Annotated in this window: 46 protein-coding genes and 5 pseudogenes (1 of these 51 running past the window's edge); 31 read left to right on the top strand and 20 right to left on the bottom strand. The window is 69.1% G+C overall.

Annotated elements, in window-relative coordinates; translation table 11 throughout:
• The first annotated feature begins 427 nt into the window (after nt 1–427).
• The 3 genes from ACZ6C6_RS13215 (at nt 428) to ACZ6C6_RS13205 (ending at nt 1900) form a co-directional block, all read left to right on the top strand.
• Nucleotides 428–781, top strand: a complete 354-nt coding sequence (locus ACZ6C6_RS13215; protein WP_469202108.1) for a PRC-barrel domain-containing protein — start codon at nt 428–430, stop codon at nt 779–781.
• 287 nt (nt 782–1068) lie between these two features.
• The gene (locus ACZ6C6_RS13210) at nt 1069–1272 is read left to right on the top strand and encodes a cold-shock protein (RefSeq protein WP_104782251.1); all 204 of its coding nucleotides are present in this window, start codon (nt 1069–1071) and stop codon (nt 1270–1272) included.
• Nucleotides 1273–1492: 220 nt separating this feature from the next.
• Complete coding sequence (locus tag ACZ6C6_RS13205; RefSeq protein ID WP_469202688.1) at nt 1493–1900, top strand: hypothetical protein; 408 nt, start codon at nt 1493–1495, stop codon at nt 1898–1900.
• 556 nt (nt 1901–2456) lie between these two features.
• On the opposite strand, the gene ACZ6C6_RS13200 is transcribed toward ACZ6C6_RS13205, so the two are convergent.
• Nucleotides 2457–3851, bottom strand: coding sequence for a M64 family metallopeptidase (locus tag ACZ6C6_RS13200; protein WP_469202106.1), 1395 nt, complete (start codon nt 3849–3851; stop codon nt 2457–2459).
• Between the two features lie 523 nt (nt 3852–4374).
• Here ACZ6C6_RS13200 and ACZ6C6_RS13195 point away from each other — a divergent pair.
• Complete coding sequence (locus tag ACZ6C6_RS13195; protein ID WP_469202104.1) at nt 4375–5778, top strand: helix-turn-helix domain-containing protein; 1404 nt, start codon at nt 4375–4377, stop codon at nt 5776–5778.
• 83 nt (nt 5779–5861) lie between these two features.
• Here the strand turns inward: ACZ6C6_RS13195 and ACZ6C6_RS13190 are convergent, their stop codons facing one another.
• On the bottom strand, nt 5862–6761 hold the full coding sequence (locus ACZ6C6_RS13190; protein ID WP_469202102.1) for a helix-turn-helix transcriptional regulator: 900 nt from the start codon (nt 6759–6761) through the stop codon (nt 5862–5864).
• Nucleotides 6762–6918: 157 nt separating this feature from the next.
• On the opposite strand from ACZ6C6_RS13190, the gene ACZ6C6_RS13185 reads away from it, so the two are divergent.
• The 4 genes from ACZ6C6_RS13185 (at nt 6919) to ACZ6C6_RS13170 (ending at nt 8701) form a co-directional block, all read left to right on the top strand.
• Nucleotides 6919–7701, top strand: coding sequence for an SDR family oxidoreductase (locus ACZ6C6_RS13185; protein ID WP_469202100.1), 783 nt, complete (start codon nt 6919–6921; stop codon nt 7699–7701).
• Between the two features lie 201 nt (nt 7702–7902).
• Nucleotides 7903–8133: a tautomerase family protein gene (locus ACZ6C6_RS13180; RefSeq protein WP_469202098.1), complete on the top strand. Its 231-nt coding sequence runs from the start codon at nt 7903–7905 to the stop codon at nt 8131–8133.
• A gap of 215 nt (nt 8134–8348) precedes the next feature.
• A complete protein-coding gene (locus ACZ6C6_RS13175; RefSeq protein WP_469202096.1) occupies nt 8349–8519 on the top strand; it encodes a hypothetical protein in 171 nt (56 codons plus the stop codon).
• A gap of 8 nt (nt 8520–8527) precedes the next feature.
• On the top strand, nt 8528–8701 hold the full coding sequence (locus tag ACZ6C6_RS13170) for a hypothetical protein (RefSeq protein WP_469202094.1): 174 nt from the start codon (nt 8528–8530) through the stop codon (nt 8699–8701).
• Between the two features lie 25 nt (nt 8702–8726).
• On the opposite strand, the gene ACZ6C6_RS13165 is transcribed toward ACZ6C6_RS13170, so the two are convergent.
• Nucleotides 8727–8921, bottom strand: a complete 195-nt coding sequence (locus ACZ6C6_RS13165) for a hypothetical protein (RefSeq protein WP_469202092.1) — start codon at nt 8919–8921, stop codon at nt 8727–8729.
• A gap of 53 nt (nt 8922–8974) precedes the next feature.
• Nucleotides 8975–9571 carry a dienelactone hydrolase family protein gene (locus tag ACZ6C6_RS13160; protein ID WP_469202090.1) on the bottom strand — a complete coding sequence of 199 codons (597 nt, stop codon included), beginning with the start codon at nt 9569–9571 and terminating at the stop codon, nt 8975–8977.
• A gap of 363 nt (nt 9572–9934) precedes the next feature.
• Here ACZ6C6_RS13160 and ACZ6C6_RS13155 point away from each other — a divergent pair, with 363 nt between their 5' ends.
• Nucleotides 9935–10276 carry a hypothetical protein gene (locus ACZ6C6_RS13155; RefSeq protein ID WP_469202088.1) on the top strand — a complete coding sequence of 114 codons (342 nt, stop codon included), beginning with the start codon at nt 9935–9937 and terminating at the stop codon, nt 10274–10276.
• 311 nt (nt 10277–10587) lie between these two features.
• Here the strand turns inward: ACZ6C6_RS13155 and ACZ6C6_RS13150 are convergent, their stop codons facing one another.
• Nucleotides 10588–11553, bottom strand: coding sequence for a helix-turn-helix transcriptional regulator (locus ACZ6C6_RS13150; protein ID WP_469202087.1), 966 nt, complete (start codon nt 11551–11553; stop codon nt 10588–10590).
• Between the two features lie 93 nt (nt 11554–11646).
• On the opposite strand from ACZ6C6_RS13150, the gene ACZ6C6_RS13145 reads away from it, so the two are divergent.
• The gene (locus ACZ6C6_RS13145) at nt 11647–12012 is read left to right on the top strand and encodes a VOC family protein (RefSeq protein ID WP_469202085.1); all 366 of its coding nucleotides are present in this window, start codon (nt 11647–11649) and stop codon (nt 12010–12012) included.
• A gap of 233 nt (nt 12013–12245) precedes the next feature.
• Here the strand turns inward: ACZ6C6_RS13145 and ACZ6C6_RS13140 are convergent, their stop codons facing one another.
• Nucleotides 12246–13265: a LacI family DNA-binding transcriptional regulator gene (locus tag ACZ6C6_RS13140; RefSeq protein WP_469202083.1), complete on the bottom strand. Its 1020-nt coding sequence runs from the start codon at nt 13263–13265 to the stop codon at nt 12246–12248.
• Nucleotides 13266–13553: 288 nt separating this feature from the next.
• Here ACZ6C6_RS13140 and ACZ6C6_RS13135 point away from each other — a divergent pair, with 288 nt between their 5' ends.
• The 6 genes from ACZ6C6_RS13135 to ACZ6C6_RS13110 all read left to right on the top strand — a co-directional run bounded on the left by ACZ6C6_RS13135 (nt 13554) and on the right by ACZ6C6_RS13110 (nt 22014).
• Nucleotides 13554–15530: a glycoside hydrolase family 127 protein gene (locus ACZ6C6_RS13135; protein ID WP_469202686.1), complete on the top strand. Its 1977-nt coding sequence runs from the start codon at nt 13554–13556 to the stop codon at nt 15528–15530.
• Nucleotides 15531–15636: 106 nt separating this feature from the next.
• Nucleotides 15637–16890 (top strand): sugar ABC transporter substrate-binding protein, encoded by a 1254-nt coding sequence (locus ACZ6C6_RS13130; protein WP_469202684.1) that lies wholly within the window; start codon nt 15637–15639, stop codon nt 16888–16890.
• 90 nt (nt 16891–16980) lie between these two features.
• Complete coding sequence (locus tag ACZ6C6_RS13125) at nt 16981–17955, top strand: carbohydrate ABC transporter permease (RefSeq protein ID WP_469202081.1); 975 nt, start codon at nt 16981–16983, stop codon at nt 17953–17955.
• Nucleotides 17952–18770, top strand: a complete 819-nt coding sequence (locus ACZ6C6_RS13120; RefSeq protein WP_469202079.1) for a carbohydrate ABC transporter permease — start codon at nt 17952–17954, stop codon at nt 18768–18770. Before ACZ6C6_RS13125 ends, ACZ6C6_RS13120 begins: the two co-directional genes overlap by 4 nt.
• Nucleotides 18771–18928: 158 nt before the next feature.
• Nucleotides 18929–19933 (top strand): LacI family DNA-binding transcriptional regulator, encoded by a 1005-nt coding sequence (locus ACZ6C6_RS13115; protein WP_469202078.1) that lies wholly within the window; start codon nt 18929–18931, stop codon nt 19931–19933.
• Between the two features lie 284 nt (nt 19934–20217).
• Nucleotides 20218–22014, top strand: coding sequence for an RICIN domain-containing protein (locus ACZ6C6_RS13110; protein ID WP_469202076.1), 1797 nt, complete (start codon nt 20218–20220; stop codon nt 22012–22014).
• 138 nt (nt 22015–22152) lie between these two features.
• Here the strand turns inward: ACZ6C6_RS13110 and ACZ6C6_RS13105 are convergent, their stop codons facing one another.
• Nucleotides 22153–23142 (bottom strand): helix-turn-helix transcriptional regulator, encoded by a 990-nt coding sequence (locus ACZ6C6_RS13105; protein WP_469202074.1) that lies wholly within the window; start codon nt 23140–23142, stop codon nt 22153–22155.
• Nucleotides 23143–23242: 100 nt separating this feature from the next.
• Between ACZ6C6_RS13105 and ACZ6C6_RS13100 the strand changes: the two genes are divergently transcribed.
• A complete protein-coding gene (locus ACZ6C6_RS13100; RefSeq protein WP_469202072.1) occupies nt 23243–23641 on the top strand; it encodes a VOC family protein in 399 nt (132 codons plus the stop codon).
• Between the two features lie 333 nt (nt 23642–23974).
• A complete protein-coding gene (locus ACZ6C6_RS13095; RefSeq protein ID WP_469202070.1) occupies nt 23975–24331 on the top strand; it encodes a zinc ribbon domain-containing protein YjdM in 357 nt (118 codons plus the stop codon).
• Nucleotides 24332–24579: 248 nt separating this feature from the next.
• On the opposite strand, the gene ACZ6C6_RS13090 is transcribed toward ACZ6C6_RS13095, so the two are convergent.
• Entirely contained in the window at nt 24580–25224 is a 645-nt protein-coding gene (locus tag ACZ6C6_RS13090; RefSeq protein WP_469202068.1) for a hypothetical protein, read from the bottom strand.
• 383 nt (nt 25225–25607) lie between these two features.
• Between ACZ6C6_RS13090 and ACZ6C6_RS13085 the strand changes: the two genes are divergently transcribed.
• Nucleotides 25608–26873: an APC family permease gene (locus tag ACZ6C6_RS13085; protein WP_469202066.1), complete on the top strand. Its 1266-nt coding sequence runs from the start codon at nt 25608–25610 to the stop codon at nt 26871–26873.
• A gap of 653 nt (nt 26874–27526) precedes the next feature.
• A complete protein-coding gene (locus tag ACZ6C6_RS13080) occupies nt 27527–28726 on the top strand; it encodes an MFS transporter (protein WP_469202064.1) in 1200 nt (399 codons plus the stop codon).
• Between the two features lie 498 nt (nt 28727–29224).
• On the opposite strand, the gene ACZ6C6_RS13075 is transcribed toward ACZ6C6_RS13080, so the two are convergent.
• Nucleotides 29225–29692, bottom strand: coding sequence for a hypothetical protein (locus tag ACZ6C6_RS13075; RefSeq protein WP_469202062.1), 468 nt, complete (start codon nt 29690–29692; stop codon nt 29225–29227).
• Nucleotides 29693–30050: 358 nt separating this feature from the next.
• On the opposite strand from ACZ6C6_RS13075, the gene ACZ6C6_RS13070 reads away from it, so the two are divergent.
• The 3 genes and pseudogenes from ACZ6C6_RS13070 (at nt 30051) to ACZ6C6_RS13060 (ending at nt 32390) form a co-directional block, all read left to right on the top strand.
• The gene (locus ACZ6C6_RS13070; protein ID WP_469202060.1) at nt 30051–30782 is read left to right on the top strand and encodes a dienelactone hydrolase family protein; all 732 of its coding nucleotides are present in this window, start codon (nt 30051–30053) and stop codon (nt 30780–30782) included.
• 75 nt (nt 30783–30857) lie between these two features.
• Nucleotides 30858–31220: pseudogene (locus ACZ6C6_RS13065) on the top strand (helix-turn-helix domain-containing protein); the annotation flags it as partial.
• A 169-nt stretch (nt 31221–31389) separates the two neighbouring features.
• Nucleotides 31390–32390: pseudogene (locus ACZ6C6_RS13060) on the top strand (IS5 family transposase).
• A gap of 25 nt (nt 32391–32415) precedes the next feature.
• Here the strand turns inward: ACZ6C6_RS13060 and ACZ6C6_RS13055 are convergent.
• From ACZ6C6_RS13055 to fxlM, 3 genes are all read right to left on the bottom strand, one after another.
• The gene (locus ACZ6C6_RS13055) at nt 32416–32754 is read right to left on the bottom strand and encodes a hypothetical protein (protein WP_469202058.1); all 339 of its coding nucleotides are present in this window, start codon (nt 32752–32754) and stop codon (nt 32416–32418) included.
• Between the two features lie 491 nt (nt 32755–33245).
• On the bottom strand, nt 33246–33821 hold the full coding sequence (locus tag ACZ6C6_RS13050) for an AAA family ATPase (RefSeq protein ID WP_469202056.1): 576 nt from the start codon (nt 33819–33821) through the stop codon (nt 33246–33248).
• A gap of 591 nt (nt 33822–34412) precedes the next feature.
• Nucleotides 34413–36773, bottom strand: a complete 2361-nt coding sequence (fxlM, locus tag ACZ6C6_RS13045) for a methyltransferase, FxLD system (RefSeq protein WP_469202054.1) — start codon at nt 36771–36773, stop codon at nt 34413–34415.
• A 50-nt stretch (nt 36774–36823) separates the two neighbouring features.
• Here fxlM and ACZ6C6_RS13040 point away from each other — a divergent pair, with 50 nt between their 5' ends.
• Nucleotides 36824–37225 (top strand): NUDIX domain-containing protein, encoded by a 402-nt coding sequence (locus tag ACZ6C6_RS13040; protein ID WP_469202052.1) that lies wholly within the window; start codon nt 36824–36826, stop codon nt 37223–37225.
• Between the two features lie 121 nt (nt 37226–37346).
• On the opposite strand, the gene ACZ6C6_RS13035 is transcribed toward ACZ6C6_RS13040, so the two are convergent.
• From ACZ6C6_RS13035 to ACZ6C6_RS13005, 7 genes and pseudogenes are all read right to left on the bottom strand, one after another.
• Nucleotides 37347–38549, bottom strand: coding sequence for a protein-L-isoaspartate O-methyltransferase family protein (locus ACZ6C6_RS13035; RefSeq protein ID WP_469202050.1), 1203 nt, complete (start codon nt 38547–38549; stop codon nt 37347–37349).
• 141 nt (nt 38550–38690) lie between these two features.
• Entirely contained in the window at nt 38691–40169 is a 1479-nt protein-coding gene (locus tag ACZ6C6_RS13030; RefSeq protein ID WP_469202048.1) for an NUDIX domain-containing protein, read from the bottom strand.
• Nucleotides 40170–40282: 113 nt separating this feature from the next.
• Nucleotides 40283–41671, bottom strand: a complete 1389-nt coding sequence (locus ACZ6C6_RS13025) for an MFS transporter (protein WP_469202046.1) — start codon at nt 41669–41671, stop codon at nt 40283–40285.
• Nucleotides 41655–42692: a phosphotransferase enzyme family protein gene (locus ACZ6C6_RS13020; RefSeq protein ID WP_469202044.1), complete on the bottom strand. Its 1038-nt coding sequence runs from the start codon at nt 42690–42692 to the stop codon at nt 41655–41657. The genes ACZ6C6_RS13025 and ACZ6C6_RS13020 overlap by 17 nt, the downstream gene beginning before the upstream one ends.
• Nucleotides 42689–43204, bottom strand: a complete 516-nt coding sequence (locus ACZ6C6_RS13015) for an HIT family protein (protein WP_469202042.1) — start codon at nt 43202–43204, stop codon at nt 42689–42691. Before ACZ6C6_RS13015 ends, ACZ6C6_RS13020 begins: the two co-directional genes overlap by 4 nt.
• Nucleotides 43205–43418: 214 nt before the next feature.
• Nucleotides 43419–43961, bottom strand: coding sequence for an NUDIX domain-containing protein (locus ACZ6C6_RS13010; RefSeq protein ID WP_469202040.1), 543 nt, complete (start codon nt 43959–43961; stop codon nt 43419–43421).
• Between the two features lie 718 nt (nt 43962–44679).
• A pseudogene (locus ACZ6C6_RS13005) lies at nt 44680–45124 on the bottom strand (IS5/IS1182 family transposase); the annotation flags it as partial.
• A 55-nt stretch (nt 45125–45179) separates the two neighbouring features.
• Here ACZ6C6_RS13005 and ACZ6C6_RS13000 point away from each other — a divergent pair.
• From ACZ6C6_RS13000 to ACZ6C6_RS12970, 7 genes and pseudogenes are all read left to right on the top strand, one after another.
• Entirely contained in the window at nt 45180–45644 is a 465-nt protein-coding gene (locus ACZ6C6_RS13000) for an NUDIX domain-containing protein (protein ID WP_469202038.1), read from the top strand.
• A gap of 480 nt (nt 45645–46124) precedes the next feature.
• A complete protein-coding gene (locus ACZ6C6_RS12995; protein ID WP_469202036.1) occupies nt 46125–46499 on the top strand; it encodes a DUF6193 family natural product biosynthesis protein in 375 nt (124 codons plus the stop codon).
• A 204-nt stretch (nt 46500–46703) separates the two neighbouring features.
• Nucleotides 46704–47174 (top strand): HIT family protein, encoded by a 471-nt coding sequence (locus tag ACZ6C6_RS12990; protein WP_469202034.1) that lies wholly within the window; start codon nt 46704–46706, stop codon nt 47172–47174.
• Between the two features lie 40 nt (nt 47175–47214).
• Nucleotides 47215–47319, top strand: a pseudogene (locus ACZ6C6_RS12985) (IS5/IS1182 family transposase); the annotation flags it as partial.
• Nucleotides 47320–47809: 490 nt separating this feature from the next.
• Nucleotides 47810–48910 (top strand): outer membrane protein assembly factor BamB family protein, encoded by a 1101-nt coding sequence (locus tag ACZ6C6_RS12980; protein ID WP_469202032.1) that lies wholly within the window; start codon nt 47810–47812, stop codon nt 48908–48910.
• Nucleotides 48911–49340: 430 nt separating this feature from the next.
• Entirely contained in the window at nt 49341–50525 is a 1185-nt protein-coding gene (locus ACZ6C6_RS12975; protein WP_469202030.1) for a serine/threonine-protein kinase, read from the top strand.
• An 11-nt stretch (nt 50526–50536) separates the two neighbouring features.
• On the top strand, nt 50537–51049 hold the full coding sequence (locus tag ACZ6C6_RS12970) for a hypothetical protein (protein WP_469202028.1): 513 nt from the start codon (nt 50537–50539) through the stop codon (nt 51047–51049).
• A gap of 238 nt (nt 51050–51287) precedes the next feature.
• Here the strand turns inward: ACZ6C6_RS12970 and ACZ6C6_RS12965 are convergent.
• Nucleotides 51288–51646, bottom strand: a pseudogene (locus ACZ6C6_RS12965) (transposase family protein); its annotated part runs 393 nt beyond the window's last position; the annotation flags it as partial.

The following is a 51646-nucleotide window of genomic DNA, read 5'->3' as shown; positions in this document are numbered from 1 at the left end:
GGGTTGGTTCCGGGGGGGCCTCATATGGCCAGGGGGGCCGGGTGGCCCGGGTGTACACACCCTGTGTTTTTCTCCCCCCCCCCGCGGGGGGGGGGGGGGGCGGCGGGGGGGGCGCCGCCCCCCCCCCCCACGTCAGCCGCGTGCCCGCCACCTCAGGACGAGTGAGGAGGGCGGGCATGAGCAACGGGTCGCAGGGCACCCGGGGAAAGGGTCGGGGGTTCCATCAGGAACCGTGACCTCCAGCGGTGGTACCCCCGGCCTCCCCAATTTATAGCGACCAGCTGGGGCCGGTGTGAATGACGGATGAATGGCGGCCATGATCTCGGGCACACGACATCCTGAGAAAGGGTTGCCGGTATTCCGGAGGCGTCGCTCCCATTCCGGATTGAATCGAGGGAGTGGCAACTATCGATAAAGGAGCCGTCTTATGAGTGACAGCATGTGGGGCTACCGGCCGACCGCCGGGTATGCCGCTGGAAGCGACCTCATCGGATACAAGGTCGAGGCCACTGACGGCAGCATCGGCAAGGTCGACAAGCACTCGGACGAGGTCGACTCCTCGTACTTGGTCGTCGACACGGGCGTCTGGATCTTCGGCAAGCACGTTCTGCTCCCGGCCGGCACCGTACGCAGCGTCGACGCCGCCGAGCGGAAGATCTTCGTCGACCTCACCAAGGATCAGATCAAGGATTCTCCGGAGTTCGACAAGGACAAGCACGCCGGTGATGCCGGCTATCACGAGCAGATCGGCAGCTACTACCACAGCCACCGACGCCCGTAGCATCACCGCATCTACCAGCGGTGGGGGCGCCCAGGATGCCTGGGCGCCCCCACCGCGCTGTGCATGCCCCTCGCCGGCAGGCTGCTCACCATGAGAGGCACGGCATCAGCGGTGCCTCTCTGCACCTGCTGCCGCGTCGCATATGCCCGGACGGCGCCGCTATGGGCGTGTCGTCCGTGGGACAGTCGGGGTGATACGGGGTACAACGAGTGCGGCCCCTGCTCCAGGGGCCGGGGCACGCCCGGGACGACCGGGCCGCTCCCGAACATCGGCAAAGGATCGACAGCATGGCCAGCGGCACTGTGAAGTGGTTCAACTCCGAAAAGGGCTTCGGCTTCATCGAGCAGGACGGCGGAGGCCCGGACGTTTTCGCGCACTACTCCGAGATCCAGGGCAACGGGTACCGCGAACTGACGGAGGGCGAGCACGTCACCTTCGACATCGGCCAGGGCCAGAAGGGTCCGCAGGCGCAGAACATCGTCCGCGGCTGACCGGACGAAGAGATGAACGCCAAGGCGGCTGCCGAACCGGGAGCCGCCTTGGCGCCGCCCTGGAGGCAACCAGCGGTGCCCCTGCTCCGGGAGTCGCCCTTCCCCATCTCTCGGCATGGCGGCGGCCGGGGTGTGGCCGTCGATGGCACTGCCGTCTGGTGCGGACGCGGCCTGGTCGGGGGCGGACATGGACCCGCTCTTCGAAGAAAGGCAGGCGACGATGGCCGACAACGCACAGGGAGAGGCCCGAGGCCCGCGGCCGCCGGGCATGAACGACGCGACGGTGGAGGCACTGGGGCTGCTGTCCCAGGCTTTGGAGACCACGCAGCGGGCGCGCGGGCGCCTGTACGACTTCCACCAACTGACCGGCGGCGCGGACAAGACGGTTGGCGAGGCGGTGCGCCGCCTGCGGGAGGCCGGACACGACGACCAGGCTGACCTGGTCGAGCGCGAGGTTCAGGGCACCGATGTCCTGCCGGGCATGTGGACGTACCAAATCGTCGAAGCGTACGACGACGGGTACCACCGGCGCTTCACCGACGTGGAACGCCAGGTGCGCGACGCCCTGAGCGGTGGCCGCGACCACATTGCCGAAGCCGAGATGAAGCAGCGCCGCGAGACGACCTGACGCCTGGCATTCCGGGGATTCCCGAACCGCCCGCCCAACGTCGACTCAAACCGGGTGGGTCCCGGTCGAGCACAGATACGCCGGAGGCGCACTGCAACTCGTTCACAGAGCTGACGTGGTGGACGCCGTAGCACGCGCGGAGGTCCGCCGCACCAGGACGTGACCCAGGGCCGCTCGGCGACGAGGACATCTTTCCCGGCGACCACCTCCACGCAAGCCCGAGCGCGGGACTCGGCGAGAGCGAGGAGCGGGAGCGGCGAGCGGCGTCCGCTCCCTGCGCGACGACGGCCCGCCGTTGCACCGCGTACTGGCCCCGGCTTCCGCAGCCGACTCGCCGTCGACAGAGCCGTGAACCTGCTGTTCACCACAGCGCTCGGCCTACGCGTGTGCTGACGGGGCGGCGAGTTGGGGCGAGTCCGGACCCGTCATCCCGTCATCCCGCCACACCCCGCATCCGGACAGCCCGCTTCCCCGCGCGGGGTGCTACCCCCGCCGACGAGCGGCTTGCCATGGTGGTGGTGCTGGGAGGCGGGTGACGCGGCCCGGCTCCGGGCCGTCAGTGCCGCGGGCGGCCGGGCCGGGGGGCCGGCTCCGGGCGGGCGGCGGGGGACGGGGAGACGCTCCAGGTCAGCCTTTCGGTGGCCTCGGCGCGGATCTCGGGGTCACGGATCGACGCGGTGGTGTCCACCGACTCGACGGTGACGGTGTGCTTCCTGCCGTCGGCGGGCACGCCGAGCGCTGCGGGCGCGGTGGAGGTGAGGCCCTGAGCCCGCTTCACCCGGACCCCGTCGACGTACCAGCGCAGCTGCGGGGCGGCGAGCCCGGTGAGCGAGGCCTGCGTGACCGTGAGCCGGTCCTTTCTGCCGATGGTGGCCCCGGTGGCGGTGTCGCTGCTCAGAGCGTTGGCCTCACGGTAGAACCCGGCGATCATGGCCTCGCGTCCGGGCAGGTTGAATTCGGTGATGTTCAGGGCTCGCATGATCGAGTTCTGCGTCGGGCGGTAGGTCCCGAACGGGTAGTAGCTGCTGCCCTCGTACGTGCCGACGGTGCCGCCGGTGGGGTCGTCCTCGCCGAGCCAGCGGTACCACTTGCTCCGGCTGTTCGTCATCCGTGCCGCGGTGAGGATGCTGGAGTTGGGCTCGGTGAACTCGCCGCCCGCCCAGGTGCCGTAGCCCTCGTACGTGTACTCGTCTGCCAGGAGGCCGACCGAGTGGGCGATCTCGTGCGTGGCGATCATGCTCGACTGCGCGTTGTCCGAGGAGAGGGTCGAGACGCCGTCGAAGGGGTACCCGTACTCCTCCTCCAGCCCGGAGTATCCGGCGCCTCCGTACTTGGTGGAGTTGGAGACGACGACGACCAGGTCGGCGTCGGGCGCCTTCTCGGCGTACGCGGCGACCTTGTCGATGTCGGCGCAGATCAGCCGCTCGGTCCGGGAGCACCAGAAGTAGCTGCCGAGTGCGGTGTTCTTGGTGACGTCGGCGGTGGGGTCCCCCGTGATTCCGGACTCGGCCGAGACCGCGTCGACGGTCCAGACGTTCATCAGCCCCTTGTAGCTCGCGTAGGGCTCGATGGCGGTGATGTCCGCCCACTTGGCGGCTGCGGCCGTGTGGAAGGCGCCCTGCTCGTCGGCGGTGTAGCCGTCGCCGACGATCACGACGTCCAGTCGGTCGTCGGAGGAGCCCGTCACGGCCAGCGGGGCGACCTCGCCGTCCGTCGTCGCGGCCGGCGCCGCGCTCCTGAGGGCGGCGCTCGCGCCGGGTGTTCCGTTGGAGAGCGGGACTTCGGTCCGGTGGCCCTCGCCGCCCGGTTCGGGGAAGTACTCGACGCTGACGTTCGGCGTCTGCGTGGGCTCCTCCGGGTCGATGGCCGAGGCGGGCGCGGCGAGCGCCGCCCCGAGTACGGCCGCGAGCGCGACGCCGGTGGATATGGCAGCAGTCCTTTTTGTGTGCATGTCAATCCTTGCTCTGGCCTGAACTGCCGGTCCCGGGCGCTGTGTCCGCCGGCCGTGCAGGAGTCGTAGGTGCTTCGACGAGGAGCCTTCAGGAGCTGCCGGCCGATGGAGGGCCAACCGGCCCCCGGCGGAGTCGGCACCGGGTGAGGGGGGCCTCCCACGCCCGCACCAACTTAATTCCTCTGTTCAATTCGCTTGAGTTGGCGTTTAACTTAGAGTGCGGTCGGAGGCCGCGCAACGGGCAGCCGGACGGTCAGCAGGTTGCTGTTTGGTAACTGGCGGCCAGCGCAACCGTCAACACGGCCCGTCTCGTTGCGGCTCCGGACGGAGCCGGCGTATGTGGGACCATGCGACGTGGCACGGGCAGGAGCCGCGTCGTCCCGGGGCGAGGGCAGTGGCCCTTCTGTGGAAGACGGCAGGGGCACGGCTGCCCGCCCGACCCGAAGTCGTCCTGCCACGGCACCACAGCACGACAGACGGTACGCACGAGGGCCGGGGACTCCGGTGGACGAGAGGGGACGCCATGGCCCGGGCCGACGGGGTGCGGACAGGCAACGACGGGACGATCCGCGCCGGGGGGACGGGAGACCCGGTGGCGATCGGTCGACGGGTGAAGAGGCTGCGCACGGAGCGCGGGCTGACGCAGCGGCAGCTGGCCGAGCCCGAGTACACCGCCGCGTACGTCTCGACCCTTGAGGCGGGAAAGGTGCGGCCATCGGAGGCGGCGCTGCGGCATATCGCCGATCGGCTCGGGGTCGCCGAGGAGGAACTGGCCACGGGCCGCCCCACCCATCTCGCCGCCGAGCTGCGCATGCAGCTCACCGAAGCGCAGCGGGTGCTGGCGATCGCGGACGCCGCAGACGCACGGGCCGTCTACGAGCAGGTTCTCGGACGGGCCGACGAGTTCCAGCTCACCGAGGAACGCGGAGCCGCCCTCACCGGTCTGGGGGAATGCGCGCTTGAGACGGGCGAACTGGCCGAAGCCCTCACCCGGTTCGAGGCGGCCGAACAGGTGCTGGCCGGCGAACCACTGCCTGTACGAGCGCGTGCGGTCCGGGGAAGGTCGGTCGCCCACTACCTGGCCGGCGAACTTCGCTACTCCTGCTACCTGCTGGAGAACGCGATCGACGAGCTGAACACCTCTGGGCTGCACGATCCGGGAGCTCTGCTCCAGCTGTACACGGCCTCGATCGCCCCCTACATGGACATGGGCGCCCACGCCCGGGCGGCGCAGGCCGCCGAACTCGCGCTCGCTCTGGTGTCCCAGGTGTCCGACCCCGCTCTCGTCGCGGGCATGCACCGCACGGTTGCCCGCACCCTGATCGCCGAAGGCAGGGCCGATGCGGCCCAGATCTCACTGACACGAGCCGCCGAGCTCTATGAACAGCTCCAGATGCGCACCGAACTCGCCCATTGCCACTGGATGCGCGGCTATGTCTGGGCGCAGGACGGCGACCTCCGCCAAGCGGAGGCAGCGCTGCGGACCGCCCGCTCCATGCTGGTCTCCAAGCGTGCCGCACTGTACGTCTCACAGGTGGAGGTCGAACTTGCCGACGTGCTGCGCAGGAGCGGGAAGTCCGCGGAGGCCGCAGAGCTGCTCGGGAGCCTTCTGGCAGGTCTCCAGCACGGTCGTGGCGCGTTGCACGCCGCCGGAGCCCACCGGCTCCTCGGGCTGATCGCGGAGGAGGCCGACGACACCGAGTCGGCCGAGCGGCACTACGCCACGGCTCTCTCCCTGCTCGAACAGACCGGGGCCGCCGGAGACCTCGCCGACATCTGCCGCCTCCTCGGCGACCTGATGCGTCACGAGGGCCGCACCGAGGAGGCACTCAACGCGTACCGGACCGGTCTCGGGCACCGCTCCGAGCCCGGGACCACCACGCTCGGCCCTGCCCCCGCCCGCCCGCCGTTCGCCCCCTGGACCTGACGCCACTCCGGATCGTCAAACGGTACGGGGCGCGTTCCCCGGACGTCGCTCGCGGTCCCGCCGGGCGGCGTTGGTCAAGGCCGCTATCCGGGTTTCGCCGCGGACAACCTCTCCGGTGCTGCCGTGTCCTTCGTGACGCGCAGGTCCTGAGCTCCCACAACCGACAGCAGTTCCAGTTGCCCCGCTCCCGGGCTCCCGGGCGGGGCGGAGAACCACAGCAGGCGTTGGCGCCCGTCTTCGCTGAGAAGGCTGTAGCAGTCGAGTTCGATGACGCCGAGCACGGGGTGGACGATCCTCTTGTGGTCCATGCGGCGCACCGCGACGTCGTGGGTGTCCCAGAGGGCTGCGAACTCATCGCTGCGGCGGCGCAGCACGGCGATCATCTCCGTTACCTCCGTGTTCCGGCCGCGCCTGGCGGCCGCCGCTCGGAGGTCGGCCACGAAGACCCGGGAGTGCTGCGGGTGGTCCTCGGGCGGATAGATCTCACGCGCCCGAGAGTCGGTGAACCAGCGGTACACGAAGCTCGCCGCCCCGCTGCCGTGTGCCGGGGACTTGCCGAGGAGAGTGAGGGCCAGGTCGTTCTCCGCCAGGGTTTCGTGGAGGTCGGTGATGACGCGCGCGGGGGTGTTGGACAGCCGGTCCAGGAGTCCGAGGAGCGCGGGCTGGGCGTGTGCCGATGGTCCGTGTGCGGACGGCGGGACCAGCCGTTCGGCCAGGTGAAACAGGTGGTCGCGCTCGTCGCCGTTCAGGCGCAGGGCTCGGGCGAGGGCGGCCAGAGTCTGGGCCGAGGGCTGCACACCGTTTTTCCCGCTGCCGCGTTCCAGCTCGGTGTAGTAGTCGGCCGACAGCCCTGCCAACTGAGCGACTTCCTCACGGCGCAGTCCGGGGACGCGCCGACGCGGGCCATGGGGGAGACCGACATCGGAGGGGCGGATGCGGTCCCGGCGCGTCCTGAGGAAGGCGCCCAGTTCTGGAAGGTTCACCCCTCCATGGTCGCTCTTACGCCGGAGCGCAGCCAGGGGGTGGCAACCCCTGGGTAGACGCAGCCCTGGCTGGGGACGGGCGGCCGGCCCATCGTGGAGGACGCAGCAGGGCGACGGCAGAGCCGCGCCCGGCCCTCATCCAGCACAGGAGTCAGCTATGCCTCGCCCCACTTCCCCCGGCGGGACCGCCACCTCGGCCCAGCCCTCCGCCTCACCCCGAGTGGCGATCGTCACCGGCGGCTCGCGCGGCATCGGCCGCCGGACCGTCGGCCGGCTGGCCGCCGAGGGGTACGCCGTCGTGGTCGGCTATGCCGGCAACCAGGACGAGGCCGAAACTGCCGTCACGGAGGCCGTCGCCGAAGGCGGTCAGGCGGTCGCAGTACGTGCGGACGTCGCCGACGATCGTGCGGTGGCAGCCTTGTTCGACGCGGCCGAAGCGGAGTTCGGCGGCGTCGACGTCGTCGTGCACGCGGCCGGCCGGATGCACCTGGCGCCGATCGCCGAACTGGACCTGGCCCTCCTGGACGACCTGCACCGCACCAACATCCGCGGCACGTTCGTCGTCGTCCAGCAGGCCGCGCGCCGGGTGCGCCCCGGTGGCACGATCGTGACGTTCTCCACGTCCGTGGTGGGGCTGGCCTTCCCGGGATACGGCGCGTACGCCGCCAGTAAGGGCGCGGTCGAGGCGCTGACGCTGATCCTGGCCCGGGAACTGCGGGGCCGGGACGTCACCGCCAACACAGTCGCTCCCGGCCCCACGGCCACCGACCTCTTCCTGGACGGCAAGGACGAGGAGACCATCGCCCGCCTGGCTGCCCAGCCCCCGCTGGAACGCCTCGGTACCCCAGCTGACATCGCCGAGGTCGTCGCGTTTCTGTCCTCCCCGGCCGGCCACTGGATCAACGGGCAGGTCCTCCGCGCCAACGGCGGAATCATCTGAACCGCCTGCAGCCACCTCTCCACCGACAACGAGATCCCGCCACGAGGAACGACGAAACAGGGACAGCCGTCCTGTACGCGGGCTCCCGACGGACGTCGGCCCGCGACCGGACCGCGGTGGCCTGTTCCGCCGCATCGCACCGGACAGCCTGCTCGCCGCAGGCAGCTCCCTGCAACCCCACTGAGAAAAGGAACATCAGCCATGCCTTTCGCGAACTTCAAGGTCCCCGAGAAGACCCTCACTCTGAAGCAGAAGGAGGAGATCGTCACCCGCACCACTGAGCTGTACGTCGAGATCTACGGCGAGCGCGCCCGCGACAACACCATGGTTCTGGTGGAGGAGGTCGCCGACGGCGGCTGGGGCATCTCCGGCAATGTGCTGACCCTCGCCATGCTCGGCGATGCGACGCCGACCGACAGCAGCGACGTCTGACCGACCGGCCGTACTTGAGTCAAGACACCACCATCGCGGCGGGCGCTCGTGACAGACGAGCACTGCCCGGCGAACGCCGCCGGGTCGGACGACCTCAGGCCGTCTTGACCCGGCGGCTTTGCGTGTCGTCCGGCAGAGAACGACACCGCGGCTCCGCGGAGAAAGGTGTCGTCCCAGCCCCAGGGGCCTACGCGGCTGACCACGACCTTTGGATCATGGCTCTGACCTGGTGTTTTGTTTCGAAACGGCTAGCCTGGGCGTACCTGCTGGACAACCCGGGGAGGGGTGTCGTGGACGAGGAAGTCACCACGTACGAGGAGAGCGACATTCAGGTGCTGGATGGCGCGGCCGCGTTCCGCCTGCCGACCGCATGGGCGAGGGGCTGACAGCTGTCGTGTCCGTGAAGCTCGACCGTCCCGAGTTCCGGGGCGGCATCCACGAGCAGCTGTGCAACCTCGAAGTGCGGGCGTGTGTTGCTCAGGCTGTGCGCGACCACATGGGCCAGTGGCTGACGGCGCATTCCGAACGGGCCGCGGCCGTCGTCGGCCGGATCGCCGCCGGCTCCTGAGCCCAGGCCGACGCCGAACGGAATTTCAGCCCGCCGTCGACAGCACAGCCCTGGCGACGGGCACCGCGACGCCGAGGGCCGAGCCCGCCTGCCGGGTGCCGTTGAACGCTCCCTGACTGGTGGCGACGTAATCGGGCGGGGCCGGCACGGCCCTCGCGGCCGCGGCGCCGGGGATGGAGAGGGTGCCCGTAGCGGCCGGCGCCGGCTCGACCGGGCACACGCGCGAGTGTCGCTGACGGGAGCGCTACTTGGGGCGTGCCACAGTCCACCTCGTTACGGCCGGACCTCATGGGCCGGCCGTGGATCGTGTCGGTCGAGGAATTTCAGGACCCGCGCCCAGGTCAGCTCGGCTGCGGCTGCGTCGTGGTCCGGCGACGCGGGGTCCGTGTAGAAGTGGCCGACGCTGGGGTAGCGGAATACCTCCAGAGCGGCTTCGGATCCCTTGGCTGCCACCTCCAGGGCGGTAACGCGTTCCGGCGGGGCGAAGGGGTCCGGGTCGGCAGCGTGCAGCTGGATGCCCAGACCAGGTCGAGAGTTGACCGGCACCTCGGCCGTGGCGTGCAGGAGCAGAATTCCGAAGGTGCCGGTGCGTTCGGGCCACAGGCCACTGACCACGCCGGCGCCCATGGAGACACCGACCAGCACTGTGTCCTCGGGCATGCCTTCCAGTGCCAGCCGAGCGCGCTGCATCACGGTGGCCCAGCCCACCCGCTCGACGAGACCGAACCCTTCATCAGGGGTGGCTGCCGCCAAACCCCCGAACAGGTCGGGGGCGACAGCCTCGTGCCCGGCCCGGCGAAGCCGCTCGGCGGCATGCAGTTCGACGGGGCGCAGGCCGAGCACGGAGTGGAAGAGCGCGACGTGTGCCATGGCAGCCATCCTGCCCGATGGCCGGCGCCGGTCCCCGTCGTCCGCCGACTGCGACGTTCAGATCCGCCAAGCGAAGCGCTCTCCGCCAACGGGAACGCTCAGTCACACCGCCGTCCTCGTTGTGCCGCGAGGAGAAGCCCTTGCTCACCGCGTTGCCGAGCAGCCGCTCGCTCCGCGGGGCCGTCTGGCCCCAGCGGGATCACCCGATTGGCACGTTCCTTTCGGCGGTGGGAGTCGTTGGGGAGTCCGGAACCCCGTAAACGATACGAACGCACAACCCACCGCCGTCCTCGTACAGCCCAGGCCCCATCTGCCCTGTCAGCGCAGTGGAGTTGGCGGTGGGCATGGCTACAGGAGGTATGGATGTGCTCTTTGCTGAAGAGCTTCTTCGACACGATGGATGAGCTGCACGTCGACTTCCGCCGCCGCCTGGAGGACATCGAACGGGAGGCATGGCCCGGACCGGCGCCGAGCGCCGGCGTCGACAGCGGGCCCGCTTCTCCTGCGGACAAGTTTGAGGAGATCCGGTATCCGCTCGGGTTGCGACCCCTCTGGACCGACGATCACGGGCTGGCCGAGCCTCGGAAGAACAGTGAGGAGAAAGGGTTCACCGACCCGCTCGCTCCCCGATCCGAAGAATTGCTGCACGCAGGAACGATCGTCCGCGTGATGAAGCGGCAGGAAGGAACGATTCGCCGCGATTGAATCCGGACCACGTGGCCAGCATTCCCGTACGTCATGAGGAATCCAGAGACTTTGACGAAGCTCATCGCAACCGTGCTGTTCGCCGCGGCATTCGTTCTGGGCACGGCAATGGCCGCCCCCTCGAATCTGACCGGTGCCGCCGCCCACCTCGTGAAGGAGGCTCCCTGAGCCCGTGACGCGCCGGCAGCCCGCACAGGGCACCGTGCGGATACGTCCGGGTCCTGCCGAGCCACCGGGCCCGGCAGGACCCGTGGCCGCGACCTCGTGGTGCAGGCGTCGGCGCCGACTGCCCCAGCCGGTGGTATTGCGGGTCAGGGCGTTGGTGGCGACGCATAGTGGTGGGCGAGATCGGTGGCGAGGTCGCGGAGGTGAGTCCTGGCTTCGGCGGGGCCGTGCACAGTGATGGTGCTTCCGAAGGGCAGCAGTGCTCGCACGTCCTCAAGGTGCAGGAAGCGGATCCTCACCCTGTGGCCGGTGGTGGTTTCCTCAGGCTCGTCCTGGACGAGTCGTTGGCCGAGGATCCGCCGCGCTCGCTCGATCTGGGCCCTGCCGATGGTGGCGCTCACCTCTACCACGTGGTTGTGCTCCCACTTCTCGACGAGGGCTGCAGCGACGGTGGCCAGGGTCTGGTTCACGCGGATCTGTCGCGGCTGGTCGACTTCCTTCCACGTGGAGATCCGCTCAAGTCGGTACATCCGTGGCACTCGGGCACAGTCGGCGACGAGGTACCAGATGCCGGCCTTGGCTAACAGCCCGTAGGGATCCACGACCAGGTCGCGTGGGCATGACTCGCGTGTGCTGTCGTACTCGATCCACAGCCGGCGACCTCGCCGTACCGGGCCGATCAGCGAAGCGGGAGTCGTGCCGGAAGTCCGCGCCTGGAGCCAGGGACGGCTGTCCACGTGCACTACGTCGGTGAGCGGCAGGAGCTCACCCATTCGATGTCGCTGTGCAGCGGCGACCTTGGAGAGAGCGCGCCGGCATTCCACCGCTGCGTCGAGCTCCGCTCGTTGCTTCTCGTCCAGCCCGGCGAGCGAGAGATGATCACGCTCGCCCGGCGTGAGTCGCGTGAGGTCGAGCCCGGATACGGGCAGCATGCTCACGCCTCCGAGGCGGCCGCGTTGCGCGGTCACCGGTAGTCCGGCCTCGCGGAGCCAGTTCAGATCCCGGGTGACGGTTCGAAGGGACACCCCGAGCGCCGAGGCGAGTTCCTGTGTGGTCACGGCATCCCTCGATGCCAGGAGCAGCATCAGGGAGAAGAAGCGGTCTGGGGTCACCCGCAAAGCCTTTCAGGAATTGCGACATCCTACGGCGCATTTCCCGGTCAGGCTGGCGGCCGCGTACCCACCACCCGCGAGAAGGAAGCAACCATGACCACATCCGTCGTGACCATCGTCTACGTGAACGACGCTCCTGCCGCCGCACGCTTCTATGGCGACCTGCTCGGCATGCGGCCTTCGTTCGAGACTCCGGGATACATCACCTTCGACCTCGGGCCAGGCGCTGACCTCGCTGTGTGGTCCGGCCGGTTCGACGACCTGTCAGCGGATGTCCCGCGCACCAGTGAGGTTTGTCTGGCCAGCAACGATGGGCCCGACGCGATCAATGCCCTCTTCAAGCAGTGGCAGTCCAAGGGCGTCACGATCCTGCAGGAGCCACACGATGCGGGATTCGGGCTGACCTTCCTCGCAGCCGATCCTGACGGGAACCGAATCCGTGTGGCGCCGCGGGGCTGAAGGCCACGATGCGGCCGGCGCGAGAACCGTCGTGCGCTCGTCGGGACGAAGGCGTGCGGCAGTCCGGTGACGTCGTCGACCGCGGTGTGGACCACAGCTCTCAGCCGCTCCGGCGGTGGACGCGCACGGCCGCTCTCGCGCGCCCTGGCACCGCGCCGTACCGGACCCGTGCCGTGGCGCCGCACGGGCCGGTCGCGAGCTGACCGCGGAGCTGGCTCTACCCTCTCGACCGGTCAGGTGGACTCACGGACCACCAACTGGCACGGAACCGTGTGCACGCCTGGCGTGGGCTTGGAGTTGATGGCTTCCAGGAGTCGCAGGGCGGCCTGTCGGCCGATCTCGGTGAGGTTGGTGTCGATCGTCGTCAGGGGCGGGCGGCTGGCCAGTGCCATGGTGTCCCAGTTGTCGTAGCCCACGACAGCAACCCGGTCGGGGACGCTCACGCCATTCTCCCGCAGGGCGTCCGTCACACCCCGGGCGATCTGGTCATTGCCGCAGAAGAAGGCGTCTGTGTCCGGGGCGGTGCGCAGCACGGCGTCGACGGCTCGCCGGCCCCACGCCTCGCTCCACTCGCCGAAGTGAACGCGGCCGGTGGCCGGTTCCAGCCCGGCGGCTTCGAGCAGATCCACGGTGTGCCGGGCCCGGTTCTGCGCGGCGGCGTGATGGGCCGGTCCCGTGACGTGTGCGATGCGGGTGCGCCCGGTGGCGAGCAGGTGCTCGACCGCCAGGGTCACCCCGCTCGCCTCGTCGGAGACAACGGACATGTCCGCGGGATCGGTCGAGGGGGACAGGGCGTAGACAGCCGGGATCGGGTCCACGCCCTTCAACGGCGCGCGCGGGTCGGTGCGCCGACCGGTCACGATGATGCCATCGACCCGGCGGTTCGTCAGATTGCGCAGGTGATGCTGCTCGCGGATGACGTCGCCGCGGGTGTCACAGAGCAGGACGGAGATCTCGCCCGCGCCGAGCGCGTCCTCCGCGCCGAGCAGGACAGGGGTGCTGAAGCGCCCGATACCGTCGGTCGTCATCAGGCCGACCGTCCAGCTACGGCCGGTGTGCAGGCCCTGTGCCTGCGGGTTCGGCCTGAAGTCGAGCGTGGCGACGGCGTCCAGGACCCGCTGGCGGGTCTCGGGGCGCATCCTGCCGCTGCCGCTCAGGGCTTTGGAGGCCGTCCCGACGCTCACGCCCGCGAGCCGGGCGACATCGGCGAGCTTCGCCCGCTCGACTGGAGTGGAACCTGCTTCTGCGGTCACGCGCAAACCTTTTCCTATCGGACGTCGGACATCGCATCCTGGCATCGTTGGCCTTTCCAGGCCAGCCTTCGTCAGGCCCCAAGATACTTCGGTTGTACCCCTTGACTCCACCCTGAGGGCTTCCTAGGTTTCCGCTAGAAAAACGATTGCTCAAATTTGCCCCAGGCGAGTCCCTCGGCCGCCGAGCCCATCCGCCCGGCCCGCGACGACACGTCGACCGGTGTCCGGCACGTCTGCATCCTCAGCGGGCCGGACACCCTCTTCCTCGTCTACTTCTTCCGGAGAGTCATGCCGCGCCCTGGTTCAGCCGTGCCGCCGTCGCCCTCGCTTCCTCCCGGACGGAACCGCGTTCCCGCCGGTCCCGTCCGTCCCGGCCCGGGTGCGGGCGCCGCGCTTGTTCCCGCCGCCGCTGAGATCCGTGCCGGCTTCTGGCGCACTCGACGCGATGTGAACGCCCACACGTCGATACCGCAGGGTCCCGAGCTCCTCGAGTCCGCGGGGAATCTGAGCAACCTGCGGATCGTGGCGGGTACAGCCGATGGTGCGTTCCGGGGCGGTTACCCCTTCGTCGACACGGACGTCTACAAGTGGCTGGAAGCCGCGTCGTGGCAGCTCGGCCAGGGAGGGCAGGACCACGACCGGCTCGCCGCCGACGTCGAACGCATCGTTTCCCTGGTCGCCGAGGCCCAGCAGCCCGACGGCTACCTGAACACCTGGTCCCAGCTCCTGAAGGGAGGCGAACGGTACACGGACCTGCGCTGGGGGCACGAGCTGTACTGCGCAGGGCATCTGATCCAGGCCGCGGTGGCCCACCACCGAAGCACCGGGCGCCGCGAACTCCTGGACGTCGCGGTCAAGTTCGCCGACCACATCGACAGCGTCTTCGGCCCGCCCGGCAGCGGCAGGCCCATCGACGGCATCGACGCTCACCCCGAGGTCGAGACCGCCCTGGTCGAGCTGTACCGCGAGACCGGTGAACGCCGCTACCTCGACCTCGCCGGCTACTTCGTCGACCGCTTCGGCCACGGACTGCTCGGCGGCGAGGCGTACTGCCAGGACCGGGTCCCCGTACGCGAGGCCACCGACGTGGAGGGCCACGCCGTCCGCCAGCTGTATCTGCTGGCCGCGGCCACCGACCTGGCGACCGAGACGGGCGACGCCGGACTCCGCGCCGCCACCGAGCGGTTGTGGGACGCCATGACCCGCACGAAGACGCACATCACCGGCGGACTCGGTGCCCACCACGACGAGGAGGACTTCGGCGACCCCTTCGAGCTTCCGAACGAGCGCGCCTACTGCGAAACCTGCGCCGCCATCGCCTCCATCCAGTGGAGCTGGCGGATGGCCCTGCTCACCGGTGAGGCCCGCTACGGCGACCTCATCGAACGCACCCTCTACAACGGCTTCCTGGCCGGCGTCTCCCTGGACGGCGAGGGCTGGCTGTACGTCAACCCGCTCCAGGTCCGCGACGGCCACACCGACACGGGCGGCGACCAGTCCGCCCGCCGCACCCGCTGGTTCCGCTGCGCCTGCTGCCCGCCGAACGTGATGCGGCTGCTCGCCTCTCTGGAGCACTACCTCGCCTCCGGCGACGAGGACGGCCTCCAGATCCACCAGTACGTCACCGGCCGCATCACCGCAGACGTCGGCGGCACCCCCGTCGTGGCGCGGGTCGCGACCGAGTACCCGTGGCAGGGCACCATCGCCGTCACCGTCGACGAGTCCCCGGCCGGCCGCCCCTGGACGCTTTCGCTGCGGATCCCGCGGTGGTGCTCCGACTACCGCGTGCGCTGTGGCAGCACCACGTACGACGCGACCAACGCTCCCGTCGTGGACGGATGGCTGCGGCTTGAGCGCACCTGGGCCCCCGGAGACCAAGTCGTCCTCGACCTCTCCCTGGGACCTCGGCTGACGACGGCGGACCCGCGGGTGGACGCGGTGCGTGGTTGCGTCGCGATCGAGCGCGGTCCCCTCGTGTACTGCCTGGAAGGCGTCGACCACCCCGGCGGGGGACTGGACGACATCGTCCTCGACCGGACCCGGCCGCTCGCCGTCGAGCACCGCCCCGAACTGCTCGGTGGCGTCACCACGATCGTCGCCGCCGGGCGGCGTCGCCCTGACGAGGACAGGGGCTGGTGGCCGTACGCGGACGCCGTGGTGGACTCCGGCCAGGGCGGCGATCCGGTCGAACTCACCGCCATCCCCTATTACGCGTGGGCCAATCGCCAGGACGGCGCCATGCGCGTATGGCTCCCCACGCTCTAACCCTCTGCCTTTGCGCCCCGGCATGCCCTGAACCCCCTCCGTTCTGCGCCATGCCGCTCCTCCCCGCTCCACTCGTGCACACCCACTCCGCCAACACAGCGAGGTCATCGTGAGCTCTGCGCGCCCCAAACTGATCACTGCCGTAGCCGTCGTCGCGGCGCTCGGCACCCTCGCCGCCTGCGAGGGCGGCTCCGGCTCCTCCAGCGCCGATGGCGACGGCAAGAAGACCTACACCTTCTGGGACCCGTACCCGCAGTTCGACGCCTCGTCCCAGTGGGGCAGGCTCGTCCAGCAGTGCGGGACCGAGGCCGGTGTCCAGGTCAAGCGCACCGCGTACGACACCACGGACCTGGGCAACAAGGCTCTGCTCGCCGCGCAGCAGGGCAACGCCCCTGACGTCATGCTGGTGGACAACCCGGTCGTGTCGACACTGGTGGAAGCGGGGATCCTCAACAAGGTCACCGACGTCGGTCTGAAGACCGACGGAGTGCAGGAGAACATCCTGGGCGCCGGCACCATCGACGGAGACGCCTACGGAACACCGATCGGCGCCAACACCCTCGCCCTCTACTACAACAAGAAGATCCTGGACGCGGCCGGCGTCGAACCGGCCTCGATCACGGACTGGGACTCGCTGACAGCGGCGCTGAAGAAGGTCAAGGGGAAGGGGAAGAAGGGCATCACCTTCTCCGCCATCAACACCGAGGAGGGCAGCTTCCAGTTCCTGCCCTGGTTCTGGGGCGCCGGCGGCGACCTGACGAAGCTGGACTCCTCCAAGGGCCAAGCGGCGCTCGGTCTGTGGAAGCAGTGGGTCGACAGCGGATACGCGCCCAGGAGCGTCCTCCAGAACACACAGACGACCAGCTGGCAGGAGTTCGCCACGGGCGACTACGCGTTCGCGGAGAACGGCACCTGGCAACTCGGCAACGCGGAGAAGGCCGGCTTCGACTACGGCGTCATCCCCGTCCCCGGCCGCGACGGCGGCGCGGCACCCGTGCCCACCGGGGGCGAGTTCGTCACGATCCCCGTGCAGAAGGATACCTCGCGCTACGACGCCAGCAGCAAGATCACCAACTGCCTGACCAGCGCCGGCAACGTCCTGAAGACGGACACCACGCTGACCTACGTCGCCCCGACCGATTCCGTGCAGAAGCAGCAGGTCGCGCAGAACGAGAAGCTCAAGCCCTGGGTCGAGGCGGTGGCCGCGGCCCGAGGCCGCACCAGCGGCGGTCTCGGCACCAAGTACCCGACCATCTCCGAGCCGATGTGGACCGCCGTCCAGAGCACGCTGTCCGGCGGCAAGAGCCCCGAGGACGCGCTCGCCGCCGCGCAGGAGGCGGCGGACAAGGGCACGAACTGACCCCCGACGCCCGTCCGCAGGGCCACGGCGCCGGGGCACCGCTTGTGCCACCAGGACGCCCCGGTCCGGACCCTGCACTCAGGAGACCGTATGACCATCACCCGCACCGACCGTCACGGCGGGCGACCCCGAGCCAGGACAGGCACTTCCGCGCCCGCCGCCCCCGGATCGGTCCAGCAGCGGCAGCGGCGAGCGAGCCGGTTCACCGCACTGGCGTTCCTCGCGCCTCTGGCGATCTACCTCGCCGTGTTCTACGTCTATCCCCTCTACCGCAACCTCGATCTGAGCCTGCGCGACTACACGGTGAGCTCGTTCGTCACCGGCGACGCCCCGTTCTCCGGCCTGGACAACTTCCGTACGGTCCTCGACGATCCGACCTTCGGTCCCGCGCTGACGCACACCATGGTCTTCACACTGGCGTCGATCGTGTGCCAGTACACCGCAGGTCTCGCGCTCGCGGTCTTCTTCAACCGCGGGTTCCGGCTCTCCGCCACTCTGAGGGCACTGTTCCTGATCCCGTGGCTGCTGCCGCTGATCGTTTCCGCGTCGACCTGGTCGTGGATGTTCAACAGCGAGTCAGGCGTGCTCAACTACGGGCTGAGCCTCGTGGGCGCCGGACCGGTCGACTGGCTCAGCTCCCCGGACTGGTCCCTGACCTCGGTCATCATCGCCAACATCTGGATCGGCATCCCCTTCAACCTCGTCATCCTCTACAGCGGTCTCCAGAACATTCCCGCCGAGCTGTACGAGGCCGCCTCGCTCGACGGGGCGAATCCCTGGCAGCAGTTCTGGCGCGTCACCTTCCCGCTGCTGCGTCCGGTCTCGGCGATCACGCTGCTGCTGGGCCTCGTCTACACCCTCAAGGTGTTCGACCTGATCTGGATCATGACCAGGGGCGGCCCCGGCGACTCCTCGTCGACCCTGGCCACCTGGTCCTACAAGCTGGGTTACGGCACCCTGCTGCCGAAGTTCGGGCCGGGCGCCGCCGTCGGCAACATCCTCATCCTGATCGCCCTTGCCTTCGGCCTGCTGTACATACGCGCCCAGAGGAAGCAGGAAGCATGATCCACCACCGCTCCCGCCTCCGCACCGGCATCGGCCTGGTCCTGACGGCCGTGATGCTCTTCCCGGTGTACTGGATGGTGAACGTCTCGCTCACCCCGCAGAAGGACATGCGCAAGTCGCCGCCCGACCTGCTGCCCCTGCACCCCACCTTCGAGGGCTACCAAGCCGTCGTCGACGACCAGCTGCCGTACCTCGGGACCAGCCTGCTCATCGGGATCGGAACCGTCGCGCTCACCCTCGTCCTGGCCGCTCCGGCCGGCTTCGCGCTGGCCAAGCTGCGCGCACCGGGCAGCGGGGCACTCGGTCTCGTCCTGCTGGTCGCGCAGATGATCCCGGGCATCGTGATGGCGATGGGCTTCTACGGCATCTTCCTCGACCTCGGGCTCCTCAACTCGTGGTGGGGCCTGATCATCGCCGACTCGACCATCGCGGTCCCGTTCGGCGTCATGATCTTCGCCGCGTTCATGTCGGGGCTGCCCGGCGAACTCATCGCCGCTGCCCGCATCGACGGAGCCAGTACCTGGCGCACCTTCCTGTCCGTCGTCCTGCCCGTCAGCCGCAACGCCGTCGTTACCGTGTCCCTGTTCAGCTTCCTGTGGGCCTGGTCCGACTTCGTCTTCGCCAGCACCCTCGACGGCGGCGGCGAGATGCGCCCGATCACCCTCGGCATCTACCAGTACATCGGCAACAACAACCAGGAGTGGAACGCGATCATGGCCACGGCGGTCGTCGCCTCCCTCCCCGCGGCGGTCCTGCTCGTTCTCGCCCAGCGCTACGTGGCCGCCGGTGTGACCGCGGGGGCGGTCAAGGACTGACACCCCCGCTTCCGCCTCGCAGCTCACACGGGCACTGCCCCCATGGCCGGCCGCGGGGTCGCTTCAAGGCGGTACGGCGAACGTCCCTCGCCGGACCACCGCGCGGCTCCGCGGTCCCCCGCCCGCCGATGTGCCCGGACGGCTGCCAGAATCAGCCCATGCACGCTGCGCGTTCGACGACGTTGTCCGAGGTGGCACGCCGCGCCGGGGTCTCCCTGACCACGGCCTCCAAGGCGATCAACGGGCAGCCCCGGGTGTCCGACGAGGCACGCGCCCGGGTGCTCAAGGCCGCCCGCGAACTCGCGTACACACCCAACCGGATCGCGCGCAGCCTGATGAGCGGGCGCACCGGCACGGTGGGGCTCGTCGTCGCGGACAGCGACGCGCAGCGCTTCGTGCTGCCCATCCTGCTGGGGGCCGAGGAGGCCCTCAGCGAGATCGACCTGAGCATGATCGTCAGCGATGCGCGAGGCGACCGCGCCCGACTGCGGAGGATCGTCGAACGCTTCGCGGACCGGCAGGTGGACGGGGTGCTCGTCGTCGGCGACAACAACACCTCGACCCCGCGGATCGGCCGGCTGCTGAATCAGCCGGTGGTCTACGTGTACGGGGAGACCGGAGCCGCGGACGTCGTCCACGTCCCGGACGACCTGGGCGGGGCCCGCGAGCTCACGGAGCATGTCCTGGCGGGCGGGCGGCGCCGGATCGCTGTGGTGACCGGGCCGCGGGAGGCGCGGGCGGTCGTGGAGCGCGTCCGCGGTGTCTCGGCGGCGCTGGCGGGCGCTGGCCTCGACCTGGCCCACGAGGTGCTGTACGGCCAGTGGTCGCAGCGCTCCGGACGCGGCCTCACCGAAAAGCTGTTGGCGGCCGCACCGGACGTGGACGCGATCGTGTGCGGCTCCGACCAACTCGCGGTCGGCGTCACCGAGGCGCTTCGGGACGCGGGACGGCGGGTGCCGCAGGACGTCGCCCTCACGGGCTTCGACAACTGGTCCGTCTTCGCCGTGGAGAACGATCCGCCGCTGACCACGGTCGACATGAACCTGCACACCTTGGGCGCCGGCGCCGTCCGCGATCTGTTCGACATGATCGACGGCAGGCCGGTGGGCGCCGGTGTCCGGCTGCACAGGTGCAGTGTCGTGATCAGGGAATCCACCGGGTGACCCCGGTGCCCGCGCAGTCCGTCGGTTGAGCGGACGCTCCGAGGAAGCGCTTCCTCGATGTTTGAGATGTTTCCCAAAGTATCCCTGCCGTACGTGTTGACGCGACTCGGTCGCCGGGTGAAGCATCAGCGCAACGCAGCGCTTCCTCGGCCCGGAATTCAGCGCGCCCCTGAGTGGGCACCCACCCCGCAAGGCCGCCTTCCCCGACACCTCTTCCATGGGGGTGACGCGGGCCTCGATGAGGAAGCGCTTCCTCAATCGGCCTCACTCACGAAAGGCCCACTATGTTCCGGCAACGTCACCAGGCACCGTCCGACACCGAGCGGGAGCTCGGTCGTCCGGCTCTCGGCAGACCCCACCGCCTGCGTCGTGCCCTCACCCACGCCACCATCGGACTGGCCGTCATCGCCGCCGGGAGCATGGCGGCGACACCCGCTCAAGCGGCGGGCAACACCCTGACCGTGAACGTGGGCAAGACCGTCCGTCCGGTCACCCATGTCGCCGCGGGCGGCCTGTACGGCGTCGACGCGGGGGAGACCACGCCTTCGCTGAGCCAGCTGTACCCGCTGCGCCTCAACACCTTCACGCAGCCCCCGCCCGGCACCCAGCAGCTCGGCAACGGTGCCACCACTCCCTGCTGCGACGGGCTCAAGGTCGCCGACAAGATCACCAAGGCGGGTGCACAGCAGTACCTGAGACTCCCCGACATCTTCAGCAGGTTCCCCTACAACTGGGTGAGCTGGTCCGACTGGGAGTTCAAGATCAGCACCATGATCAAGGCGCGGATGGACGCCAAGTCGACCACGAACATCGCCGGTTACGAGATCTGGAACGAGCCGGACTGGACGTGGGAGGGGCAGCTGGACGACACCGAAGGGTCGTTCCACGACATGTGGACGCGCAGCTACAGGGCCATCCGCGCGGTCGACGCCAAGACGCCGATCGTGGGCCCCGGCATCGCCGCGTACAACCACAACTGGATGTACGCGTTCATGCAGCACGCCAAGGAAACGAACACACTTCCCGGTGTGGCGGTGTGGCACCAGCTCGGAACCAACTCCGGCTGGCAGACCGTCAAGGCCAACATCGACGACTTCCGGGCGATCGAGACCTCCCTCGGCCTGTCGCACCGGCCCGTCTCCATCAACGAGTACGGCTCGACCAGCCAGGTCGACCAGCCCAGCGTGGCCGTGCACTACATGGCCGAGTTCGAGCGTGCGGGGGTGCACGACGCCGAGCGCGCCTACTGGTACGAAGCGGGCACGATGAACGGCCTGCTCTACAACAACCAGCCCACGGCGTCCTACTGGGCCTACAAGTGGTACGGCGACCAGTCCGGCAACATCGTCGAGACCGTGCCCCAGTCGTGGCTCGACGGGGTCGGCTCGTACGACGCGAGCCGTAAGCAGGTGAACGTTGTCTTCGGCGGTGACAGCGGCGACAACAAGGTGAAGATCAACGGGGTCGGCGCTCTCGGCTCGCAAGTGAGCGTGAAGCTGTCCCGGACCAACAACACCGGCCGCCACACGAACCAGGCCGCACCAGTCACCATCTCCACAGCGAACTACCCGGTCGCGTCCGACGGCAGTATCACCGTCCCCGTCTCCGGCATGGACGCGGTCATGGCCTACCAGTTGCTCGTCACACCCGCCTCCGGCGCGCCCACCTGGCAGCAGACGTACGAGGCGGAGAACGCCACCATAGTCAACGCGGGCACCTTCAGCTCCACCTCCGCCTCCAACGGCAGCTATGTCGGCAGGATCGACAACACGGCAGACATGCGCGACCAGAGCTTCGTCGACTTCCTCGTCGAGGTGCCCACCGCGCGCAAGTACACGATGACCATCAGGTACGCCAACGCCACCGGGGCCAACGCCACCCAGGGCCTCGCCTACAACGGCGGCGCCTGGTCCACCGTCACCTACGCGCCCACCTCGTCCGGCTGGGGCAAGCCGACCGGAACCGCCACCGTCGATGTGAACCTGCGAGCCGGCTACAACACGATCCGACTCGCGAAGGGATCGCCCTACTTCGCGGGTGGCACCGGCTACGCCGAGCTGGACAACATCACCCTCCAGTAGACCCGGCGGGCGGCTCGGCCCCACGAAGCGCGTCTCTCCGGCTCGACCGGCCCGGAGAGACGCGCTTCATGCCGAGCCCGCGCCACCCGCCAACGCCCGGAGCGGAATGGGGAGGCCGACCCACCCTCTGGACGGCTGTCAGGCTTGGCGGGCGTACGACGCCAGGCGCTGGGAGAGCGCGTCAACGAGGGTACGCAGTTCGTCCGGGCGCTCGATGACGAACGGCCGGTCGAGTGAGGCGAGCACCCGAGGCAGCCAGTCGAGTCTCTGCACCCGCAGTTCTACGCGTATCCAGTGCTCGGCCGCCGGGTCCCCGTCCGCAGCGGGCTCGTGGTCCCTGAGGCCGGCGACACTGGCCGGAAGGTGTACCCGGATCTGCTCCCACGTCCCGTGGATCCGCAGGGACACCTCGTGCCGGTATTCGGCCGTGGCGAACCCTGACACCACCCGCTGCGCCGTGTCGATCTCCGCGGGCGCTTGGAACGAGCCGGGCAGGGCCCGCGCGCTTGCGATGCGATCGAGCCGGAAGGTCCTGTCCTCGCCGACCCCGTCGTCCCTTCCCGTCACATACCACCGGCCCGCGTGGGAGACGATCCCGTACGTGTGCAGCGTGCGTTCGCTGTGCTGTCCCTCGCGGTCGATGTAGTGGATGGAGACCGGCCGTCTGTGGCGGACCCCGTCGGCGATGGTGAGCAGGACCTCGGCATCAGGGCGGTCCGGCTCGCGTGGCTCATCGCTCAGGGCGAGAGCCGACAGGAGTGTGTCGAGCCGGTGGGCGATGTGCTTGGGCAGCACTCTCCGAATCTTCGCCGATGCGGTCTCGCTCGCCGTGCGCTCCGTCGTCGTCAGCCCTGCCCGGCGGCCGGCGGCCAGGCCGAGCAACACGGCCAGCGCCTCGTCGTCGCTGAGCATGAGTGGAGGCAAGCGGTAGCCGGGAGACAGCCGGTAGCCGCCGTACCGGCCTCGCACCGACTCCACGGGCACGTCCAGATCGATCAGCTGGCTCACATACCGCCGCACGGTGCGCCCCTCGACACCGAGACGGTCGGCGAGCTCGGCCACTGTCCGGGTGCCTCCCGACTGCAGCAGTTCCAGGAGTGTCAGCACGCGGCCGGTGGGTCCAGGCATTTCCGCAGCCTAACGCGGATCCGAGAATAGAGGACCGATTCTGTCCACTATCTTTCCTAGTCTGAGGCGTACCGTTTTCGGCCCGGCCAAGGAGCTCTCCATGGACTTCGTCTCGATCCGCATCATCACCGCCGACGTCGCACGCCTCGTCGCGTTCTACGAGCGCGCCACAGGACGAAAGGCGACGTGGGCCACCGAGGACTTCGCCGAACTCAGGACCGCGGGCGCGACCCTCGCGATCGCCGGCACCCCCACGGTCCCGCTGTTCGCCCCGGACTCTGCCCGGCCCGCGGACAACCACAGCGTGATCACCGAGTTCCTCGTCGACGACGTGGACCGGGTGCACGAGAACCTGGCCGGCTTTGTCACCGACTTCGTCACGGAGCCCACCACGATGCCCTGGGGCAACCGGTCGTTGTTGTTCCGCGACCCCGACGGCAACCTCGTCAACTTCTTCACCCCCGTCACCGCGGAGGCCGTGGCGAAGTTCGCACGCTGACGGCACATACGCCGTTCGCCGAACTCTGGGGCCCCCGAGGAGCGAATCTTCGGCTTTCCAGCGGCGTCGGCCTGCACCATGCGAGGCGACGCCGGACATCCGATCCGCTGTGCTCCGGTGCCGGCGACGACCGACTCCCGGCCCTGGCAACGTATGCCTGCCCGCTGCGGCGACGCGGCGGGCGCTTTCAGGCGGAGCAGCACATCGTGTCACGGCCCGTCGGACTACGGGCCGTGACACGGGCGGTCGCGCATGGAGGTCCGCCGCACGAGTCGGCCACCCCCATTCGATTGCAGAATTTCGCAATTAAGCAAGTCGTTCTATGCTGCACCGGTGAGCGAGAACCTTCCCCCGTGCCCTGAGTGCAACAGTGTCCACACGTACGAGATGGGCGCCCTCCTGGTCTGCCCCGAGTGCGGCAACGAATGGTCGCCCGCCGCCGAATCCGCGGGCGGCGACAACGGCCCCCGCATCGTCAAGGACGCGGTGGGCAACGTGCTCGCCGACGGCGACACCGTGACCGTGATCAAGTCACTCAAGGTCAAGGGCCACCCCACAGGTATCAAGACCGGCACCAAAGTCCGGGGCATCCGCCTGATCGAGGACGGTGTCGACGGCCACGACATCGACTGCAAGGTCGACGGCTTCGGCGCCATGCAGCTCAAGTCCAGCGTGGTCAAGAAGGCCTGATCCCGGTGTTCGGCGGGGTGCGCCCGGTCATGGAACCGCACGGCCGGGGGCTGAGCGGCTGAGGAAATCAGAGCCCTGTGCATTGCACCTGAGGTGCCCTTGGCCGAGACCCGGCGCCCCACCGCCGATGTCCACGGCAACCTTCACCCGCCACTGGCTCCTTCGCCTTGCGGAGGACGTTCGCGGCCATCCCGCTGACCGAGGGCGAACGCGCCGCAGTGGACAACGGGCAACACGCACTTGGCCAGCTACTGGGGCGACCGACCGACGTCCCCACGCCGGCCGGGCCGACTCCCCGGCAGACCGGCGTCCCGGCTCGGGCCGCCCCGCTGCCCGTCATCGGTGTCACCCGGAATCCGGCCGGGCGGTAGTGCTTCGCGAGCCAGCCTGTGTCGGACGTAATCCGGATGGGCCGCTTCGACCTCGATGCGGTTCTCGTCGAGGCCGTTGACGATCCGCAGGCACCCGCCGGCGAAGACGAACTCCACTGCGACGGTTCCCGCTGCCAGGTCACGGCCTGTCGGCCGCCATTCGAGGAGCGCGACCTCGCTCAATTCCTGACCGACGAACGGTTCGAGGCGTTCGTCATCGTGGGACCACTGGGGCGTGAGCTCGACCCATTCCCAGCCCGTGATGATCGCCGCGGTGTCTATCGTGTCCCAGCCGATCGAGAGTTCGTCGAACTTCCAGTGGCAGACCTCCACCTGGATGCCGTCGAAGTCCAGTACCAGCGGGCAGTCGGCGAACCAGTCCCCGTCCTCGACGAACCGCACCAGCGCGTACCGCGTCAACCGCCTGCCGCTGAGCGTCGTCAGGCGTGTTCCGTGCACCTGTCGAATCGCGTCGACCCCGACCAGGAAGGACGGCTCGAAACCAGAGATCCCCATGTTCACAGCACCTGAGTCTCCCGGCCCTCGACCCGGTCGGCCAACACATTTCGACCAAGACGGCCTTCGGCGTCACCTGACTGATCAGCGACGAACCAACCGCCCTGCGTCGTCGACGCCCAGAGCATCGACAGCGATGCTCTCGTCGCCGACCGAGATCAGTGGACATGGGTTGGTATGGGGCGGCGCGCCAGTGTGGCCTTGAAAGCGTCCTCCTCGATGCAGCGGGCCTCGTGAGGCCGAGGTGCTTGTCAGAACACCAGCGGGTTGCCGGGCCAGTACCTCCGTCGAACGCCCGGCTGGAAGGTCCCGTCGGTCGTGTTCACCTGCCCGATGCCGGGCTCCTATACCGTGCGCTGGTACCGAGGCCCGTTACGAGGAGGTAGGACATGAGTGCGTCGCCGCCACCGGCCGGTCCGGGGGAGCTGAAGCGGCATGTGGGCCTGGCCGACGCGGTCGTGATCGGCCTCGGGTCGATGATGGGCGCGGGCATTTTCGCCGCCCTCGCCCCGGCCGCGGCGGCGGGCGGGTCCGGGCTGCTGCTCGGCCTGGCGCTGGCCGCGGTGATCGCCTACTGCAACGCCACTTCCTCCGCACGGCTGGCGGTCCTCTACCCGAAGTCCGGCGGCACTTACGTGTACGGACGCGAGCGGCTCGGTGAGTTCTGGGGCTACCTGGCGGGGTGGGGGTTCGTGGTCGGCAAGACCGCCTCCTGCGCGGCGATGGCGCTGACTGTGGGCTCCTACCTCTGGCCCGCTCAGGCCCATGCGGTGGCGGTCGCGGCGGTGGTGGCCCTGACGGCGGTGAACTACGTCGGTGTACAGAAGGCGGTGTGGCTGACGAGGGCGATCGTCACGGTGGTCCTGGCGGTGCTCGCCGCCGTGGTCACCGCCTGCCTCACCAGCTCGGCCACCGACACCGGACACTGGACCGTTGGTGCCGACGCCGGATGGCACGACGTACTCCAGGCCGCCGGGCTGCTCTTCTTCGCCTTCGCCGGCTACGCGCGCATCGCCACCCTCGGCGAGGAGGTCCGCGCCCCGGCCCGCACCATTCCCCGTGCGATCTCGACCGCGCTCGGCATCACCCTGGTCGTCTACACCGTCGTCGCGCTCGCCGTCCTCGCCGTGCTGGGCCCCGACCAGCTCGCCCGCGCTACCGCGCCGCTGGCCGACGCCGTCCGCGCGGCGGGCGTGTCCGGCCTGGCCCCCGTGGTGCGGGTCGGCGCGGCCGTGGCGGCACTGGGCTCGCTGCTCGCGCTGATCCTCGGCGTCTCCCGCACCACCCTGGCCATGGCCCGCGACCGCCACCTGCCCCACGCCCTGGTCGCCATCCACCCCCGCTTCCAGGTCCCCCACCGTGCCGAGTTGACGGTCGGCGCGATGGTGGCGGGCCTCGCGGCGTTCGCTGACGTGCGCGGCGCGATCGGCTTCTCCTCGTTCGGCGTCCTGGCCTACTACGCCGTCGCCAACGCATCCGCCTTCACCCTCACGCCCGCAGAAGGCCGTCCGCCACGGATCGTGCCTGTCCTGGGCACCGCCGGCTGCCTCGCCCTGGCCCTCGCCCTGCCCGGCACCTCCGTGCTCTGGGGCGCGGCCGTGCTCGCGTCCGGCGCCGCCGCCTACGGGCTGCGGTGGACGCTCGCCCACAGCTGAGAGGACATCAGAACCGAAGCGGTTCCGGAGGCAGCACCTCGCGGGCAAGCTGCGCCAGCGCCCGCCGCTCCTGTGCCAAGCCCCTGTCCCCAGTCTTGGTCGCCCGGTGGATCCGGCGGGTCGGGCTGCCGGCCACCCGCTGCTCGGACGTTCGCAGACTGTCCTCCTCAAGCTGATGAGGCGTCGGCGACTGGTTCCCGGGCTCCGCGCCAGTTGGATGCCTCCGAAAGTTTCGGCTGAGGGGACGTTTAATTTCGGCATGTTTTACTAAAGTCGTTGCCGTGGGTGACGCGGTGGGGCAAGATTTTTGACGTAGAGACGTCAACTGGGGGCAGCCGGGACAGCCCCGACCCGGCCCTCCGGCCACCAACCGGACACCGGGGCCCACTGATGCGTCGCAAGCCAATGCAGTGCTGTGTGTTCTGAACACGGAACCCGCCCTTCGCTGAGCCGCGACAGCAAGTGTGGGCATCTCTCCGCAGTCTCGTCGGCGTGACTGTCAGCGCGATGCCCTGAGCGGTGAGCCGGTTCCGGCTGTGCCGGGTGGCGAGTTCGCCGTACGTGAGCCCCCGAGGCCGGCCGATCCCGGGGGAGGGGTTGTGCACCTACGGCATTGAAGGAGCGAAATCCTTGCGAAGGGGCCTGTTGCGACCATGGATGTGACTGTGCCGGAGTCGATGGCGAAGGCGCCCGGCGAGGTCACCCGCGGGCGAGCGGTGGCCGCGGTGACGGCGCTGTCCGTCGCGCTGTTCGCGTTCGCCACGGTGGAAACCCTGCCGGTGGGGCTGTTGCCGCAGATCGCACACGGGCTGGGGGTGTCGCTGCCGTCGGTGGGGCTGCTGGTGACCGGTTACGGACTGGTGGTGATGGCGACAGCCGTGCCGTTGACCGCGGTGACCCGGCGGGTTCCGCGTCGGCGTCTGCTGGCCGTGCTGCTGAGCGTCTTCACCGCGGCCACGCTGCTGTGCGGTGTGACACCTGGGTACGGCGTGCTGCTGGGGGCACGCATTTTGATCGCGCTGACCCATGCGGTGTTGTGGTCGGTGGTCGCTTCGGCTGCCGCTGGGATGTTTCCCGAGCGGGTGCGGGCGAAGGTGGTGGCCGCCCTGTTCAGTGGGTCCTCGCTGGCGCAGGTGGCGGGTGTGCCGGCCGGGACGTGGCTCGGGCAGCAGACGGACTGGCGGGTGCCGTTCCTGGTGATGAGCGTTCTGGGCCTGCTCGCCGGGGCCATCGTGGTAGCCGGGTTGCCGTCGGCTTCGGCCGAAGACAACCCGGCCGCCATCGCCCCGGAGCCCAGCGGCTTCCGTTTCGCCCTGCTGGTGACGGTGACAGCGGTCGTAGTCGCCGGGTTCTTCACCTTCTACACGTACGTCACCGTCTTCCTCACGCGTGTCGCCGGGATGTCCTCGCCCTCCGTCGGCGCGGTGCTCGCAGTGGGCGGGGTGGCGGGTCTGATGGGTACGAGCGTGTCCGGGGTGCTGTCGGACCGCAGTAGCCGCGCCACCATGACCGGGTCGGTGACGCTGGTGACCGCCGCTCTGGCACTGCTGGTGGCCGCCGGATCCCACCCCACCGCTGCGGTGACCGCTGTTGCCCTGCTCTCCCTGTCGCTGTCCGGCATGGTCACCGCTCTCACCAGCCGCGTCCTGCGCATCGCCCCAGGCAACGTGGACGTAGCCTCCGCCGCCGGCTCGGCTGCCTTCCAAGCGGGCATCGCCGGCGGTTCCTTCCTCGGCGGCCGCCTCCTGGACGGACATGGCCCGCACTACACCGTCGTCACCGGTGCGGCTCTCGCCGCCGCCGGTCTCATTCTGCTCCTCCTGGAGGAGCCCCTCAGCCATCGTTGCCGGTAACGGAAACAGCGACACCGAGGCCGGATACCGTACGGGAGGCGACGCCACGCGAACGGCCCGCTCGGCCGGTCGATTGGGCTGAACGGTGCCGCCTGGCCGACGCGCGGGCGCGTCATCACAGCGCCGGTCCACCTGGCCTTCGGCGGCCGTTCCGAAGGACACAACGGCTGATCTGCTGGGCCGGATGCCCCAGAAGGAGAGATCGGGCATTCCGGCTCGTACTGGTCGGCGCCGCTGCGCGCCGGTGAGCCGATCCCACCACTCCGGACTCGGCCACAAACCCGTTGCCCATAGTTGGCGGAGGCGGCGACAGCCGGCATGGGGCAGCTCACGCGGGTCCACAGCACCGACCCGTGACGCCGCCCCCGGACTTGAGCGGCTGTGCCTGCCACAGCAAACCGCCGTTGCGGCTAACCGGTTCGCCGGTGCACGAAGAGTGCCGCACCTGTTGACGAGTCGAAGTCAGTGGCACAGTGATCGGCATGCGGGCCGGGCAGGTCATCCAACGGCGCTGGACGCCGCGCGTCGCCGCCGTGTTCGGGCCACCGTCTTCATGACCGGCAGAAGCAGGAACAATACGGCGCCCGCGCCGGTCGAGGCGGCCAGCAGGGTCGCCCCACCGCCGTCCACGTCGGCCGCGGCGGCGACTGCCTGCGGATCGTCCGCCCGGTACCGGACGGTGAGGTGCGCGCCCACGGGGTACTTGCTGCCACTACTGCCTGGGGGCAGGGCCGCCACGACGGTGCGGTCCTGCGCCTCGAAGGCGACCTTGCACTGTCCCAGCGCGAAGGTGCCGCGGGTATGCATGGTGGCGTCGGCGAGCACACCGTCGCGGAGCGAGCGCTGAAGCTGTGCCTGGGGGACCAGTACCAGGGCCGACAGCGCGCCCAGGAGCAGCGCGAGACCCAGCCACACGAAGACTTCCGTACGGAACCCGGCGCCTGCACGTACCGTCTCGTCCACCATGCCCTACCTCCGTATGCCCTGCTCACGTACGGGGCAACGGTATGTGAGGCTCCGCGGCGGGGTCACCGGCTGTTGGCGGCACCCATGAGCCGGTCCCGTTGCCGGACATCGGCAGGATCCGGGCCAACATGGATTACGGCCTCTGCTACCCCAAAGAGCTAGTGCCGCATCAGACAAAGTTTGCCCTGTCGGTATCCCTGCCCGGGCCAGGGCGGAGTCCTTCGTGATACGTTCCTGCCGCCGTGCACTGCTGCGAACTGAGGAGGTGAGACCGATCAACGTTTTGACAGGTCGGGCCCTCCCCCTTCGCATGGCCTAGGGAGCGCCCGCAGAGGCATCCCGAAAGGCATGACCCGCTATGCGCTTCATATCTGAGGCGTCGTCCGACGGCGTCCGCGAACAACTCTTCACTCTCGGCGACATTCCTGGCGTCTTGTGGACGCCGGAAGGTGCCGTCGCCACTCGTCCCCTCGTCTTGATGGGACACGGTGGCGGTCAGCACAAGAAGGCCCCTGACGTCCTGGCTCGTGCACGCCGCTTCGTGACCGACTGCGGTTTCGCGGTCGTGGCGGTCGACGTGCCCGCCCATGGCGACCGGCCGAAGGTTGAGGAGTACGACCGGATCGCGACGGAGAACCAGGCTCGGGTGGAAGCCGGTGAAGAGTTGGCCCCGCTGATCGCCGGCTTCCAGGCACTCGTGGCCGGCCAGACCGTGCCGGAATGGCGAGCGGTCCTGGACGCGGTTCAGCAACTCGAGCACGTAGGCGCCGGCCCGGTGGGCTACTGGGGGGTCTCGCTGGGATGTGGACTTGGTGTTCCCTTCGTCGCTGCCGAACCGCGGGTCCGCGCGGCGGTACTGGGCTTGGGCGGAGTGCTGGCGTCGGCCGAGGCCGCCGCGCGGATCACCGTCCCAGTGGAGTTCTTGGTGCAGTGGGACGATGAGCGGGTGCCGAGGGTTCAGAGCTTGGCGCTGTTCGACGCCTTGGCCTCGGCCGAGAAGACGTTGCACGCCAACCCCGGCAAGCACGGCGAGATCCCGGCATTCGAGCTGGAGAGCACGCTGAGGTTCTTCGCCCGGCACCTCGGCTGATACCGCCGCCTGCAGGCCGCGACGCGCCGGTCGGGAACCGGATCCCGATCGGCGCGTTCACTGAAACTGGTCGGCGTGGCCGACAGAGTTCAGGTTCGACACATCGACGATGACGAGGGACAGCGCCTGCTGAGGATCATCCGCAGAGGCACCGGATCAGTGGTGACATGGCGGCGGGCCCAGATGGTTCTCCTGTCCGCGCAGGGCATGCCGGTGGTGAAAATCGCCGAGGTGTCGTTCACCAGCGCGGACCGGGTGAGGGATGTAATCCACAACTTCAACGCGGACGGCTTCGATTCGTTGTACCCGAAGTACAAGGCCGGCCGGCCGAAGGCCTTCACGCTGCCCGAGCGGCGCGAGATCGCGAAGTCGAAGCCGACCGAGCACGACCTGCCGTTTTCCACCTGGAGCCTGACCAAGCCGGCGGACTTCCTGGTTGATCCGCCGCTACATCATTTGGCGGAACCGCCGCGCCGACGACCAACGCCTACAGGAGGTCGTCGACAGGGCGAACGTTGCCTGACGCGGCACTAGGGCGTGTATCGAGTCGTGATCAATTTGCAGGAATCGCCCTCGCGGCGGCGTCTGGACCGGTAGATCTTCTTGCGTGACGCGAGTGCAACTGACTGACGGGGAATGGGAGTTCGTCGGTCCGTTCCTGCCGATCGGCGAGTACGGCCCGTACCCCACGCGGCTGCGGCAGCAGTTCGAGGGTGTGATCTGGCGGTTCAGGACGGGCGGGCAGTGGCGGGAGATGCCGAAGGAGTTCGGCGCCTGGTCCAGTGTGCATAACCGCTTCCGGCAGTGGCGTGACGCGGGCGTGTTCGAGGCCCTGCTGGAGAGCCTGATCGCGGAAGCAGCGAAGCGGGGTGAGGTGGACCTGTCCTTGGTCAGCATCGACTCCACCACCGCGCGCGCTCACCACGACGCCGCTGGGATGCACCTGGATCAGGGCCTCCTCACCGCTCTGGAGAAGGCCGCCGCCAAGGAAGAGAAGGTCAGGCCAAAAGGGGCAACTCCGCAGAACAAAACGGGCAGGAAGCCGAAGCGGATCCCGAGCGGGAGGTGCGGCGAGGGATCCAACGCCGACGAAGAGTCCGCCTGAAGGCCGCACTCCTGGGACGCTCCAGGGGTGGGCAGACCAGCAAGGTACACCTCGCCGCCGACCGCAAGTGCCGCCCGCTGGCATTCGTCCTGACCGCGGGCCAGGCCGCGGACAGTCCGCAGTTCATCCCCGTGCTCAACCAGGTACGAGTCCGCGGGCCTGTGGGCCGCCCCCGCACTCGCCCGGACGCGGTCGCCGGGGACAAGGCCTACTCGTCCCGTGGCAACCGTGCCCACCTGCGAAAACGACACATCAAGGCGGTCATCCCGGAGAAGAAGGACCAAGCCACCAACCGGAAGAAGAAGGGCAGCAAGGCCGGTCGACCCGTCAGTCACGACGCCGACCTCTACAAGGAGCGGAACACCGTCGAGCGACTGATCAACAAGCTGAAGGCCTGGCGGGGCATCGCCACTCGCTACGACAAGACCCCGGAGAGCTACCTCGCCGGCCTCCGCCTGCGCGCCTCGATGATTTGGATCAAAGACCTCACCCGATGCGACTGACCGCTCGGGCGGCGACTTGAGCGCCTTACCGGTCGACGGCGCGAGTCGCCAGCCGCCGACGCACCCAGGCGGCGAAATCGTCCCCAGGACCAGCTGGCCGCACGTCGGACAGCAGCGCTTCTATCTCCGGAACCGGTGCGTCATCGACCCGCAGCAAGATCTCCAGCCTGGTCAGCGGCACCAGTCGCACGACCGGCATGGTTGGATGGCGACACTCGTGCAGGAGATTGGTTCGGTCGAGCAGGTGAATCATCTGCGGGATCGCTTCGTTGCGCAACGCACTTGCCAGCGCCTCACCGCAGATGTGTCGGTTGTCCTCGCGCAGAGCCCAGCGTGAGCGAAGCCGCCCCTCGATGTTGGGCATATGTGCTGCCTGTGGTGGTGGAATCACGTCGCCTGCCACAACCGCCTCCCCGAAGGCGCGGGGAGCCCCCACCTCGCCGCTGGCCCAGTGCTGCCGGTTGATCCACTGCCAGTAGAGAGCCGGCACTAGGCGGTACCCCACTTCGAACACAGCGGCGTCCGGGTCGACGTAGTGACGTGCGAACCCGAGAACAGCCTGATCACCACTGTCTGTCCGAGACGAAGCGGAAGGTGCGGCCAGCCCGCTTGAACTTGGCTGATCGCATCACTGGGGCCACATACTCCCTGACCAGCAAGTCCAGCGGTCTCATCAGTCTCACTTCCATGTTCACGCGCCCGCACGGAGCCCAGTTGCTGCCGCAGCATAGTGCCGCGCACCGACAGTCTCTGGGGTGCGTTGCACCACCGGATGGAGATCGATGTCCGCGAGCATGAGGGGCGCTCCGCAAGGTCACGCTCGAACCGCCCTTCGATCACAACTCGATACGTGCCCTAGTACTCCAGCCGCAGATCGTGATCTGTGGTCTGTGCCGATCGGGATGACCAGTGTGTCACCGCGATGGCATCGCGTGCGATGTCGGTGACGGACCGGTCGTCGGTGGGCACTCGTGCGACCCATGGAGGCGCGGTGGCTTCCAGGTGTTGGGCCATGACGGTGCTCCGGGTGATGTGGGCGTCGAGTTGGCTTCCGATCTCCCGGGTGCCCAGGCGCTGCCGGGCGGTTGCGTCGTCGGCGGTCAGGAGGACCGCGGTGATGCGGGGTGCGCCGCCCATGGCGCGGGCGATCAGATCGGGTTCCAGAACGGAGACCGTGTTGGTGTAGATCAGCCTGCGGTATCCCAGAGCGGCGTAGTTGCGCCAGATGGCAGCGAGGTTTGCCTCGGTCATTTTCGTGCGCGAGGGGTCGTCCGCCGGGGCGGGGAATGCCTGGTCCAGGTTGTCGCCCTCGATCAGGCAGTGGGCGATGCGTAGGGCTTGCAGTTGCGCGGAGACCTCCCAGCCGACCGTGCTCTTGCCTACTCCGGCGCGGCCCCCGATGAGCAGTGCTTCGTATGCTGCGGTCTGCACAGGTGGTCTCCTCGCGTTCGCATTGCCGATGGCATCCGAGGCGACAGGGACGCAGCCGCCGTTGACCATTCGTATGAAGGCAAACGATCATACGGTGGTGGCCGCGGGTCACAGCGTAGACGGCCTGAACTCCCGGCCTCGATCACCTAGTCCAGGCCGAAGACGTCCGCCGGCAAGCCCCGGCCAGCACGCGCACCCGCTCGCGCGGCCCCGGTCGCGCGCCGTGGCCGCCGCCTCTCCGAAGGCCGTTGCGGCAGCGTCGTACGCGCTGCCCGGCATCGGAGCGCCACCCGTGCGCGCACCGACGCGCTGGTCCGGCTCGCCGCCTCCTGCGGGTGCAGCAGCGATCTGTGGCCTCTTCGACCACGCCGACGCTCTCGATGCCGAGGCCGTCATGCCCTCCCCAGTTTGAGGACCTGCTGGTAAGGGGCGTTGCCCTCGAAGGGAGGGCTGCAATTGGTCTCCGAAGCGGGGTTGTCCGTGACGACAGGCCACAGCTCCTTCCCGCACTCCGCGGGGTCCCTGATCCCCGACCACCGGCCCAAGCAATGGATGTCCTGCCGCTGCCGAAGGCACCGTTCAGCCAGCTGATCAGGCGTTTCCTGTGGCGGTGGTGACTGTGTCGGAGGTTTTGGTGGGGGAGGGGAGGCTGCCGTCGCGGCCGGGCCATCGGAACACCAGCCGGGAGGACGCCTTGTCCAGCACGTCACCCAGGGGCAGTTGATGGATTGGGGTGCCGGCCGGGTGGACGGTCAGGACGGGATCGGCGTGCTCGTTGTTGTCGTCGGCTCGGATGTGGCGATCCCATGCCTGGACCGTGGCCGTGAGCTGCTCGGCGAGCCGCGGGCCCTGCTCGCCGAAAGCGTGCACAACCCATTCCCATTCACGGTCCTGCGACTGTTCGCCGTGCCGGGTCTGGACATGGGTCAGGTAGGCGAGCGAGGCATCCCCGAGGACGGCGGGCGCGTCACGGCCCTTTGGGATGACGGTGGCCCCGGGGTCCTGGTGGGCGTGCAGCCGGCAGAAGCCGGGCAGGGTGGTCGCCGCGTACAGCTGCAGGGATCCGAAGTAGGCGTTCGCCCCCATCGTGATACCCGTGGCGATCTCGTGGCGCGGCCCGCGCAGCGCCTCCTCCAGACCGTGGGTGCCGGCGGGGGCGCCCTCGTCGAAGCGGAGGCTGAGGGCCCCGTCGAGAAGGTGGACGAGCGGGGCGGTGCGGGCCTGCTGTCCCTGGTCGCGGACGAAGCCGCAGTACGTGAAGTGGCGGGCGTGCAAAATCTGGCCGCGCCGCTCGAAGGTGACCGACCGGGTGTAGCCGCCCATCTCCAGCGGCATCACGAGGCGTCCCCCGTCGGCCAGTTGCTCGACCCAGGCAGGGCTGATGTCCCAGCAGTTGTAGGTGATCATGGTGGCGTCGAAGCCGCCGCGCGGCACGAGGTGGGCTGGGGCACCGAGTGCCGCGTCCGCCTCCACGGCGGTGACACGCCCTCTGCCGGCTTCCGCGAGGAAGGCCCGGGTGCGGCGTACGACCCAGGGGTCGATGTCCACGCTGACCACGCGCCCCTGGGTGACGTGGGCGATCAGCTCGGCGTTGTAGCCACCGGACCCCGCCTCGCACACGATCGCGCCCGGATCGAGACGCAGCTGCTCGATCATGTCGGCCTGGAGCCAGGCCGCGGACACTGAACTGATGGCCGTCCCGGTCTCATCGCGGCGGGTTACGACCGCGCGGTCGCCGCCGTCGTACGCGTGCGCCAGGCTCGCCTCCGGGGCGTAGCGATGCCGGGGCACGGTTTCCAGCGCACTGCGTACGGCAGCGGACGGGGCCCAGCCGCCCTCGATCACCGTCCGGGCCATCGCCCGGCGGAGCCGGACGGCTTCGGCCGGTTCGCCCGGCACGGGCGGCCGATCATTGGCGAGCGGGTAGGAGACCACCGGTGGCAGGTCGGGGATGACGCCGGGCCACACGCTGTCGATCGCGAGCGCGGCCGGGACGAAGACGTCCCCGGCACAGGCGAGGGCGTGCAGGTCGAGGAACTCCCAGCGGTCGAACTTGTCCGCCTCCGGGTTGGCCAGGGTTCCCGTCCACGCGGTGACACGGACGACGGCAGTGAGCCTCGGGATGCCGTGGCTGTCGTCGACCAGCATCGTCACCACGTACGCGTCCGCCGGGGCGGCGACCAGGCCGGTTTCCTCGGCGAGCTCGCGGACGGCTGCGGCGGCGAAGTCCTCCGGGCCGTGGGTTTTGCCGCCGGGCAGTTCGAGCATGCCGCGGCGGGAGCGGCCGAGCAGTACCCGGCCGGCGTGGTCGGTGACGACCGCGAGGGCGCCGGTCAGGGCATGGGCGGTGGGGGGCCGCTTCTCGACGGCCCTTGTGCCGGTGTGGCAGGGGCCGCGCAGGACCAGGACGGCCATGCCGTCCGCGTCCAGGCGTTCCACCGCCTTCCACCCGGCGGTGAGCACGGCGATCTCCTCCTCGTCCAGGGCGATGCCGCGCCGCTCCTCGGGTGTGCTCGCCGCCACCGGGGTGATGACGACAAGAGCGCCACCGTTCCGGAGCCGCTCACCCAGCCCGTGAAGGAGGCGCCCCCTGTCCTGGACGAACGCGTACATCAGACGGAGCGTGATCAGGTCGTACCCCTCTTCATCCAGCGGGGCAGGGTCGTCGCGCTCGATGTCCAGGTGCAACCAGCGCACGTCCTCGACATCGGCGTGCTCCTCGCGGGCCCGGGCGAGCGCGCTGTCGGCGAAGTCGACGGCGTCCACGGTGTAGCCGAGGGAGGCGAGGCAGGCTGCCAGGTCGCCCGTGCCGCAGCCCACGTCGAGCGCGCGGCCGCCGCCCGGGGCGGGGGCGTGCTCGGCGAGGATCTCCCGCTCCCGCTCACCGACCTGCCGGAAGTTCCTGCCGTCGCTGAAGTGCTTCTCCCACTCGGCGCGGGCTGTGTACGTCAAGGTGCTGCTCCTCGTGTGTAGGCGGTGGTGGTGTTCAGGGGCGTCGTGCGGTGCCGGGCCGGAGCGCTCCGGCCGCGTTCGACGAGGATCTCGATCGTGTGCTGCTGGTTCGTCACCGGTGGCGTGGTTGGGTTCCGCCGGGCGGGCGCGTTGAGCCCGGGGAAACACCGCGGGAAGGTGCACGCCGCGAACTCTTCGAGGAGACCGGTGTCAAGGTGGAGCTGTTGCCCGAACCCGCTATGGCGACCGTGCGTTCCTACCGCGCCGAGTGGCCGGTGACTCTCGGGCTGTCGTTCGTCGCGATCACGAGTGTAGCGACGCCTTTGGTCACAGAGAGTGGACAGCCGGCGGCCTGGACGGCCCTGAACGAGAACTGGGCCGACTATTTCCCCGAGGACCCATCGCGCGTCCGCCGGCATGCGCGATGGCTGCGTGAGACTTCCGGTTACTGAAGCGAATCCTCCATCGCGCGGTGATCTTGGGAATGGGCTGGGCATGGTGCTGAAGCTCGACACGTTGGGCCTCCAGGCCAGCGATGCGCTTCTAGGCGAAGCGGGGTGGGAGTGGGCTCCCTCAAGGCGCTCCTGGGGTGAGCGGAGGCAGGACCCACTTCAGCGCGCGCAGATCGGTGCCGGATGAAACGTGCTGGGGCCCGCCGTGTTCTGGGACGGACACCCAGTACGTGTCGGGCCGCCCAGCCCGGACCCAGCGGGCGTGCACCTCCTCCAGCTCGGCCCACACGTCCCGGGGGCCGTGCACGCGGACGGTCGCCTCGCCGGGCCCGGCGACCGCCCAGGAGTCCTCGCCGGGAGCGGCGATCGTCATCGTCTCGGCCTGGAAGTCGCGGACGAGCCCGGGCGCCAGATACGCGGCGGCGAGCCAGAAGCCGTACGCGTCGTCCGGCGGCGGCGCGAGCCGGGTCGTGCGCGGTACGCCGGGGTCGGCCTTGATCCGGGGCCGCATCGTCACCGCGTCGAGCCACTGGTAGCCGAGCATGGGCCGGTATCCGCGCGGCCGTCCTCGCAGCACTGCCTCGATCCCGCCGGCCTCGGTACGGGTGATCACAAGCTGTCCGGGCCAGCTCGGGGTGCGGGTGGTGAGCGTCGTCAGCAGCCGCCCGCCACGCGCGAGCTGCTCCAGCCATGCCGGCGGCACGCAGGGCACACCGATGCCGGAAAGGATCCGGTCGTACGCTCCTTCCGCCGGATGCCCGTCGAGAGCATCGCCCTCGACGACCGTTGCGCCCAGACCGGTCCGGTCGAGGTTGTGCTGGGCGAAGGCGGCCATACGGCCGTCTCGTTCGACGCCGAAAGCGAGGTGGAGGCCGGTGATGGCGGCGGCGAGAGCGAGGGAGACCCCCGGCCCCGGGCCGAGCTCCAGGTACCGCTGCCCAGGGCACAGTTGCAGCGTCCTCAGAGCTTCGACAGTGGCCCGGCCATAGGTCGACATCGACGTCATGTGCCCGCCGGTCACGGGCCCGCGGACAAGTGTGTCGAGCCGTTCACCGTCGCGCTGCAAGAGGACCGACTCACCGCTGTGGATCAGGTCGAGCCACTCCTCCCGGTCCTCCGGGTGCGCGCCGTCGAGCAGACGCCACTCGATGGGCTCCACGCCCGGTTCGCTCACCCGTACGTACGCGTGAGGAAGGAGCACCTCCCGCGGCACCGACAGCAGTGCCCCGCGCAACCGGACATCGGCCAGCACACCGTCGGCCTCCAAACGGTCCACCATCGCCGCGCGGTGGGCCTCCGGGGTGCTTGCCAGGTCAGCAGCCATGACGGTCCTTTTCCTGACGTGGTGGACAGCAGGGCGTCGCCGCAACGGGCACGGTGGTCAGGCGGCGGGCCCGAGCCATCTGCAGCGAGTTGCCCTGTGGGCCGCACAACTCGTTGTCGGCGCCGACCGCAGCGAAGTCGCTCACCGGGACCACCCGAGCTCGCTGTAGGAACGGCCGGCCCGGATGCCCTCGATCGCGACACGGGTGTAAGGGACGATCGGCTCCGGCAGGTCCTTCGCGTCCCACCAACGCCAGGCGAGACACCGCTCGGGTTCGCGATTCTCGGGGGTGCCCTCCCAGTGGCGGGGGCGGAAGAACAGCTGGATCCTCGGCCGGGCTCCCGGGTCCACCGTATGTACCGTGTGGACGAGTTCGAGGTCGGCCGGATCGATGACCAGCCCGGCCTCCTCGAATGCCTCGCGGGCGAGACCGGCGGTCGCCGACTCCGCCTCCAGGTGCCCGGCCAGGGCATGCCATGTTCGGCCTGCGTAGGCCGAGTCCGGGTGCCGCAGCCCCAGCAGGACCTTGCCCTCGCGCTCCAGGTGGAGGTGGACGCCGACGACGTGCAGCACGGTCCCGGCGGGCGCCTGGCCGGGCTGAGGCCGAGCAACGGGCGGAGGCTGCTCCACGGTGGCATGTCCGGCTGCGTGGCGGCGGATCAGGTCTCCGAGTCCGGGGCTGAGACGGAGCCGGTCGAGGGTGTCCAGGGCGAACCACTTCAGCAGGACGCCTTCGCGGAGATCCACCGCTTCGGCATCCCCGCTCCAGCGCCCGGCGTAGACGCTGATGGGCACGGCAAGGCCATCGATGCTCGTCGCCTCCTGGACGGCGAACGGCACCATTTCCGTGGGTTCCAGACCCGGTACCTCCTCGGCAAGCTCACGTCGCAGTGTTGCCTCAAGGCCGGCATCGTCCCGCGACCGCTTGCCTCCTACGAGGGCCAGTACCCAGGGCTCCCACATGCCCTCGCGGTCGTCGCGCAGATGAAGGAGGTACCGGCCGACTCCGTCATGGATCAGGGCGTTGGCGCTGACGGGCTCCGGGCGCCCGTCGAGGCCCTCTGCCTCGGCGGCCAGGAGCTTGGCCCGCAGCGTCGGGGATCGCACGTCGGCGTACGGGAGCCACTGGGCTCCGGTGACTTCCTCGTCCTGCAGAGTGAGCGCAGGCGGTTGCTCGGAGGTGAGGTAGAACGCAAAGCGGACATCGAAGTGCTGGTGAGCGGGCTCGCCCTTGGCCGGGTTGGCGTCGATGTCATGCACATCCACATCGATCGGCTCGTCGAGGAACTGCGGGGTCAGGCACAGGTCGCCGGGGCGCAGCCCGGTCTCTTCGCACACCTCGCGCACGGCTGTGGCCAGGAGCGCTCGGTCGCCCGCCTCAACGTGGCCGCCGGGGCAGAGAAGCAGCCCTGTCACCCGATGGCCGATGTGCAGCACCCGGCGGTCGCGGTCGATGACCACGGCGCTGCAGGTCAGGTGGCCGGGCATCGTGGCGCGACTGGACGGCTCGTCGGTGGCGTCGAGGACAGCCAGCAGCCCTTCGAGGGATGGGCGTTCCCCAGCATGGCGGCTGAGGTAGGTCTCGATGGTCTCTCGGATATCGGAGCGGGAGGGCGGCACGTGATCACCTCGGGATGTGTGGGACGGAATGTAAGGACCGGGGAAAAGCGGCGTGCCTGGCGGCGGGCTCGCCGATGCTGGCTCCGCGGTGGGGGAGGTGTGCTGGTGGATGTTCACGGGCGGCCATCCTCCGGGGAGCGGTCGTGCTGCACATTCACGGCGACCGCGGGATGAGGGACGGTCGGCCCCGACGGGGTCGGAGGTGTGACGGCCTCGGCTGAAGGGGGAGCCACGGCGGGAGAGCTGGGCATCTCCCGCAGGCTGCGCAGCGGGGAGCGGTAGAGGACCACGAGGGGGATGAGGAGGAGGCAGGTGCCGGCGACCAGGGTGGGGCGCACGCCGATCCACGTGCCGAGCCCGCCGGCGAGGAGCGCGGCTGCCGGCCTTGCACCAGAGGTGAGCCAAGTACTCACAGCCTGCATGCGGGCCTGCATGCCGTCGGCGGTGACGACCTGGCGAATGGTGCGCTGGGTCGTTCCCGCGGCCGCGGCACAGGCCAGCTGGAGGAACAGCGCACCACCGATGGCGAACTGCCAGACCAGGCCCGGTGAAGCGAGGAGCAGAGGAGTCTGGGTGAGCGGGGTGATCGCGAGCGCGGCGAGCATCATCGGACCGGGCCCGTGGCGCGCCGCGAGCGAGGGAGCTGCCAGAGCCCCGGCCGCCGCGCCCAGCGCTCCGATGCCCAGGACCACGCCGAAGGCGGTCGCGCCCATCGCGAGGGAACGGAGCAGGTACAGCGCCCACAAGGTATTGAGGAGTGCCAAGGCGAACGACGTCGTCGCGTTGACGAGGGTCAGGGTGCGCAGCCGGTGGTCGCCGTTCACGTAGCGCAGGCCCTCACCGATCTCGGTGTGCAGACTGCGGCCTTCCGTTGCCGGCCGGGAGCTTTCGGGGGCCTGGATGCGGGCGGTGCACCAGGCGCTGACGAGGTAGGACAGGACATCGCCGAGAAGCGCCCGGGCCGGGCCGAGGAGCGCGGTCAGGGCGGCGCCGAGGTTGCTGCCCGCGGTGGCGGCGACGGCGAAGAGGCTGCCGATGCGGCTGTTGCTCCGCTGGAGCAGGGACCGGTCGACCAGGCTGGGCAGGAGACTGATGGCAGCGGCATCGTGCACTACTCCCGCCGCGCCTTGCACGGCTGCGACCATCATGAGCTGGGTCAGCGACAGCCGGTCGAAAGCGGCCGCCGCCGGCACGCTGGTCAGCGTGGCGGCGCTGATCAGGTCGCCGGTGATCATCTGCTTCCGTTTCGAGTGGCGGTCGGCGAGGGCCCCGGCGTGCAATGCCAGTAGTGCGGGCGGCAGTTGGCCCAGGAACGCCAGCCATGCGACCTCTGCGGCGGTCACGTCCAGTTCGAGCACCGCCAGCACGGGGATCACCATGCTGCTGATCGAGCTGCCGGACACGCTGGCAGCCTGCCCGGTCAGGTAGCGACGGAAGTCCCGGTGCCGCCACAGCGACGGCCGGGTGGCGGGAGAGGCGGAGGGGTCAGTCAAGGAGGCCATGGAGCACCTCCTCGGCTTCCCCCAGCCGCTCCCACAGCTCGGCCAAGGCCGCCTGCCGGTTGCGCCCGTACGCCTTGAGTTCGGGGGTGAGCGCGGCCGGGTCGTCGACGGCCACGGACAGCGGATACACCGAGCAGGCCAGGTATACGGCGGCCAGTCGGGGCACGGCGAGGAGTTCTTCGGCCGGCAGCGCCGGGTTGGCTGCCCGGTAGGCAGCGGTCGCGTCGGCCAGGCCGGCGGGCCAGTCCGGTTCCGCCAGAACTGTGCGCGGGTCGAGGGTGATACGCCCGAGCTCCCAGGCGGGGCTGCGGTGACCGGGTGGCCGGAAGTCGATCAATGCCGCCACTCGCTGCCCGCGCAGGAGGAGGTTGGGCGAGGCGAGATCGCCGTGGACGGTCTGCACGGTCAAGGACACCGGCAGTTTGCTGACCATGGCGGCCACAGCGGGCAGTGCGTCGAGCCGCTGCGCTGCGGTCTTCAGCGCCCAGGCGGGAAACCCTGGGACGGGCGGCTTCTCGGCGAAGCGGCCGAGCAGCCGCTTGAGGCGCTGCCGGGCCCGTTCCACATCGCAGACCTCCCGGGTGGGCACGCGGCGCGGAGGACCGGCCGGGTGCCGGGCCAGGGTCCGGTGCAGGCTTCCGACCGTCGCGCCCACCGCGGCCCACCGGTCGCCGGACAGGCCGCCCTCCGCTGTCCGAGCGTTCTCGACGAACGCCGCGACCGACACCGCCATGCCTCCGGCGGCCGCGATGAGGTCACCGTCCAGGGTCTGCCGCACCACCGGCACCGGAACGCGGCCGAGCCGCGCGAATCGGCCGAGCTCCAGCGCCTGGCGCTCGGCGTCCAGATCGGTGCCGGGCGGGTAGGCCTTCACGAACCACCGTTCGCCGTCGCTGTCCCGGGCCACGTAGTTACGGGTCGCGGTTCCCGAAGGGCCCTCGTCGACCATGGTCGGGGTGATCCGGTAGAACAGCGGGAGGAACCCCGCCACGACCATCACGTCCGACTCGGCGCCGTTCACCGCCCTACCCCCGACCGGCCATTCGCGCCGGCCAGCCAGTGGCGCAGTGCACGGGCATCCGCCTGTAGTTGCTCCTCGTCCTGGCGCCCGAGATCGAGCGCCTCGAAGGGAAGCGGCCCGCCCGGAGCCGGGTCCGTGCCGGCTTCGCGACGTGGAACGCAGTGCCAGTGGGCGTGCGGGATCTGGTTTCCCAGCAGCAGGTAGTTCATCTTCAGCGGCTCGTAGAACGCCTCCACTGCCCGGCCCAGGGCCAGGACATCCCGCCAGAACGCTGCCGTCTCCCCTTCGTCAAGCTCGGTGGGCTCGGCGACATGACGTCCGGTGTAGATCACGACGGAGTACCCGCGGACTCGGCCGCTGCGCCACAGGTAGGCGTTGCTGACCTCTCCGCGCCGGAGGATGAGGCCCCAGCCGATGTCGTCGGCGGCGAAGTCGTTCGCACACATCGGGCAGTCGGCACCCTGGCGGTGGCTGGTGAAGTGTTCGGGCCAGGCGCCGGACTGTGCAGGCACGGGATGGGAGTGTGCGTGGTCGGGCATCACGCCGCCTTTCCGGCCTCGGAGCAGTGCCTGACGGTCTGGAGGCTCAACATGGCGGAGAACTCGTTGTCGACGGCCATCAGTTCCTGGTGGGTGCCGCTCTCGGTGATGCGACCGCCGCAAGCACCCGGTCCAAGGTGCGCTGTCCCGTAAGGGGGCGTACCCCGTAGCCAGACCTCCAGTGCGCTCATCGTGGTACGTCCTGTGCGCGCGTAGAGGTGTCGTCCGGGTCGTTGTCCCAGTCCCAGGCGCCGATGTAGGCCGCCCTCCCGGTCCTGCGCGCATCCGTGAGCGCGGCGAGGCGTGCGAAGTCCCGTGCCGGCATGAGCCTCTTCCACTCCTCCAACGTGAGGGTTCGTGCCTCGTCGTGCTCCTCGGGGGCGAGGCGCAGGTCCGCGATCTGCTGGTCAGTGAGACGTCCGCCGTCGAAGACGAATCCGGCAGTCGCCAGGGGCCAGGCTGCCCCGGGAAGACCGAACACGGCCGCCAGGAGGCGCGGTGGCCCAGGAACCACCAACCCGGTCTCCTCTTCCGTCTCGCGCACCGCTGTCTCCCACGGCCGCTCGCCCGACTCTGTCGTACCTCCCGGCAACTGCCAGGGATGCTCGGCGCTGTAGACCGCGTGCAGTTGCACAGGCCGGCCGTGCATATCGGTGAAGTACAGCGCGCCGAACAGCGTCGCCTTCGGCAGGGTCGCCACGTACTCCTCCAGTGGCAGCAACGTGCTCATTTCGTCTCCTCAATGGGTGCGAGACCGAGGTCGGGCAGCCGCCGCTCCGTCGTCTCGGTCGCCATGTGCGCACCGGACGGGAACCGGGAGGTGTTCCGGAACTCTCCCTGCGGCCTGGTCGCTGTGCTCCGCAGCGGAGGTCTCCGGGGCGTCCTCGCCCTGGTGCGCGATGTGCTGCCTGTGCTCAAGTCGCCGTCAGGTTCGGCTCGCGTCAACGTGGTGCCTCCAAGGGAGTGGATGCGCGGCGTCAGAGTGCTCAACGACGCAGCATCGATTTCGAGCACGTGTTCTTTCAGACGGCTTTCGCGCACTGGAATTCAGCGAGCATTCGAAGGTGTGCGATACACCGACCCTTGCCCCGCATGGACACACGGTGAGGCAGGGATGGCCGAAACGCCGCCCCTCGGCCGAACCAGAGACTGTCTCCCTGACTTCGCCACGAGCGCGTGACGTGCGAGGGTGGTCGCTATGCGACAGGTTCGGCACTGCCTCCGATCCCTCAAATTCACGCTCGGGTTCGCTCCGACGCGTTTCACGGCATGCCTGGAGACAGGAGCCCCGGCTCTGGAGCACGCCATGACGGGGCAGGCAACACTCTGTGGCATTCCGAAACGCCAGGTGACCGTCTATCGTCATCTGTTCGTTGCGAAGAGGTGGGGAAGGTGTCCGGACTGCAGGACAAAGGCAGTCGGCGCCACGTCGAAGCCCTGAGCCAGGCATGCCGTGGCGAACGGGCGTCCTTGGTCTTCCGCGCTCGTGCCCGGATCAGGATGGCTGCGATGTGGAGCGCACCCTCGGAAGCGATGGCAAGCTTGCCCGTTCGCATGGCCAGACCGCGTCACTGCTTGAGACGCATGTGCGCCGCTTGACGGTGTTGCCCTGCTTGTCTGCTTCCGAGCCGAATCGGGGTGGACGACAGCCGGCCCGCCCTCGCCGGAGCGGCGGTGGCCGATCCGGTCAGAGGGCTGGGGAGTGACGGCCCGAATGCCTCCGTGGCCTATATGCCGACGGATTGCCCGGGAGGAGCAGGCCCGGTCTGCAAGGACGACGCCGCGTCGAGTTCGCGGTCTGCCCAGGCCGGTGCGAGGGCCCCTGATGCGGGCCGTGACCGTCTTGAAGGCTGGAGCGTCGCCAGTCCGACCGGCAGCGGCGTGTAAGGCCAAGCACTGTGAACCGAAAGCGCCGCGTCAAGGCGAGGCGACTGCGAGGATCAGGAGCGTGCTGATTCCCCGAGCAGTCGCCGTAGTCATCGACGGGTCCCGCGCGCTGGTCATCAAGCGTTTCCTCAAGCACGACTCAGCAGCAGCTTGCGTCATGTGCGAGAACAGTGGATGGCCGGGGCCAGGGTGCCCCGGCCATCACTACGCGGTCCTTCCCGGGGGCGGCGTCGAAGACGGAGAGACCGCCGAGGAGGCTGCTCTGCGCGAGCTGCGGGAGGAGACCACCTTGAACGCGCGCATCGATCGGCTGGCGTGGATCGGCCGGCACAACGATCGACCGGCCTCGTACTTCCTCATGGCAGACGTCAGCGGCACCCCTGTTCTGTCCGGCGACGAAGCGCAAGCGCATGGCCCTGACAACAGTTTTGAACTCATGTGGGCAACAGCCGAAGAGTTCGAAGTTCTCAACCTTCATCCCGCAGACGTCCGAACACCGCTCGGACGTCTCCTGCGCCACAGCTGACTCCGCCTTGCCGGGCGGTCGGCCCCCGTGCGTGACGCCCCGAGAGCTCAGGAAGCCGGCGCCGCGTCAGCGCGCTCCCGGCCCCGCACCGCGTGCTCGGGTTTCGTCTGCGAGGCAGGCGGCCTCGTCGATGAGCACCCATAGGCCATCGAGGTGGTGGTGGCCCGACGCGAGCCGCGGCGCTGCGGGGCCCGCTCGGGCGTTCGTGGTGGCAGCGGGCTGGCGGTCGGCGGCACTGGTTCGTCCTCCATAGGGGTGGGCCGGCGGCTCCGTGGGGTGCCTCTGTGCTTGCCCATGACCTGGCCACACACTGCGGGAGCCAGGAGATCCGGCCGCTCGCGAGAACGCCGTCGGCTCCTGCCACCGCCGAGCTCGACGCAACCACCACGGCCGCCGTGTCCCTCGGCCGCGCTGGGCGCCGCAGGGCCGTCGATACGGGGACTGGTTGTGATCGCTGATCCTGGGCGTCATGATCGCGGGATGGCTGAGGAGACGGTGGTCGAGCAGACGTGGCGGGGGATACTGGAGAGGCTTCCCGGCGCGCGAAGGGGCAACCTCGCAGTGGCAGAGGCCGCCTACGCCGAACCTCGGCTGCGGGCCCTGTTCCCGTTCCCGAGCCATGGAAGGCTCACCTTTCACCGAAATACCCAGTTCCCGTGGAGCAACGACCTGCCGTCCATCGCGGGCAACGCGCAAGCGTGTGTTGTCTACGCGCACCTGAGCGCGCCGGAGCGTGTCCTGGGGGATTCGCTCACCCCGCGGGAGGCGGCTGCGTTGGTGGTGGCTCACCTGCCCGACGACTGCGGGCCGGCCTTCGAAGGGCCGTGGCCCCCACCACGGAACCCCACCGACTGAACCTGCCGCAGCGCCGCAGCCGCCCTGTCCGCTGCACGCGTGGAGCGGTGCCCGCAGCCGCGGAAGTACGCTGAGACCGCCGTCACGAACCGCCTTCCTCCGGCGGCTGCTCCACTACGACCGCGCCGCCGCCGTCCGTCCGGGCGGCAGAAAGCGCAACGCCCGGCGTGGAAAGGAGAGCTTGTGGCAGCGGATCGACGTCCCATGGACCTGGAGGCCTACGAGGCCAGGGTGCGTAACGGGCCATGCTTCATTTGCGCGCTCGTGGCGGGGGAGCCCGGGCATGTGACGGTGTACGAGGACGACCAGCACATCGCCTTTCTCGACCGGTATCCGACGGTGCCGGGCAAGGTGCTCGTGGCTCCGAAGGCCCACATCGAGCATGTTGTCCGCGATCTTGAGGAGCCCGCCTATCTCGCGCTGATGTCGGTGGTCCGCAAAGTGGCGCTCGCGGTGGAGGCGGTCTTTGAGCCCGAGCGCACCTACCTGCTGTCCCTGGGCAGCCAGCAGGGTAACGCGCACCTTCACTGGCACATCGCCGGCCTGCCTCCGGGAACGCCGTACAGGAAGCAGCAGTTCCACGCCCTGATGACCGAGAACGGCATGCTGTCCTACACGGACCTGGAGGCAACTGACCTCGGGGTACGCCTGCGCGCCGCCCTCGCCGAGGGGTGAGGTTCCCCTCTCAGCCGGCCGCCACGGCGGGTCCGGATCGGCCATCCTGACCTGCTGGCGCCTCCTGCGGAAGCTTCGCTGCAGCACCAACCGCATCACGGCCACCGTCCAGGCCGTCCTCGTCCTTCACACCGCTTCAGCGTGAGATTGAGAGGGCCCAGTGCCCCGCCCGCACCGGCCCCGTCAAGGGGAAAGGGGATGTGGGCGGCGAGCCAGACCGCCGCTGTCCTTGTCATTGGTCCCGCACATAATCGACCGGACAAGCCCTGACGGCCCTCCGGCCGACGGCGTGTGCCTGTCTGGCCGGGAAACGTCGTCGCAGCGGCAGCTTTCTGCTGCATGCTGATGCACGAAAAGAGGGACTTGGGATCACACTCTGAAGAGGGGCGGAATCGGGCGTGCTTGCCTTACCCGGACGCAAAGCTGCCGTGACCGTAGCGTTGTTGACCTTGACCGTCGCGTGCGGAGGTGGGAAGGGGGAGGGCTCTCATGAGCCGGCTTCGCAAGGGCCCAGGAAGTCCGCGCCGAGCGAACAGGCGACAACGAGTCCGAAACCCGACCCTCTGACCGCCCACGACCCACCGACGAAGTTCGAACCCGGTCACGCCCTGTCCCTGCCGAAGGGCGGGCTCGACGTGGTCGCGCTGGACGGGCGCAAGGCATACACGTACGACCTCGATTCCGAGTCTGTCGTCGCGATCGACTTGGCGACGGGTGACCAGGTGGGTGCGGGCGCCCGGCCTCAAGGGAACCTGCCCGCCCGGTCCGACCAATCCGGCGAGTCGGATGCGCAGGGCGACGCGCCGTTGTGCCAGCAGCAGGCGCCGGCGGTGGGGACCGTCAGCGGAAAGCGGATAGCGGTGGGCGTCTTCCCCACCGCGTCGAAGGGAACCGGTACCACCGCCGACACCTCGACCTACGAACTTGTCGCGCTTGACACCGAGACGGGCGAGGCGGCCTGGCAGACGCCGCTCGACATCAGCGTCGGGGGCGACTTCTGCCATGTAGCGGGGATCAGCGGCAACGTGGCCGTGGTCGTACTGGGAGGCAGCTTCGAACCTCCGAACACCTACGGCGTCAATCTGGAATCCCGGAAGGTGGTGTGGACAGCAGAGCAGTTCGAAGCCCAGTACGTCCAGGGCTCCCACGTGGTCGGCGTGGACGCTTCCGGGGACAGCAGCGTGGTGGAGGGCTTGGACCCGGCCACGGGTCACCGGCAGTGGCAAGGGCTGGAGGACGTCTCCTCCCCGCTTGACCTGTTCGAGGTGACCCCGTTCTCGTCGGAGAGCGTCCTCGTGCAGAACCGCGACGCAGACGGGTGGAGCGCGGTGCTGCGACTCAGGGACGGACAGCAGATCGACGTGCCGGACATCGGGGAGCGCCTGCACGAGGTGCAGCGCTGCTCCTACGACCAGCGGACCCTCACCTTCTGCTTCATCCATACCACCGCGGGCGGCGAACTGGCGGCGTATCAGGCAAAGACCGGAAAGCTGCTGTGGCGGCTCGGCGGCCCTGACGGCATTCCGGGCCGCATCGCGCCAGACCTGACGGTCGCCTTCCACGGCGCCGTATACGGGAACGTCGTTCGCGACGGTGGAGCGTCTGCAGCCATTGTTCTGGACGGCGCGACCGGCAAGGACCGAGAACTCGACCCTGGTGCCGCTCCGACGTTGGTGAACGAGTACGCGGGACTGACCGCCGAGAGTCACGGAAGCCTGTACACCGCGGTGGGGTGACCATCCCGCACCAGCCCACCGCCTGCGAAGCGCATCCGCCGTTGCCACGCTCTGGTCGACCACCCCTACGGTATGCCGGTGGCCTGGGTGGAGCTGCGCCGCCAGGCCCGGGCGGGTGTGCAACGGCGAGCGCGGGTTCGGCCGGGTTGCCGCCGCAGCAGGAGGCGGTCCTGCGCGGCTGGGGCTGGATCACCGAGCAGGCCGGACAGCCGAGATTCGGCAGATCGACGCTCGGGCCGGCGGCCACCCGCCGTTGGGATGATCGACCGACCTCCCCAGCGCGCTCGAACTGTGGCGTCGCTCGCTCAGAATCATGGCGGATCCTACGCAGGCCGGTCCCGATTCAGTCCCGATCGCCGGGACCCAATGTGGCCTCAGCGTGAGGCCGTTGATGCGCGTAAGGCCACGGTGCGCACCGGCATGATCTGCAATGCTGTCGGTGTCGGCATGGGCAGGTCATGGGAGGGCAATGGTGGAAGCGGGCAGCAGATTGGCAGGCAGGTATGAGCTGACTAAGCTGCTCGGTCGCGGAGGCATGGGGGAGGTCTGGGCAGGGCGTGACCGCACACTCCACCGTAATGTCGCAGTCAAACTCTTGCACCCTAACGCCGACGCTTCAGCCGAACTGATCCAACGCTTCGAACGTGAGGCAGTAGCAGCGGCGCAGATCAACCACCCGAACATCGTTGCCCTTTACGACCGCGGCACACAAAACGACTTGCAGTTCCTGGTCATGGAGCATGTCGAGGGTGTCAGTCTCGCTGAACACTTGCACCGGCAGGGCCGGCTGACCGTGGCTCGGGCCCTGGAGATCGCTCATGGGATCTGCACCGCCCTTGTCGCCGCGCATGCCGCCAGGGTCGTCCACTACGACATCAAGCCCTCCAACGTGATGCTCACTGCTACTGGCTCCATCAAGGTTGTGGACTTCGGCATCGCGAGCTTCACCCACACCCACACCTTCACCGTTGCACCCACGACGCTGCTCTCCCCCGTTGGAACCGCACAGTACGGAGCACCGGAACAGTTCCTGGACCAGCGCGGCGACGAACGTTCCGACCTGTATGCCTTGGGTAGCGTCCTGTTCGCCCTGCTCACAGGGGAACCTCCTTTCGGGAATGGCAGTCCCTTGGCGATCATCCGTCGCAAGCTCGATGAAGAGCCGCCTCCGGCGACTGCGCTACGTTCAGACGTTCCTGCCCCGGTAGCCCTGCTAGTGGCAGACCTCCTTCAGCGCACCCCCGAACGCCGCCCCAAGGCGGCGGCCGACGTTCAAAGGCGCCTCACCCAGTTGTGTGGAGAAGTATCTGGCCGCAACGATGAAGAGGCCGAAACTGAGCCCGCTCCGCCCCCCGCGCCCACGCACGCGGTCACCCCTTCGGTCCGACAGACGCCGGCGGGAAAGAACGGCACCGGCACCGGCTCCTCGGATTCCCCGGCGCCCGCCTCCCAACGGTCTGCAAGCAGGGACAACTGGGTCTTGGCTGCCGTGTCGGGGGTCTTCGTTCTGGTAATTGCTGCTGTCGTGTACTTCGACGGGCCCCCCGACGACAACAGGGCAACCCCCCAGCCCAGTACGAGCAGCACGCCGGTTGCCCGAGTAGCCGATATCTGAGGATGCCGGACTTGTGCGGCTATTTGCGCCGTAACGAGATGCGCGGGCGCCATGAGAAGGGACCTGATGAAGTCGGGCTGGACTATGACAACAACAGCAGAGGGGCAAGCTGTGGGTGGGAGAGTTCCGACAAGGTCCAAAGGAACAAGTTCAATCTGGTCATCAATGCACACATACTGCCCACAGAGGCGGGCGCGAAGGCCGAAATGGCTGAAATTGAGCCCGGAACTTCGGTGATCGACTCCACTTTGAGAACGAGCCGTACAGCAGAGCAGATTGCCGACGAGTCGATGCAGACGATCGCGGACGAGGAAAGCGACGACACAGGGAGGAATAACAGTGCTTGGGTCACGTTCCGGCGAGACAATCTCATCGTGGAACTGTGGTATTCGGAGTATGCGATCCCATTGAGTACCTCGGACAACAAAGAGCGAGTCACGAGCATGGCGCTGCAGGAGGCCGAACGCTTGGACTCCATCCTGACCAATGAGCCGGAGAACCGCGAGAAGCCGATCCGAGGCTGACCGATCCGAACCTGAGGGCGCAACGCGCCACACCGGCGCAGCGTCAGGTGTCAGCGCCTTCGGACCCAGGATCGCTGAAAAGAGCCTGCGTACACCTCTCACCAGCGCTCGCATGGCTCATCTCACTTCGCAGAGCCGGCAATGCTGAAGAAGCTCAGTGATCAGCATCTAAAGGCTGTCCCGTGACTGATCTCGGGTCGTAGTGAATGCGAGTGGCCGGAGCGCGGCCGCTTGGCCATCCGTTGCGGGCGGGGTTGTGCAGGCGGGCGATGCTGAGCATGGCGTGACGGAAGCCGTCGCGCCTCAGGCGGCAGTTGCGCAAAATCTTCCTTCATGCGAGCGAAGGTGTGCTGGACACGGGCTCGGACTCTCTTGGCGGAGCGGTTGTGTTGCTCCTTCCAGGCCGGAACTTCCTTGCCTTTGGTCCTTCGGCGCGGGATGACGAGCCCGGTCCCTGGAAGTAGCCGTCCTCGATGGTCATGCTGTGGCCGGCGGGCTCCTTGGCGCCGGATTCCTCCCTGCGGGACTCGTGACGGTTGCCCGGCAACGGCCGGCCGACCACTACGACCACACGAGTGCCGGCGTCGATGACCACCT

This window comes from Streptomyces sp. NPDC041814, from assembly GCF_055590565.1.
This window is presented reverse-complemented; position numbering and strand designations above follow the sequence as displayed.

Bases quoted from the DNA above. Each gene is read 5' to 3' on its own strand.
- ACZ6C6_RS13215 (WP_469202108.1), top strand. From the start codon at position 428: ATGAGTGACAGCATGTGGGGCTACCGGCCGACCGCCGGGTATGCCGCT.
- ACZ6C6_RS13210 (WP_104782251.1), top strand. From the start codon at position 1,069: ATGGCCAGCGGCACTGTGAAGTGGTTCAACTCCGAAAAGGGCTTCGGC.
- ACZ6C6_RS13205 (WP_469202688.1), top strand. From the start codon at position 1,493: ATGGCCGACAACGCACAGGGAGAGGCCCGAGGCCCGCGGCCGCCGGGC.
- ACZ6C6_RS13200 (WP_469202106.1), bottom strand. From the start codon at position 3,851: ATGCACACAAAAAGGACTGCTGCCATATCCACCGGCGTCGCGCTCGCG.
- ACZ6C6_RS13195 (WP_469202104.1), top strand. From the start codon at position 4,375: ATGGCCCGGGCCGACGGGGTGCGGACAGGCAACGACGGGACGATCCGC.
- ACZ6C6_RS13185 (WP_469202100.1), top strand. From the start codon at position 6,919: ATGCCTCGCCCCACTTCCCCCGGCGGGACCGCCACCTCGGCCCAGCCC.
- ACZ6C6_RS13180 (WP_469202098.1), top strand. From the start codon at position 7,903: ATGCCTTTCGCGAACTTCAAGGTCCCCGAGAAGACCCTCACTCTGAAG.
- ACZ6C6_RS13175 (WP_469202096.1), top strand. From the start codon at position 8,349: ATGGCTCTGACCTGGTGTTTTGTTTCGAAACGGCTAGCCTGGGCGTAC.
- ACZ6C6_RS13160 (WP_469202090.1), bottom strand. From the start codon at position 9,571: ATGGCACACGTCGCGCTCTTCCACTCCGTGCTCGGCCTGCGCCCCGTC.
- ACZ6C6_RS13155 (WP_469202088.1), top strand. From the start codon at position 9,935: ATGTGCTCTTTGCTGAAGAGCTTCTTCGACACGATGGATGAGCTGCAC.
- ACZ6C6_RS13145 (WP_469202085.1), top strand. From the start codon at position 11,647: ATGACCACATCCGTCGTGACCATCGTCTACGTGAACGACGCTCCTGCC.
- ACZ6C6_RS13135 (WP_469202686.1), top strand. From the start codon at position 13,554: ATGCCGCGCCCTGGTTCAGCCGTGCCGCCGTCGCCCTCGCTTCCTCCC.
- ACZ6C6_RS13125 (WP_469202081.1), top strand. From the start codon at position 16,981: ATGACCATCACCCGCACCGACCGTCACGGCGGGCGACCCCGAGCCAGG.
- ACZ6C6_RS13120 (WP_469202079.1), top strand. From the start codon at position 17,952: ATGATCCACCACCGCTCCCGCCTCCGCACCGGCATCGGCCTGGTCCTG.
- ACZ6C6_RS13115 (WP_469202078.1), top strand. From the start codon at position 18,929: ATGCACGCTGCGCGTTCGACGACGTTGTCCGAGGTGGCACGCCGCGCC.
- ACZ6C6_RS13110 (WP_469202076.1), top strand. From the start codon at position 20,218: ATGTTCCGGCAACGTCACCAGGCACCGTCCGACACCGAGCGGGAGCTC.
- ACZ6C6_RS13105 (WP_469202074.1), bottom strand. From the start codon at position 23,142: ATGCCTGGACCCACCGGCCGCGTGCTGACACTCCTGGAACTGCTGCAG.
- ACZ6C6_RS13100 (WP_469202072.1), top strand. From the start codon at position 23,243: ATGGACTTCGTCTCGATCCGCATCATCACCGCCGACGTCGCACGCCTC.
- ACZ6C6_RS13085 (WP_469202066.1), top strand. From the start codon at position 25,608: ATGAGTGCGTCGCCGCCACCGGCCGGTCCGGGGGAGCTGAAGCGGCAT.
- ACZ6C6_RS13080 (WP_469202064.1), top strand. From the start codon at position 27,527: ATGGATGTGACTGTGCCGGAGTCGATGGCGAAGGCGCCCGGCGAGGTC.
- ACZ6C6_RS13075 (WP_469202062.1), bottom strand. From the start codon at position 29,692: ATGGTGGACGAGACGGTACGTGCAGGCGCCGGGTTCCGTACGGAAGTC.
- ACZ6C6_RS13070 (WP_469202060.1), top strand. From the start codon at position 30,051: ATGCGCTTCATATCTGAGGCGTCGTCCGACGGCGTCCGCGAACAACTC.
- ACZ6C6_RS13055 (WP_469202058.1), bottom strand. From the start codon at position 32,754: ATGCCCAACATCGAGGGGCGGCTTCGCTCACGCTGGGCTCTGCGCGAG.
- ACZ6C6_RS13035 (WP_469202050.1), bottom strand. From the start codon at position 38,549: ATGGCTGCTGACCTGGCAAGCACCCCGGAGGCCCACCGCGCGGCGATG.
- ACZ6C6_RS13025 (WP_469202046.1), bottom strand. From the start codon at position 41,671: ATGGCCTCCTTGACTGACCCCTCCGCCTCTCCCGCCACCCGGCCGTCG.
- ACZ6C6_RS13010 (WP_469202040.1), bottom strand. From the start codon at position 43,961: ATGAGCACGTTGCTGCCACTGGAGGAGTACGTGGCGACCCTGCCGAAG.
- ACZ6C6_RS12995 (WP_469202036.1), top strand. From the start codon at position 46,125: ATGGCTGAGGAGACGGTGGTCGAGCAGACGTGGCGGGGGATACTGGAG.
- ACZ6C6_RS12990 (WP_469202034.1), top strand. From the start codon at position 46,704: ATGGACCTGGAGGCCTACGAGGCCAGGGTGCGTAACGGGCCATGCTTC.
- ACZ6C6_RS12975 (WP_469202030.1), top strand. From the start codon at position 49,341: ATGCTGTCGGTGTCGGCATGGGCAGGTCATGGGAGGGCAATGGTGGAA.